At 68.1% G+C, this 57149-nt stretch carries 51 protein-coding genes, 1 tRNA gene and 1 pseudogene (1 of these 53 running past the window's edge); 39 read left to right on the top strand and 14 right to left on the bottom strand.

Features of this window, described 5'->3' with window-relative positions:
* The 3 genes from BSP109_RS05825 to BSP109_RS05815 form a co-directional block, all read right to left on the bottom strand.
* Nucleotides 1-383, bottom strand: partial view of a hypothetical protein gene (locus BSP109_RS05825; protein ID WP_101599692.1) — the 5' portion only. It extends 46 nt beyond the left edge of the window; 383 of the gene's 429 nt are visible here — the first part of the coding sequence; it begins with the start codon at nt 381-383; its stop codon lies off the left edge, out of view.
* An 85-nt stretch (nt 384-468) separates the two neighbouring features.
* Entirely contained in the window at nt 469-924 is a 456-nt protein-coding gene (locus BSP109_RS05820; RefSeq protein ID WP_101599691.1) for a pyrimidine dimer DNA glycosylase/endonuclease V, read from the bottom strand.
* Entirely contained in the window at nt 921-3089 is a 2169-nt protein-coding gene (locus tag BSP109_RS05815) for an MMPL family transporter (RefSeq protein ID WP_101599690.1), read from the bottom strand. The genes BSP109_RS05820 and BSP109_RS05815 overlap by 4 nt, the downstream gene beginning before the upstream one ends.
* Nucleotides 3090-3224: 135 nt before the next feature.
* Here BSP109_RS05815 and BSP109_RS05810 point away from each other — a divergent pair, with 135 nt between their 5' ends.
* Nucleotides 3225-3797 (top strand): MarR family winged helix-turn-helix transcriptional regulator, encoded by a 573-nt coding sequence (locus tag BSP109_RS05810; RefSeq protein WP_101599689.1) that lies wholly within the window; start codon nt 3225-3227, stop codon nt 3795-3797.
* Nucleotides 3798-3938: 141 nt separating this feature from the next.
* Nucleotides 3939-4928 carry an LLM class flavin-dependent oxidoreductase gene (locus BSP109_RS05805; RefSeq protein ID WP_101599688.1) on the top strand — a complete coding sequence of 330 codons (990 nt, stop codon included), beginning with the start codon at nt 3939-3941 and terminating at the stop codon, nt 4926-4928.
* 33 nt (nt 4929-4961) lie between these two features.
* Here the strand turns inward: BSP109_RS05805 and BSP109_RS05800 are convergent, their stop codons facing one another.
* Entirely contained in the window at nt 4962-7388 is a 2427-nt protein-coding gene (locus BSP109_RS05800) for an ATP-dependent DNA ligase (protein ID WP_101599687.1), read from the bottom strand.
* 116 nt (nt 7389-7504) lie between these two features.
* Between BSP109_RS05800 and BSP109_RS05795 the strand changes: the two genes are divergently transcribed.
* On the top strand, nt 7505-8584 hold the full coding sequence (locus tag BSP109_RS05795; RefSeq protein WP_101599686.1) for a Ku protein: 1080 nt from the start codon (nt 7505-7507) through the stop codon (nt 8582-8584).
* Nucleotides 8585-8592: 8 nt separating this feature from the next.
* Here the strand turns inward: BSP109_RS05795 and BSP109_RS05790 are convergent, their stop codons facing one another.
* Complete coding sequence (locus tag BSP109_RS05790) at nt 8593-9621, bottom strand: Rv2578c family radical SAM protein (RefSeq protein ID WP_101599685.1); 1029 nt, start codon at nt 9619-9621, stop codon at nt 8593-8595.
* Between the two features lie 185 nt (nt 9622-9806).
* Between BSP109_RS05790 and BSP109_RS05785 the strand changes: the two genes are divergently transcribed.
* A complete protein-coding gene (locus tag BSP109_RS05785; protein WP_087008644.1) occupies nt 9807-10355 on the top strand; it encodes a YceI family protein in 549 nt (182 codons plus the stop codon).
* A gap of 161 nt (nt 10356-10516) precedes the next feature.
* On the opposite strand, the gene BSP109_RS05780 is transcribed toward BSP109_RS05785, so the two are convergent.
* From BSP109_RS05780 to BSP109_RS05760, 5 genes are all read right to left on the bottom strand, one after another.
* On the bottom strand, nt 10517-11803 hold the full coding sequence (locus tag BSP109_RS05780; protein ID WP_257944571.1) for an aminotransferase class I/II-fold pyridoxal phosphate-dependent enzyme: 1287 nt from the start codon (nt 11801-11803) through the stop codon (nt 10517-10519).
* 26 nt (nt 11804-11829) lie between these two features.
* Nucleotides 11830-12618, bottom strand: coding sequence for a histidinol-phosphatase (hisN, locus tag BSP109_RS05775; RefSeq protein ID WP_087008646.1), 789 nt, complete (start codon nt 12616-12618; stop codon nt 11830-11832).
* Nucleotides 12619-12686: 68 nt separating this feature from the next.
* Nucleotides 12687-13709 carry a ribosome small subunit-dependent GTPase A gene (gene rsgA / locus BSP109_RS05770; RefSeq protein WP_101599684.1) on the bottom strand — a complete coding sequence of 341 codons (1023 nt, stop codon included), beginning with the start codon at nt 13707-13709 and terminating at the stop codon, nt 12687-12689.
* A 15-nt stretch (nt 13710-13724) separates the two neighbouring features.
* Complete coding sequence (aroA, locus tag BSP109_RS05765) at nt 13725-15026, bottom strand: 3-phosphoshikimate 1-carboxyvinyltransferase (protein ID WP_101599683.1); 1302 nt, start codon at nt 15024-15026, stop codon at nt 13725-13727.
* Nucleotides 15026-15523 (bottom strand): DoxX family protein, encoded by a 498-nt coding sequence (locus BSP109_RS05760; protein WP_101599682.1) that lies wholly within the window; start codon nt 15521-15523, stop codon nt 15026-15028. Before BSP109_RS05760 ends, aroA begins: the two co-directional genes overlap by 1 nt.
* A 175-nt stretch (nt 15524-15698) precedes the next feature.
* Here BSP109_RS05760 and BSP109_RS05755 point away from each other — a divergent pair, with 175 nt between their 5' ends.
* On the top strand, nt 15699-16307 hold the full coding sequence (locus BSP109_RS05755; protein ID WP_087008721.1) for a sigma-70 family RNA polymerase sigma factor: 609 nt from the start codon (nt 15699-15701) through the stop codon (nt 16305-16307).
* Complete coding sequence (gene rsrA, locus BSP109_RS05750; RefSeq protein ID WP_087008654.1) at nt 16304-16600, top strand: mycothiol system anti-sigma-R factor; 297 nt, start codon at nt 16304-16306, stop codon at nt 16598-16600. Before BSP109_RS05755 ends, rsrA begins: the two co-directional genes overlap by 4 nt.
* A gap of 156 nt (nt 16601-16756) precedes the next feature.
* Here the strand turns inward: rsrA and BSP109_RS17970 are convergent, their stop codons facing one another.
* From BSP109_RS17970 to BSP109_RS05740, 3 genes are all read right to left on the bottom strand, one after another.
* Nucleotides 16757-16831 (bottom strand): 50S ribosomal protein bL37, encoded by a 75-nt coding sequence (locus BSP109_RS17970; RefSeq protein ID WP_373404784.1) that lies wholly within the window; start codon nt 16829-16831, stop codon nt 16757-16759.
* Between the two features lie 84 nt (nt 16832-16915).
* Nucleotides 16916-17527, bottom strand: a complete 612-nt coding sequence (locus BSP109_RS05745; RefSeq protein ID WP_101599681.1) for a GDSL-type esterase/lipase family protein — start codon at nt 17525-17527, stop codon at nt 16916-16918.
* Nucleotides 17527-21327 (bottom strand): multifunctional oxoglutarate decarboxylase/oxoglutarate dehydrogenase thiamine pyrophosphate-binding subunit/dihydrolipoyllysine-residue succinyltransferase subunit, encoded by a 3801-nt coding sequence (locus tag BSP109_RS05740; protein ID WP_101599680.1) that lies wholly within the window; start codon nt 21325-21327, stop codon nt 17527-17529. Before BSP109_RS05740 ends, BSP109_RS05745 begins: the two co-directional genes overlap by 1 nt.
* A 104-nt stretch (nt 21328-21431) precedes the next feature.
* On the opposite strand from BSP109_RS05740, the gene BSP109_RS05735 reads away from it, so the two are divergent.
* From BSP109_RS05735 to murA, 30 genes and pseudogenes are all read left to right on the top strand, one after another.
* Nucleotides 21432-22955, top strand: coding sequence for a GuaB1 family IMP dehydrogenase-related protein (locus BSP109_RS05735; RefSeq protein WP_087008660.1), 1524 nt, complete (start codon nt 21432-21434; stop codon nt 22953-22955).
* 202 nt (nt 22956-23157) lie between these two features.
* Nucleotides 23158-24525: a hemolysin family protein gene (locus BSP109_RS05730; protein WP_087008661.1), complete on the top strand. Its 1368-nt coding sequence runs from the start codon at nt 23158-23160 to the stop codon at nt 24523-24525.
* The gene (locus BSP109_RS05725) at nt 24522-25580 is read left to right on the top strand and encodes a hemolysin family protein (protein WP_101599679.1); all 1059 of its coding nucleotides are present in this window, start codon (nt 24522-24524) and stop codon (nt 25578-25580) included. Before BSP109_RS05730 ends, BSP109_RS05725 begins: the two co-directional genes overlap by 4 nt.
* Nucleotides 25581-25829: 249 nt before the next feature.
* A complete protein-coding gene (locus BSP109_RS05720; protein WP_257944570.1) occupies nt 25830-26753 on the top strand; it encodes a D-alanyl-D-alanine carboxypeptidase family protein in 924 nt (307 codons plus the stop codon).
* A gap of 78 nt (nt 26754-26831) precedes the next feature.
* Nucleotides 26832-26904: transfer RNA gene (locus BSP109_RS05715), tRNA-Arg, on the top strand.
* Nucleotides 26905-27208: 304 nt separating this feature from the next.
* Nucleotides 27209-27952, top strand: coding sequence for an enoyl-CoA hydratase/isomerase family protein (locus BSP109_RS05710; protein ID WP_101599678.1), 744 nt, complete (start codon nt 27209-27211; stop codon nt 27950-27952).
* Nucleotides 27953-27955: 3 nt separating this feature from the next.
* Nucleotides 27956-28606: pseudogene (locus BSP109_RS05705) on the top strand (acyl-CoA dehydrogenase family protein); the annotation flags it as partial.
* A complete protein-coding gene (locus tag BSP109_RS17655) occupies nt 28597-29187 on the top strand; it encodes an acyl-CoA dehydrogenase family protein (protein ID WP_308297906.1) in 591 nt (196 codons plus the stop codon). The pseudogene BSP109_RS05705 and the gene BSP109_RS17655, both read left to right, overlap by 10 nt.
* A 12-nt stretch (nt 29188-29199) precedes the next feature.
* Nucleotides 29200-30363 (top strand): acyl-CoA dehydrogenase family protein, encoded by a 1164-nt coding sequence (locus tag BSP109_RS05700; protein ID WP_101599677.1) that lies wholly within the window; start codon nt 29200-29202, stop codon nt 30361-30363.
* Between the two features lie 152 nt (nt 30364-30515).
* Nucleotides 30516-32156: an arginine--tRNA ligase gene (gene argS / locus BSP109_RS05695; protein ID WP_101599676.1), complete on the top strand. Its 1641-nt coding sequence runs from the start codon at nt 30516-30518 to the stop codon at nt 32154-32156.
* Between the two features lie 11 nt (nt 32157-32167).
* On the top strand, nt 32168-33592 hold the full coding sequence (lysA, locus tag BSP109_RS05690) for a diaminopimelate decarboxylase (protein WP_087008673.1): 1425 nt from the start codon (nt 32168-32170) through the stop codon (nt 33590-33592).
* A 10-nt stretch (nt 33593-33602) separates the two neighbouring features.
* Nucleotides 33603-34913: a homoserine dehydrogenase gene (locus tag BSP109_RS05685; RefSeq protein WP_087008675.1), complete on the top strand. Its 1311-nt coding sequence runs from the start codon at nt 33603-33605 to the stop codon at nt 34911-34913.
* 45 nt (nt 34914-34958) lie between these two features.
* Nucleotides 34959-36047: a threonine synthase gene (gene thrC, locus BSP109_RS05680; protein ID WP_101599733.1), complete on the top strand. Its 1089-nt coding sequence runs from the start codon at nt 34959-34961 to the stop codon at nt 36045-36047.
* Nucleotides 36044-37000 (top strand): homoserine kinase, encoded by a 957-nt coding sequence (gene thrB, locus BSP109_RS05675; protein WP_257944568.1) that lies wholly within the window; start codon nt 36044-36046, stop codon nt 36998-37000. The genes thrC and thrB overlap by 4 nt, the downstream gene beginning before the upstream one ends.
* Nucleotides 37001-37328: 328 nt before the next feature.
* Complete coding sequence (gene rho / locus BSP109_RS05670; RefSeq protein WP_101599675.1) at nt 37329-39578, top strand: transcription termination factor Rho; 2250 nt, start codon at nt 37329-37331, stop codon at nt 39576-39578.
* A 187-nt stretch (nt 39579-39765) separates the two neighbouring features.
* Nucleotides 39766-40881, top strand: a complete 1116-nt coding sequence (prfA, locus tag BSP109_RS05665) for a peptide chain release factor 1 (protein WP_101599674.1) — start codon at nt 39766-39768, stop codon at nt 40879-40881.
* Nucleotides 40878-41798, top strand: a complete 921-nt coding sequence (gene prmC, locus BSP109_RS05660) for a peptide chain release factor N(5)-glutamine methyltransferase (protein WP_101599673.1) — start codon at nt 40878-40880, stop codon at nt 41796-41798. The genes prfA and prmC overlap by 4 nt, the downstream gene beginning before the upstream one ends.
* An 11-nt stretch (nt 41799-41809) precedes the next feature.
* Entirely contained in the window at nt 41810-42487 is a 678-nt protein-coding gene (locus BSP109_RS05655; protein ID WP_087008681.1) for an L-threonylcarbamoyladenylate synthase, read from the top strand.
* A complete protein-coding gene (locus tag BSP109_RS05650; protein ID WP_087008682.1) occupies nt 42488-43594 on the top strand; it encodes an MraY family glycosyltransferase in 1107 nt (368 codons plus the stop codon). It begins immediately after the preceding gene.
* Nucleotides 43591-44055 carry a hypothetical protein gene (locus BSP109_RS05645; protein ID WP_087008684.1) on the top strand — a complete coding sequence of 155 codons (465 nt, stop codon included), beginning with the start codon at nt 43591-43593 and terminating at the stop codon, nt 44053-44055. Before BSP109_RS05650 ends, BSP109_RS05645 begins: the two co-directional genes overlap by 4 nt.
* Nucleotides 44056-44347: 292 nt before the next feature.
* Nucleotides 44348-45142, top strand: a complete 795-nt coding sequence (gene atpB, locus BSP109_RS05640; RefSeq protein WP_087008686.1) for a F0F1 ATP synthase subunit A — start codon at nt 44348-44350, stop codon at nt 45140-45142.
* A gap of 78 nt (nt 45143-45220) precedes the next feature.
* Nucleotides 45221-45457: an ATP synthase F0 subunit C gene (atpE, locus tag BSP109_RS05635; protein ID WP_087008688.1), complete on the top strand. Its 237-nt coding sequence runs from the start codon at nt 45221-45223 to the stop codon at nt 45455-45457.
* An 18-nt stretch (nt 45458-45475) separates the two neighbouring features.
* On the top strand, nt 45476-46039 hold the full coding sequence (locus tag BSP109_RS05630) for a F0F1 ATP synthase subunit B (RefSeq protein WP_101599672.1): 564 nt from the start codon (nt 45476-45478) through the stop codon (nt 46037-46039).
* Complete coding sequence (locus BSP109_RS05625) at nt 46039-46848, top strand: F0F1 ATP synthase subunit delta (RefSeq protein WP_087008691.1); 810 nt, start codon at nt 46039-46041, stop codon at nt 46846-46848. Before BSP109_RS05630 ends, BSP109_RS05625 begins: the two co-directional genes overlap by 1 nt.
* A gap of 81 nt (nt 46849-46929) precedes the next feature.
* Nucleotides 46930-48564: a F0F1 ATP synthase subunit alpha gene (gene atpA / locus BSP109_RS05620; protein WP_087008693.1), complete on the top strand. Its 1635-nt coding sequence runs from the start codon at nt 46930-46932 to the stop codon at nt 48562-48564.
* A gap of 40 nt (nt 48565-48604) precedes the next feature.
* On the top strand, nt 48605-49534 hold the full coding sequence (locus tag BSP109_RS05615) for a F0F1 ATP synthase subunit gamma (RefSeq protein ID WP_087008694.1): 930 nt from the start codon (nt 48605-48607) through the stop codon (nt 49532-49534).
* 37 nt (nt 49535-49571) lie between these two features.
* A complete protein-coding gene (atpD, locus tag BSP109_RS05610) occupies nt 49572-51026 on the top strand; it encodes a F0F1 ATP synthase subunit beta (RefSeq protein ID WP_087008696.1) in 1455 nt (484 codons plus the stop codon).
* Nucleotides 51027-51029: 3 nt separating this feature from the next.
* The gene (locus BSP109_RS05605) at nt 51030-51293 is read left to right on the top strand and encodes a F0F1 ATP synthase subunit epsilon (RefSeq protein WP_087008699.1); all 264 of its coding nucleotides are present in this window, start codon (nt 51030-51032) and stop codon (nt 51291-51293) included.
* 22 nt (nt 51294-51315) lie between these two features.
* Entirely contained in the window at nt 51316-51774 is a 459-nt protein-coding gene (locus tag BSP109_RS05600; RefSeq protein WP_087008701.1) for a DUF2550 domain-containing protein, read from the top strand.
* Nucleotides 51771-53072, top strand: a complete 1302-nt coding sequence (gene murA, locus BSP109_RS05595; RefSeq protein WP_101599671.1) for a UDP-N-acetylglucosamine 1-carboxyvinyltransferase — start codon at nt 51771-51773, stop codon at nt 53070-53072. Before BSP109_RS05600 ends, murA begins: the two co-directional genes overlap by 4 nt.
* A 41-nt stretch (nt 53073-53113) precedes the next feature.
* Here the strand turns inward: murA and nucS are convergent, their stop codons facing one another.
* Entirely contained in the window at nt 53114-53809 is a 696-nt protein-coding gene (nucS, locus tag BSP109_RS05590) for an endonuclease NucS (protein WP_101599670.1), read from the bottom strand.
* Between the two features lie 31 nt (nt 53810-53840).
* Here nucS and BSP109_RS05585 point away from each other — a divergent pair, with 31 nt between their 5' ends.
* The 3 genes from BSP109_RS05585 to BSP109_RS05575 all read left to right on the top strand — a co-directional run.
* Complete coding sequence (locus tag BSP109_RS05585) at nt 53841-54140, top strand: hypothetical protein (RefSeq protein WP_101599669.1); 300 nt, start codon at nt 53841-53843, stop codon at nt 54138-54140.
* Between the two features lie 499 nt (nt 54141-54639).
* Entirely contained in the window at nt 54640-56439 is a 1800-nt protein-coding gene (locus BSP109_RS05580) for an HNH endonuclease (RefSeq protein WP_101599668.1), read from the top strand.
* Nucleotides 56440-56531: 92 nt separating this feature from the next.
* Nucleotides 56532-57149, top strand: a 618-nt coding sequence (locus tag BSP109_RS05575; protein ID WP_146001088.1) for a transposase family protein, incomplete at its 3' end; no start/stop codon positions are given.

Below are 57149 nucleotides of genomic sequence, written 5' to 3'. Positions count from 1 at the left end.
ACTGCGATCGCGGCCATCCAGGAGTCCTTGGCCAGGCCGAGGCCTGCGCCCGACGGGCGGACTCCGTCCTCCTCCGTCTTCTCCGGGTCGCGGAAGTAGATGCTCAGCATTCCTGCGGAGAATCCGCCCAGCGCCAGGCCGGCGAGGCGGTTCGGTACGAAGGGGAGCAGGAGTGCGCCGCCCACGGCGATCTCGCCGACTGCGACGAGCTTCCCGAACTGACGAGATTCCAGGTTCGCGAGCGCCGGGATCCCCTTGACTGCCTCCGCGTGGAGGTATCCCGCTGTGCCTTCGTCCATCTCGAGCTTCCCGATGCCCGAGTTGAGGATGAAGGCGCCGGGAACGGAGCGCAGTGCGATGCTCGCGATTGAGGGGAGTGCCATGGTGAGTCCGCCTTTCGTGGTGCGACCAGTGTGCGCGAACGGTCGTCGCGCTCGGTACTCACCCTAGACGCCTCGTCCTTGCCTTTCATGGACGCTCCCAGTCCTCGATCCGGCCCGGCACGACATCGAAGAGCGGGTGCGGGGCAGGATCCGCAGCCTGCCAGCGCTCGGCATCTTCCGGACTGCGGTCAGCCAGCTTGCGCCCCAGGTGGGACCACTCGAATGCGAGCTGCCCATCGGTGACCGACATGAGAAGGTCGCCGCCGAGGTCGCTGTCGCCTTCGTGGGACCGTGCCGGCTCCAGGATCCGGTCGCGGTCGAAGCGGTAGTCGCGGGCCGTCGCCTCATCGGCGAGACCGGAGAGGTATACGCCGATCGCGGTCAGGGGCTCATCCACCGCACGGAAGCGCACGAGCTGTGGGTGGCTGCGGTAGCCCCGCGTGCGTCCGTCCAGCACGGCCTGAGCCAGCAGGCTCTCGCGCCAGCAGGCGACGAGACCCTTCCCGTCCAGGTGCGCGGGGTGCAGCGACCAGATCCTCATCGGGACGCCTTCGCGAGCTTGGAGGGCCACCACACGGCGGGTCCGATGTCGTGGACCAGAGCGGGAACGAGCAGTGCCCTGACGAGGAACGTGTCGAGCAGGACGCCGAACGCCACGATGAACGCGATCTGGGCGAGGAAGAGGATCGGGATGACCGACAGTGCGGCGAACGTCGCGGCCAGCACGACGCCTGCGGATGTGATGACGCCCCCCGTCACAGCGAGCGCTCGGATGACGCCGGGTCGGGTCCCGTGCGCCAGCGACTCCTCCCGCACGCGGGTCATGAGGAAGATGTTGTAGTCGATCCCCAGCGCCACGAGGAAGACGAATCCGTAGAGGGGGACAGCCGGATCGGCTCCGGGGAAGTCGAACACGTGGTTGAACACGAGCGCGGCGACCCCCATCGCGGTGCCGAAGGACAGCACGGTCGTGAGCACCAGCAGGATCGGAGCGAGCACCGATCGCAGGAGCACCATGAGGATCAGCAGGATGACCACCAGCACGATGGGGATGATGAGGTTCCGGTCGTGGATGGCCGCCTCATTGGTGTCCACCGCCGTGGCGGTGACTCCTCCCACCAGCACATCGGCGTCGGCATTGGCATATGCCTCCCGCAGATCGCGCACTGTGTCCTGCGCGGCCGCGGAATCCGCAGGGTCGCTCAGAGTCGCCTGGAGCATGATGGAGCCGTCGACCTCGGTGGGCTCCGGCACCGGAGTGCCCGGAGGTCCGTACGCCCTGACTCCGTCCTCGTCGACGGGCGCGGAGCCCGCGTCGGCCTCGTCGGTGGTCACGGTGACGCCGTCGACCCCCGGGTTGTCGAGGAGTACATCTGCGGACTCCTGAAGGGAATCCGTGTCAGTGACGATGTAGGCGGGGCTTCCCGAGCCGCCGGGGAAGTGCTCGCCCAGAGCCGCCTGTCCATCGCGCGCCTCGGAGGCGCCCAGCACCAGTTCTGACTGAGGCACACCTTCGGCATCGAGTTGGGTGAGGCCCAGAGCGCCCACCAGCAGCAGGAGGGTCGTGCCGATCCAGATGCGTCGGGGCCTGCGCTCCACGACGCGCCCGATACGCGCCCAGAACCCGCGCGTGGGCACTCCGCCCTCCGCCGCCACGAGCTCGGGCTCGAAGCGCGGACGGCGGGGCCAGAAGGCGGCCCGGCCGAACGCGTAGAGGATCGCGGGCAGGAGGGTGAGGGCGGACAGCATCGCGAAGCCTATGCCGATCGAGGCGACGGGCCCCAGCGTGCTGTTCGACTTGAGATCGCTCAGGAGCAGGCACAGAAGGCCGGCGATGACCGTTCCGCCGGACGCCAGGATCGGTTCGACCGATCCCCGCAGGCCCTGCATGGAAGCGGTCCACTTGTCTTCGTGGACGCGCAGCGCCTCCCGATAGCGCGCGACGTACAGGAGTGAGTAGTCGGTCGCCGCGCCGATGACGAGGATGAAGAGGATGCCCTGCGTCTGACCGCTCAGCAGGAGGACATCCGCCTTCGCCAGCCACCAGACCGTCAGCAGAGCGACGGTGAGGGCGAAGACGCTCGTCGACAGCACGGCGATCGGCAGGAGGAGCGAGCGGTAGACGACGATGAGGATGAGGAAGACTGCCGCGAGTGCCACTGCCAGCAGCAGCCCGTCGATGCCGGCGAACCCGGCTGCGAGGTCAGCGCTGAACCCTGCCGGACCGGTGACGAAGACTTCCACGTCATCGGGCAGATCCGCGCCGAGCGTGGCCGAGACCTCCGCTACGACGTCACCCAGTTCCGCGTCGGAGCCGATCGGCACGAATGACTGGGCTGCGAGCCCATCGTCAGAGGGGATCACGGGAGACAGGTCGTCCTGCACCCCCGCGACGTCCGGCAGCTGCGAGACGGCCTCGTCGATGTCTTCCAGACGCTCGTCCGAGAGCTCTGTGTCAGAGGTGAAGACGACCACCGCTGGGATGGTGTCCGCATCATTGAACTCGCCCAGCAGCTCCTGCACCGCCGTCGCATCCGCGGATTCGGGCAGGTACGACGTCTGATCGTTGGAGGAGACCTCCGAGACCTTCCCGAAGTATGGCCCGCCCACCGCCGCGCCCGTCAGCCATAGAAGGATGAGGAGGGCGGGAAGGAAGACACGCAGCCAGCGGGGAACACGGCTGCTGGTCGGTGGGCGATGACTCATCTGCGACTCCTGGAATGGGTGGGGAGGGTCGACCGGGCGGCTTCCCAGGTGCACACTATACTGTCGGAATGGCAATAGTAAACCCGGGGATAGTAGTGTGCGGCCGCACTGCCCGCGAGTCGTAGGATGGCCAGCATGTCAGCACCAGAGTCCGGGACCGATGCCGTATCGGAGAACCTGTATGAGGTCGATGCGGTGGACCCCCTGCATCGACTCGTCGATCGCTCCGGAATGTCGGCCGACGACATCGAGCAGATCGGGCGACTCATGCGCGGGATCGCGGACCTTCGCGCGGCCGAGCAGCGCCTGACCGAGGCCTCGCAGAAGTACATGAAGCTGAGCCAGCAGGACATGCGCGCGATCCAGTACCTCATCGTGGCGAGCAACCACGGGACGATGGTGACTCCCGGAATGCTCGCCGCCCATCTGCAGATCTCCGCGGCATCGACGACCAAACTCCTCAACCGGTTAGAGGACGGGGCACACATCACGCGCGAGGTGCACCCCGCCGACCGCCGCGCCTTCGTGGTGCGTGTGACGCCGGGGACCATGGAGTCCGCGATGGACACCGTGGGGCGGCAGCACGCGAAGCGATTCGACTCCGCGGCGCGGTTGACCGCTGAGCAGCGAGACATCGTCATCGACTTCTTCCGCGACATGACAGAGCAGCTGTCCCTGGATGACGTGGCGTGGGCCGAAGACATCTGACACCGATCTGCTGCCCCTCTCGGCCGCCTCGCGTCAGGGCGGCGAGCGCGGAATAGAAGGACGTCGCCTCGGGGTTGTGCTCGGGGAAGGTCGGCCCCGCGCTGGTCGACCCGAACCCCGCGATCAGAGGAGTACCCCGCTGTGCCCGTTCCCTTGAGCATTCTCGACCTCGTCTCCATTTCCGAAGGGTCGACGGCCCGTGACGGCATCGCCGCATCGGTGCGCTCTGCACAGCTCGCAGACCGCCTCGGCTACCGGAGGCTGTGGTTCGCGGAGCACCACAACACCGTGAACCTCGCTGCCAGTGCGACAGCACTGCTCATCTCCCACGCCGCCGAGGCGACGGAGACCATCCGTCTCGGATCCGGCGGCGTCATGCTCCCCAACCATGCGCCGCTCATGGTTGCCGAACAGTACGGGACCCTCGCGAACATGTACGGCGACCGGATCGATCTGGGCCTCGGACGGGCGCCCGGCACCGACCAGATGACTGCGCAGGCGCTCGCGCGCTCGTCGGCAGAGCCCCAGGCGTTCGCCCAGAACATCTACGACCTGCAGGGATGGTTCGGTGAAGAGGGCCGGGCCCACAGCACGCCGATCATCTCTGCCGTCTCCGCACACTCGAACGTGCCGATCTGGGTGCTGGGTTCCACCGTGAACGGTGCTGCGATCGCAGGACAGCTGGGGTTGCCGTTCTCCGTGGCCTCGCACTTCGCTACCGACCAGCTCGACCAGGCGATCCGCGTCTACCGGGAGTCATTCACGCCGGAATCGCCGACCGCGCAGATCGATGAGCCCTACGTCATGGCAGGCATCAACGTGATGGTCGCGCCCACGGATGAGGAAGCGGCCTACGAGTTCACGACGGTCGGGCAGATGTTCATGGACCTCAGCTCCGGCGGTCGCCGCAAGCTCCAGCCTCCGATCGAGCCGGAAGCGTTCGCCGCTCGTGGCGGAAGACGCAATCCGATGCTGGAGATCAGTGCAGTCGGCTCCCCGTCGACTGTGAAGGGTCAGCTCGATGCCTTCGTCGAGCGCACCGGCGCCGACGAGCTCATCACCGTCACCTACGCGTACGATCCTGCAGTCCGCGACCGCACGCTCCAGATGCTGGCGGACGTCTGGTTCTGACTGCCGCGTGCCCAGATGCGAGAGGGCTGAGGCTCAGCCCTCCTCCCACGCCACCTCGTCGGGTTCCTTGTCGGGCCTGAGCCCGCGCCACACAGGGTGACGGAGTCGTCCGTCACGCGTCCGACCGCTGTGCCGCACCTCGCCGACCAGCTTCGGGCTCACCCACGTCGCGTCCCTGCGGTCCTCGGTGGGCACATCCGTCGCCGCGGGCGTCTTCCTGCGCATACGGGCCAAGCGGGCGTGGAGATCATCGAGCTCCTCGTCGTCGAACCCGCTGCCGGCGCGACCCGCGTAGTGCAGCGTCCCGTCGATCGGCACCGCCAGCAGCAGGGACCCGAATGTGTGCGCGCGAGAGCCGTGGCCCTCGCGCCACCCGATGACGATGACCTCCTGGTGCTTCTCGTGCTTGATCTTCACCCAGTTCTCCGAGCGTCGACCGGACCGATAGTCACTGTCGACGTGCTTCGCGACGATGCCCTCGAGCCCCAGCTCCAGACTCACATCGAGCGCAGTGCTCAGAGGGACGCCGAGGTCGTCGGGCACCTGCACATGGTTTCCCGGTCCCAGCCGGTCGGTGAGCAGGCTGCGCCTCTCCGTGTACGGCCGATCCATCAGGTCCCCCTCGTGGGGATCGTGGATCATGTCGAACACCATGCAGTGGACCGGACTCCGACTCGCCGCCCGCTCGATCTCGCGTGATCGGCTGAGCTTCCCGCGCTTCTGCAGCAGCCCGAAATCGGGGCGGTTCGCGCTGTTCAGCGCCACGATCTCTCCGTCGAAGACGGTCCCGGCCTCCGCGAGCTCGGCGAACTCCGCCAGTTCGGGGAACACCTCGGTGAGGTCGTTCCCATTCCGGCTGCGCAGCGCGACGCCGTCCTCGTCCACCCCCACGATCACCCGGTATCCGTCCCACTTCGCCTCGTAGGCCCACTCGTCGCGTTCGAAGCGCGGCCCGGGCGCTCCCGCCGTGGCGAGCATGGGCCGTGGAAGGTCTGTGGGGGTGGACGCCGGCGTGACCTTCTTCGTGGCACGGCGCTTCCGCGGCTGGTCCTTCATGAGCCGCATGAGCCACTGGTCGCCATCGGTTCCTATGAAGACGTACCGGCGTGCCACGCCGCCCAGTCCGCCGTCCGACCGGCCGTGCAGCACCGCGACGACCTCGTCGTCCTCCCACTTCTCGATCTTGGTCACTCCGGAGTCCCAGATGCTCACCTCGCCCGCGCCGTATTCGCCGCGAGGGATGCTGCCCTCGAACGTCGCGTACTCGAGCGGGTGGTCCTCTGTCTGCACAGCGAGGCGGTTCACTCCCTGTCTGAGCGGTGGCCCCTTCGGCACGGCCCAGGACACGAGCACGTCGTGGTGCTCGAGTCGTGTGTCGAAGTGCAGCGCGGACGCGTGGTGCTCCTGGACCACGAAGACCGGGTCCCCTCCGGAGGCGGAGGATCTGTCGGCCGGGACGGGCTCGGGAGTGCGGGACTGATCTCGTTTGGTGTGGTACGTCTGCAGCCGGTCGGGGGCCTCGGCCGTGGTGGGGGCAGGAGGCGTGCTCTCCTCGGGCTCGACCGCGAGCCCCAGTGGGGCGAGCGGGTCGGAGCCGTCCGCGATGCGCTCCAGCACGTCGTCCATCGTGAGCTGGCCGAGGTCCGGGTCCTCGAGCTCCTCCCAGGCCCGCGGGGCCGCGACGGTGGGGGTGGCCCGTCCGCGCAGCGAGTACGGGCACACCGTCGTCTTCGACGCGCTGTTCTGACTCCAGTCGATGAGCACCTTGCCACCGCGCAGAGACTTCTTCATGTCGCTGACGACGGCATCCGGATGGTCGGCTTCCATTGAGCGTGCGAGTTCGTGGGCCACATCCGAGACCTGTCGCGACGTGTAGGTGCCGTCCAGCCCGGCATAGAGGTGGAGCCCCTTCGAACCGGACGTGACGGGAAAGGCGTCGAGGCCCATCCCACGGAGGACCTCCCTGCATTCGCGCGCGATCTGGGCGCACTCGGCGAGGCCCGCACCGGGCCCCGGGTCGAGGTCGAGCACGAGCCGGTCCGGGTTGGCGGGCTCCCCATCTGCGTCGAAGTGCCACTGCGGCACGTGGAGCTCGAGCGCAGCCACCTGCCCCAGCCACGTGAGGACTGCCGGCTCATCTGCCAGTGGGTACACGTTCGTGTGATCCGAGTGGCGTACGGAGATCCGGGGGATCCAGTCCGGAGCGGAGTCCTCGAGGTCTTTCCGGAAGAAGGGAGACTGAGGCTCCTTCTGCGTCCCCACGCCATCCGGCCAGCGCTTGCGCGTCACGGGCCGCCGCGTGGCATGGGGGAGGAGGAAGGGGGAGACGGCCGCGAGGTAGTCGAGGACGTCCCGCTTGGTCGTGCCCGTCTCCGGATAGAGCACCTTGTCGAGGTTGGTCACCCTGATCACGCGCTCGCCCACACGGATGGACTGCCGCTGTCCGGACCTGGCCGCCACTGTCGCCTTCCGCCCCTCTGGTGTCTCAAGGGGTCTTGTGCGTTGTCTGCGAATCGCTACGCTGGTTGAACAGCAATGCTAGTACCGTCGAGGCACCTGCGACAGGGGTTGAGGACATGCGCGCGATCTGGTCGGGAACCGTGGCGTTCGGGTTGGTGAGCGTGCCCGTGAAGCTCTACTCCGCGACGCGCTCACACGACATCTCGCTCCATCAGGTCCACGATGAGGACGGTGGGCGAATCCGCTACCAGCGCCGATGCGAGGTGTGCGAGAAGAAGATCGACTACGACCACATCGACAAGGCCTACGACGACGGAGAGGACACCGTCGTCATCACAGACGAGGACCTGAAGGCGATGCCGGCGGAGGAGGAGAAGGAGATCGAGGTCGTGCAGTTCGTCCCCGACGAGCAGATCGACCCGATGATGTTCGAGAAGAGCTACTACCTCGAACCGGCATCGAAGAATCCGAAAGCCTACGCGCTCCTGCGAGAGACCCTGGAGGAAGCGGGTCGCACTGCGATCGTCACCTTCGCTCTGAGGTCTCGCACTCGGCTGGCGGCTCTGCGCGTGCGCGACGACGTGATCGTTCTGCAGACGATGCTGTGGGCGGATGAGATCCGGTCGTCCGACGGCGTCTCCAGCGGCGGCGAGGCGAAGATCAGCGCTCGGGAGCGGAAGATGGCCCGGTCACTCGTCGACCAGTTCTCCGAGGACTTCGAGCCGGAGCAGTTCGTCGACGAATACCAGGAGCAGCTGCGAACACTCATCGAGGAGAAGCTCGAGCACGGCGACGCGATCGACACGGACGCCACGTTCGGTGACGTCGACGAGGGCGAAGCAGAGGGCGGCGACGTCATCGACCTCATGGAGGCACTCAAGCGCAGCGTCGACGAGAGGCGGAAGAGCGCTCCGAAGAAGAGCGGTAGTTCATCGAAGAGCTCCTCCTCGAAGAAGGCTTCGGGCGGACGATCCGCAGGGAAGAAGCGGGCTGGCGCGACGTCGAAGGCAGAGTCCTCAGCGAAGCCCTCTGCGAAGAAGGGGTCCGCCAAGAAGGGCTCCTCGAAGACGGGCGCTGAGAAGAAAGCCTCCGCGAAGAAGGGCTCCGCGACGAAAGCCTTCGCGAGGAAGGGTTCATCGGAGGCGGAGGGCTCCTCGACGAAGAAGAGTCCCGCGAAGTCCAAGAAGAGCGCCTGAGTTCTCGGTCAGAAGAGCGCGGGCTGCGCTGTGCGCGGAGCGGTCGCGGCTGCGGGCGCTGGCTCCGGAGTCTCTTCATCGTTCTGACCCGTCAGGCCGTGGCGTGCTATGAGTGGGCTGATGCGCCGCGCGAGCATTCGTCGGTAGGCCTGAGGTGCGTACGCGGAACGTGCGTACATCCCGGCATAGGCGTCCATCACCTCCGGACGCTGTTTCCTCAACCATCCGAAGTACCACTCGCGGGCGCCGGGGCGCAGATGCAGTGCACCGTAGACAACGCGATGGGCGCCAGCCTCTGCGATGGCGGACAGTGCGTCATCGAGCTGCTGCGTGGAGTCGGTGAGGTAGGGGAGGACCGGCATGAGGAAAACGCTGACCCTGAACCCAAGATCTGCCGCCGCCCGGACCGTTGCGAGCCGCGCTCTGGTCGAGGGCGTGCCCGGTTCGATCGACTGCTGCAGCTCGTCATCGAACACGGCGATGGACATCGCGAGGTCCACTGGGACCTCCTCGGCGGCCCGTGCCAGCAGCGGCAGGTCGCGGCGCAGGAGTGTGCCCTTCGTGAGAAGGGAGAAGGGGGTGCCGCTGCCGGCCAGTGCCTCGATGATCCCGGGCATCAGGCGGTATCGTCCTTCGGCACGCTGGTAAGGGTCTGTGTTGGTGCCCAGAGCCACGTGCTCGCGTCCCCACCGCGGCCGGTTCACCTCTGCGGAGAGGACGTCGGCCACGTTGACCTTCACGACGACCTGCTGGTCGAAGTCGCTCCCGGAATCCAGATCCAAGTAGGTGTGGGTGTTCCGCGCGAAGCAGTAGACGCAGGCATGAGAGCACCCGCGGTAGGGGTTGACCGTCCATTCGAACGGCATTGAGCTGCGGGCGGGGACGCGGTTCAGGGCGGACTTCGCGCGCACCTCGTGGAACCGCATCCCCGCGAACTCCGGGACGGTCGTCGTCCGTAGGAGCCCGGGCAGCTCGAGTGTTCCCGTCGCACCGGCGATACCGGAGTCATCTGTTGTGCTCTGTGCGTTCCACCTCATAACAGAAATTAGAACAGGTGAACGAATATTGCGCAAGGGCGCGCGGCCCTCCGTGAGCGGGCGCACCCGCCGGCCGCAGGGTGTGACCTGAATCTCTGCAGTGAAACCATGAAGCCCCTTGCGCATGGTTAAACTTTCAACTAATGTCTTACATGTAGTCACACACAACGACTTGAGGAGAAACAATGACTGCTCTGCCGAACAACCTGACAGCCGGAACCTGGAACATCGACGCCGTCCACTCGAAGTTCGCCTTCATCGCTCGCCACGCTGGCGTCTCGAAGGTCCGCGGCCAGTTCGACGTGATCGGCGGCGAGGTCGTCGTCGGAGAGGACTTCGAGAGCAGCACGGTCAGTGCAGAGGCCGACGCCTCCTCCATCACCACCGGCAACGAGCACCGTGACGGACACCTGCAGTCGGGTGACTTCCTCCTGGCCGAGGAGAACCCGAAGGTCGTCTTCGAATCCACCGGCATCTCGAACTTCGATGGCGAGGAGTTCGACCTGACGGGCAAGCTCACGATGCGCGGCATCACCAAGGACATCACTCTCAAGGCGGAGTTCGGCGGTGCGGCTGAAGACCCGAACGGAAACATCGTCTCGGGCTTCTCCGCCACCGGCCGCATCAACCGCAAGGACTGGGACATGAACTTCGAGGCCGTGCTCAAGGGCGGCGAGCTGCTCGTGTCCGACAAGGTCACCATCGAGATCGACATCGAAGCTGTCAAGGCCTGACACAGCTGCAACCAGCGATTGGAGCGGCGGACGCTTCCGCCTGAACCACGCAATGACGAAGCCCGAGGTGCTAAGCATCTCGGGCTTCGTCATTGCGTGGCGCGCCGGCACAGCCGGCCTCACTCAGCCTCGGCAAGCCGGCCTCGGCAAGCCGGCTCCAGTCAGCCGGCGAGCGTCTGCGCGTAGGCGCGGAACCGGGCCGCGGCCTCGGCGACGTCGTCGGCGGCCTTGCAGAACGAGTAGCGGACGACCGCGGCCATCGCGTCGGCGGTCGCGGACCCGGACTGGCACAGGGCGGGCACCGGAACGCCGGTGACGCCGACCTCGCGGGTCAGGCGCTCGTTCAGTGCGAATGCGTCCACGGCCGCATCCGTGAACCCCTTGAAGTCCACCAGCACGAAGTACCCCGATGCGGGGACCACGACCTCCGCCCCCGGGACCTCTCGCAGCGCCGCGACCAGGTCGTCGCGCCGTGCCGCGAGCGTCCGCCTGTTCTCCGCGAGGAACTCCGGATGCTCGATCAGCGCGTCGGCGATCGCGGGCTGGAGCGGCGCTCCGCTCGTGAAAGTGAGGTACTGCTTCACCGCGCGCACGGCCTCGAGCACGGCGGGGGAGCCGATCAGCCACCCGATCTTCCACCCCGTCGCGTTGAAGGCCTTGCCCGCCGATGACACGGTGACGACCCGGGAGCTGTCCAGCACCGCCGCAGGTGCCGTGTGGGTCCCGTCGAAGACCAGATGCTCGTAGACCTCGTCCGTGAGCAGCCACGCATCGACCGATTCGGCCAATGCCCCCACCCGGCGGATCTGCGCGGCATCGAGCACGAGGCCCGTGGGGTTGTGCGGGGTGTTCAGCAGCACGATCGAGGTGTTCTCGGAGAGCGCGTCCGCCAGCGCCTCGAAGTCGACCTGCACCGACCCGTCGTCGATCGTCAGTCCCACGGGACGCAGCCGTGCACCTGCGAGCGCGGCCGCGGCCGCGTACGAATCGTAGTAGGGCTCGAGCACGACGATGTCCGTGCCCCGCGGCGCGAGCGCGACGATCGTGGCCGTCAGCGCCTCCGTCGCCCCCGCCGTCACGAGGACGTCGGCGGCTGCGACGTCGTGGCCCCAGTCGCGCCGACGGTGCATCGCGATCGCTTCGCGGAGTGCGGGTACCCCTGAGGGCGGGGCGTACTGATTCGCACCCGCGCGCATCGCCTCGTATGCGGCGTCCAACAGGAACGCGGGTGCCGGATCACCCGGTGCGCCCTGACCCAGGTTCACCGCATCGTGCGACGCGGCCAGCTGCGTCATGCGTCCGAACACCGTCTCCTGGACCTCGCCGGCGGCGCTCACGAGGCCGGCCGCCTCGGACATCCGATGCCAGACCGGCTGCTCGCCCTCCAGACTGCCGGGCGCTCCCGTGTGATCGGTCATGCTGCGGTCCGCCGTGCTGTGATCCGCCATGCTGTGTTTCTCCGTGCTGCGTTCCGTCATGAGCGCACCCCGATCCGGTCGATCGCTGAGTCGTGGAGGGCTCCGTTGCTCGCGACCGCGTCCGCACCGAACGGACCAGGGACCCCGTCGAGGCCGGTGAACCGTCCTCCGGCCTCCAGGACGATCGGGACGAGCGCGGCCATGTCGTAGAGCTCCAACTCCGGCTCCGCGGCGATGTCCACGACGCCCTCGGCCACCATCATGTAGGACCAGAAGTCACCGTAGGCGCGCGTGCGCCAGACGTCGTCGAGGAAGTCCAGGAACCCGTCGCGCAGCCCGCGCTCCTTCCATCCGCTCAGGGAGGAGTACGACACCGAGGCGTCGGCCAGGTCTCCGACCTGCGAGACCTCGATCGGCTGCGGCGGGCCGCCCGCCGTCGTGCGGTGCGCTCCACCGCCGATCCGGGCCCACCAGCGCAGGCCCAGGGCCGGCGCGCTCACCACGCCCAGGATCGGTTCGGTCCCGTCGTAGAGGCCGATGAGCGTCGCCCATACGGGGACTCCGCGGACGAAGTTCTTCGTCCCGTCGATGGGGTCGATGATCCAGCGGCGGCCGGTGTCGTCCCCACGGGACCCGTACTCCTCGCCCAGCAGCGCGTCGTCCGGGCGCCGGGTGGCCAGGACGTCCGACATGTGCTGCTCGACGGCGCGGTCGACCTCTGTGACGGGGGAGAGGTCGGGCTTCGACTCGACCGTGAAGTCATGGGCGGTGAAGCGCGGGAGCGAGATCGCGTCGGCGGCATCGGCCAGTTCGAGCGCGAGCGTGAGATCGTCTGCGGTGGTCATGGGTCAAGTCTAGGGAGCCGGACGGCTCCTCGCGCTCGTGTCCGCGTGGTGTGCACGCGGTCACGCGGTCACGTGAGGTTGCCCAGCAGTCTCCGCAGGGACCTGAGGCGGCGCGTGCCCGCGGGACCGGCCGCGCCGGAGGCGACCCAGGCGTCGAGTGCGCAGCCCACCGCGCCCTCGGCGTGCGTGCAGCCGCGCGGGCAGTCTGCGGTGGCCGGGGTCAGCTCCTCGTACGCGGAGACGACGGCATCGGGGTCGATGTGGGCGAGGCCGAAGCTGCGGACCCCCGGAGTGTCGACCACCCAGCCGCCCTGCGGCAGCGGCAGCGCCCACGTCGACGACGACGTGTGACGGCCCGAACCGGTGTTCTCATTCACGGAGCCGGTCGCACGGTCCGCACCGGGCACCAGGCGGTTGATGAGGGTGGACTTGCCCACGCCGGAATGGCCGAGCAGCACGCTCTGCCGATCTGCGAGGTGGGGGAGGAGAGCGTCCGTGCGCGGCAGGCCGGCCTCATCGAACCCGCACTCGACGATCTCCACATCGACATCCGCGAAGCGCTCACGGATCTGATCGGCCGGCGCCAGGTCCGTCTTGGTCACGGCCAGCAGCGGCCGGATCCCGGCGTCGAACGCTGCGACGATGGTCCGATCGAGGAAGCCCCACGACGGCTCCGGATCCGCGGTCGCCGTGACGGCCACGAGCGTGTCCGCGTTCGCGACGACGACGCGCTCTGTGGGATCCGTGTCGTCGGATGACCGGCGCAGGACCGTCGTGCGCTCCTCCACGGCGACGATCCGGGCCAGGGATCCGTCGTCGCCGCTCGTGTCGCCGACCATGCTGATGCGGTCGCCCGGGACGATGGCACGGCGGCGCAGGTGGGCGGCCCGGACGCAGGTGACGACCGGGGCCTCGGCGGAGGCGGACGCCAGGTCAGTGCCGGCGATGACGCGGTAGCGGCCCCTGTCGACCGACACGATGACCCCGCGCACCGCATCCGCATAGTCCGGACGCTGCTTGGTGCGCGGACGGCTGCCGCGCCGGCTGGGGCGCGGACGGTACTCCTCGTCGCTCGTGATGACGCGACCCATATCCGGTGTGAGCGCTCAGGCGCCCACGGCCTCCGTCCACAGGTCGACGAACGACGGCATGGTCTTCGACACCGTGTCCGGGTCGTCGAGCACCAGACCGGGTACGCGGAGGGCGACGATCGCACCGGCCATCACCATGCGGTGATCGTGGTAGGTGCTCCAGACCGACGGGGTGTGCGGGGGCGAGCGGAACGTGAGGGTGTCGGCACCCTCGTCCACGACGGCACCGGCCTTCGTGAGCTCCGTCGTGAGGGCGGCCAGCCTGTCCGTCTCATGACCGCGCAGATGGCCGATCCCGCGCAGCGTGCTGGTGCCCGTGGCGAAGGCGGCGACCGCCGCGGTCACGGGGGTGAGCTCGCCGACGTCGGACAGATCGAGGTCGACCGCCGGCAGCTCTGCGGGTCCGGTCACCGTGAGCCCGTTCCGGTCCTGCTCCACCTGACCGCCGAAGGCCTCTGCGACGCGCCGGAACTCGTTGCCCGCCTGCGTGGTGTGGACGGGCCAGTGGGGGATCGTCACGCTCCCGCCCGTCACGAGTGCCGCGGCGAGGAACGGGGCGGCGTTCGACAGGTCCGGTTCGACGATGACGTCGAGTCCGCGCGGCCTGCCCGGCTGGACGACCCAGTGCCCCGGCTCCGGCTCCTCGACGAGGACCCCCGCATCGGACAGCACCTCGACGGTCATGTCGATGTGGGGCCGGGACGGCAGCGTCTGTCCCGTATGCGTCACCTCGACGCCGAGGTCGAAGAGGCTCCCGGAGAGCAGCAGTCCGGAGACGAACTGGCTCGAGGCCGAGGCATCGATGCTCACGTGCCCGCCGCGCATGCCCCGCGGGGCGTCGATGCGAAACGGCAGCCGACCGTTCGACGAATCGATGGTGGCACCCAGCGATTCGAGCGAGTCGAGGATGGTCGACATCGGCCGTGTGTACGCCGTCTCATCGCCATCGAAGTGCACGGGCCGACCCGTCGCCGCGGCCAGGGCCGGGACGAAGCGCATGACCGTCCCGGCGAGTCCGCAGTCGACGGCGAGCGGCGAACGATCGCCGCCGGCCGGGGATTCGAAGGGGATGGGGGAGATCCGAAGAGCGCCGCCCTCATCCTCCTCGACGCCGGCGCCCAGGCTGCGGACGGCCTCGATCATGAGGGTCGAGTCGCGGCTGTCCAGCGGATTGCGGATGACGGACGGGGAGTCCGCCGCCGCAGCCGTGACGAGATAGCGATTCGTGAGGGACTTGGAACCGGGGACCGTGACGGTCGCCCGGACCGGTCCGTGCGCGGCGGGTGCCGCCCAGCGTGACGCCTCAGGACCCGCCATCAACGCTGGGAGACGGCGTCGACGGCCTTCGCAGACGTCTTCTCGATGTTCTTGCGGAGGTCCTCTGCAGCGTGCTGCGCGCGCCACACGAGGCCCGGCTGGCCTGCGGTGTCGACGCTGGCCAGCAGGGCGCCGCCCAGCATGGAGGTGCGCATGACCAGGTTCGCCCGGCGCTCGTTCTTCTCCTCCTTCGTCGCGGCGCGGTCCTTGTTCAGGACCTCTCCGGCGAGGTCGAGCACGTAGGTGCTCACGAGCACGGTGGAGGCGGCGCGGGGGAAGCGCCCGATCGCCAGCAGCGCGCCTGCGGCCACCTGGGCGGCACCGGTTGCGCGGGCGATCGTGTCCGCGCCGACCGGCACGTCGACGACCCGGCGGGCGACTGCGAGCACGGCCTCCGTCGAATCCACGGATGCGTGCGGATCGCGGACGCGGGCGATGCCGTTCGCGATGTACGCGCTGGCGAGCATGGGACGGGCGAGGAGTCGGACAGGGTTCACGGTGGATCCTTCCGTGCAGGGAATTGCGGTCTGCGGCTCAGCATATCGTTCCGACGGCCCTGTGGGCCCGGCGACCGGAATACTCTCTCAGGGCGCGGCGTTTCCCGTGCATAAGGAGGTGGCCGTGCCGACTGACACGTGTGAACGGGTCGCGGACCCCGTACGATGGGATCTGATGACTGAGACTGCCCAGACGCCTTCGGCGGAGACTGACGACGAGCGCCACGAGCGATTCGAGCGCGATGCGCTGGAGTATGTGAACCAGCTCTACGGTGCTGCGCTGCGCATGACGCGCAACCCGGCAGACGCCGAAGACCTGGTGCAGGAGGCCTACGCGAAGGCGTACGCGGCCTTCCACCAGTACACGCCGGGGACCAACCTGAAGGCGTGGCTGTATCGGATCCTGACGAACACCTTCATCAACAACTACCGCAAGAAGCAGCGTCGTCCGCAGGAGTCGAGCGGCGAGGGCGTCGAGGACTGGCAGATCCACCGGGCTGCCGGGCACACGTCCTCCGAAGGCCGCTCCGCTGAGCTGGTCGCCCTCGACTACCTGCCGGACTCCGACGTGACGGACGCACTGTCCGCGCTGCAGGAGGACCGCCGGATGGTCGTCTACTACGCGGACGTCGAAGGGCTGCCCTACAAGGAGATCGCAGAGATCATGGGCACCCCGATCGGCACGGTGATGTCCCGCCTGCACCGCGGTCGACGTCAGCTGCGGGAGATGCTGGCCGACTATGCACGCGAACGCGGCTTCGGAGTGTCGAAGGAGGAATCATGAGCGCGAGCGATGAAGCGTACGACGGTCCCTGCCCCGACGGCGCACGAGCGCGCAGCCTGGAGCGGATCTACCACTACCTCGACGGTGAGCTCGAGTCGCACGAGATCACGAAGATCCAGGCGCACCTCGACGACTGCACCGACTGCAGCAGCGAGTTCGAGATCGAAGCACTCCTCAAGGAGCTGGTCCGGCGCTCGTGCACGGCCGGTCAGGCGCCGGAGGGTCTGCGGGAGAGGATCCAGCAGCGGATCGTCGTCGAACGGCGCACCACAGTGATCCGCCGCATCGGCTGACTGCTGCGCCGGCTGGGCGGACCAGTACTGCTCGAACCAGTACCGCTGGGCGACCACCAGCACCACCGGAACGCGACGAAGGCCGGGAGACCCTCAGGGTCTCCCGGCCTTCGTCAGATCTGCGCCGCGCGGTGGATCACCGGACGCGGCGGGCGATCATGCGTTGGGACGCTTGCCGTGGTTGGGACCGCGCTTCTTGCGGTCGCGGCGCTTGCGTGCACGCTTGCTCATGGTTCACTCCTTCTTCGGGTGGATACGATCCTTGCACAGCGACGGCCGGGGCGCCAACCGGCGTCCCGGAGTCACCAGGTCCTCTCAGTCCTCCGCCAGCGCGTCGGCCACGCCGAACCAGTCGAACCATCCGCGATGGAGCACCAGCCAGGCCATGAGCCCGTAGCCCTCCTGCGCAGGCGTCCCGGACCGGGTGGACGCGAGCTCGCGCTGCCAGACGGGATGCGAGCGCAGCGGCGTGAAGGTGTCCACGTAGGCGATGCCGCGCCGGTGGGCGACGTCCGCGAATCCCGTGTTGAACTCCGCGAGGCGCCTGTTCCGGTCGCCGTCGCGCACCGGAGCGGGACCGACGACGAACGTCTGCACCTCCGCCGTCAGCGCTGAGTCGAGGATGTTCGCGACATTGAGGCGGGCCCGGGCGACGGAGATGCCGGATTCCGTGTCCGCCGATCCCAACCCGAGCACCAGACGGTTCTCCGTCTGCTCGGAGAACCTGCGGGAGGCCTCCTCCATGCACCGGGCGGCGAGGCCGGATGAGTCCTCGTCTGCGGACGCGAGCGCATAGAAGTCGCTGTCCGGAACAGACGGGTACGTGCGGGCGGCGACGCGCCCCACCCAGCCCAGCCCACGGCCGTCGCCGTGTCCGGCGACCAGCTGGTCGCCGACCACGACGACGGTATGACGACGGCGCGACATCAGCGGTCGAAGACCCGGTCGAGGAGCTCTGCCTGCTCCTTGTCGTGGATGCTCTTGAGGCCCGTCGCGGTCGCTGCGGATGCAGTCCGTGCGACGACGCGCAGCGCACGGCCGTCCAGGTGCTCCGGCAGGTTCGAGTGCATGAACGGCCACCCGCCCTGGTTCTCCGGCTCCTCCTGTGCCCAGACGACCTCGGCATCGGCGGGGTACTGCGAGAGCACCTCGCGGATCGACTCGTCGTCGAGCGGGTACAGCTGCTCGAACCGGACGATCGCGGTGCGGGAGTCCTCGCGCTTCTTCTGCGAGGCGACGAGCTCCCAGTAGAGCTTGCCGGACACCAGGACCACGCGGTCGACCTTGCTCGCGTCCACGTTCGCGTCCGCGATGACGGGCTGGAACGTGCCGGAGGTGAACTGGTCGACGGACGTGGCGGCCGCCTTGAGGCGCAGCATCGACTTCGGTGTGAAGACGATGAGCGGGCGCTTCACGTCCGCGTACGCGTGGCGACGCAGCAGGTGGAAGTACGACGCGCCGTCCGCTGGGTTCGCGATGGTCATGTTGTCCTGTGCGGCGAGCTGCAGGAAGCGCTCGATGCGTGCGGACGAGTGGTCTGGTCCCTGTCCCTCGTAGCCGTGCGGCAGGAGGAGCACGATGCCGGACGTCTGCGTCCACTTCTGCTCGGACGACGAGATGAACTCATCGATGATCGACTGGGCGCCCTGCATGAAGTCGCCGAACTGCGCCTCCCACAGGACCATCGCCTCGGGCCGTTCGACGGCGTAGCCGTACTCGAAGCCCATCGCGGCGTACTCGCTCAGCAGGGAGTTGTAGATCCAGAAGCGCGCCTGCTCGTCGGAGAGGTTGGCGAGCGGGGTCCATTCGTTCCCGTTGGTGTTGTCGACGAGCACGGCGTGGCGCTGCGTGAAGGTGCCGCGGCGCGTGTCCTGGCCGGACACGCGTACCGGGACGCCCTCGTACAGCAGCGAGCCGAACGCCAGCAGCTCGGCGAAGCCCCAGTCGATGCCGCCGGAGCGGGTCATCTCCTTGCGCTTCTCGAGCAGGCTGCGGAGCTTCTTGTGGATGGTGAAGCCCTCCGGGATGTCCATGAAGGCATCACCGATGCGCTCGATGAGCTCCTGCGACACGGCCGTCTCCGGCGTCGTGCGGCCCTCGATCGCGCGGGTGGACTGGCGGATCCCGAACGCGGAGTCGGTCTGCTGCTCCTGGTTCTCCGCCTCCTTCGTCTCCGCGAACGCGGATTCGAGCTTCGACTGGAAGTCCGCCAGCGCGTCCTTCGCCTCTTCCTCCGTGATGCGCTTCCGGCCCACGAGGGATTCGGTGTAGAGCTTGCGGACCGTCGACTTCCGGTCGATCAGCGAGTACATGACCGGCTGCGTCATCGACGGGTCGTCGCCCTCGTTGTGGCCGCGACGGCGGTAGCACACGAGGTCGATGACGATGTCCCGGTTGAACGCCTGGCGGTACTCGAAGGCCAGCTGCGCTGCGCGGTAGACGGCTTCCGGGTCGTCGCCGTTCACGTGGATGACCGGTGCGCTGATGATCTTCGCGACGTCGGTCGAGTAGAAGGACGAGCGTGCCGATGCCGGGGGAGTCGTGAAGCCCACCTGGTTGTTGATGACCACGTGGATCGTGCCGCCGGTGCGGTAGCCGCGCAGCTCGGAGAGGTGCAGCGTCTCCGCCACCACGCCTTGGCCGGCGAACGCCGCGTCTCCGTGCACGAGCACGGGGAGGACGGGGAAGCCGGTCTGGTTCGGATCGAGGATGTCCTGCTTGGCGCGGGCCACGCCCTCGAGGACGGGGTTGACCGTCTCGAGGTGGCTGGGGTTCGCGGCGACGTACACCTTCGTGGAGTTGCCGTCGGGCGATGTGAACGAGCCGTTGGTGCCCAGGTGGTACTTCACGTCGCCGGAGCCCTGGACGGCGCCCGGGTCCGGGATGCCCTCGAACTCGCTGAAGACCTGCGCGTAGGACTTCCCGGCGATGTTCGTGAGCACGTTCAGGCGGCCGCGGTGGGCCATGCCGACGGTGACCTCGTCCATCCCGGAGTCCGCGGCCTGGTTGAGGATCTCGTCCAGCAGGACGATCGTCGACTCGCCGCCCTCCAGCGAGAACCGCTTCTGGCCGATGTACTTCGTCTGCAGGAAGGTCTCGAAGGCCTCGGCCGCATTGAGGCGGCCGAGGATGTGACCGTGCTCCTCGCGCGTGAGCTCCTGGAGCGGGTTCTCGAGCTTGGACTGGAACCAGCGGCGCTGCTCCGGGTCCGCGATGTGCATGTACTCGATGCCGGTCGTGCGGCAGTAGGAGTCGCGGAGGATTCCGAGGATGCTGCGCAGCGGCAGCAGTCGCTTGCCGCCCAGGCCGCCGGTGGGGAACTCGCGCTCGAGGTCCCACAGGGTCAGACCGTGGCTGTTGATGTCCAGATCGGGGTGGGTGCGCTGGCGGTAGACGAGCGGGTCGATGTTCGCCATGAGGTGACCGCGGGCGCGGTAGGCGTCGATGAGCTCGATGACGCGCGCCGTCTTGTTGATGTCGTCGTAGTCGTCCGCGGAGACGTCGGGGACCCAGCGGACCGGCTCGTACGGCAGGCGCAGCGAGGCGAAGATGTCGTCGTAGAAGCCGTCATCGCCCAGGAGGAATCCGTGGATGAGCTTGAGGAACTCGCCGGAGCCCGCGCCCTGGATGACACGGTGGTCATACGTCGAGGTGAGCGTCAGCACCTTCGAGATCGCCAGGCGGTTGATCGTCTCCTGGCTGGACCCCTGGAACTCTGCGGGGTAGTCGAGTGCGCCCACGCCGATGATCGACCCCTGGCCGACCGTGAGGCGGGGCATGGAGTGCACCGTGCCGATCCCGCCGGGATTCGTGAGCGACGCGGTCGTGCCGGCGAAGTCGTCGGCGGTCAGCTTGCCGTCGCGCGCACGCACGATCAGGTCGTCGTAGGCGTCGACGAACGCCTTGAAGGTGAGCGTCTCGGCCTTCTTGATGTTCGGGACGAGCAGGGTGCGCGTGCCGTCCTTCTTCGGGACGTCGATCGCGATGCCCAGGTTCACATGCCCCGGCTGCACCATGACGGGCTTGCCGTCCTGGACGTCGTAGTAGACGTTCTGGCTGGGGAACTCCCGCAGGGCGCGCATCATCGCGTACGCGATGATGTGGGTGTAGGAGACCTTCCCGCCGCGGGTGCGCTTCAGGTGCGAGTTGATGACGATGCGGTTGTCGATCAGCGCCTTGGCCGGCAGCGCCCTCACCGACGTGGCGGTCGGGACGGTGAGCGACTGGTCCATGTTGGTCGCGATCAGCTTCGCGGGGCCGCGCAGCTTCGTGACGACGTCCTCGATGTCCTCCGCGACGGCGCTCCGGCGCTCCGGCAGGTTCTCTGCACCGGCGGACTTCGATTCGGCCTTCACCGTCTCCTCATCGGACGTCGACGGGTTGACGCCGCGGTCCGTGGTGGTGTCCTGGTCTGCGGCCGGTGCGGGCTCCGACGGCTTCTGCGCGGGCGTCGCCTTGGCGGGGGTGGACTTGGCAGGGGTTGCCTTGGCGGGAGTCGCTGTCTTCGCAGGCGCCGCCTTCGCGTTCGAGCCGGACGATCCCTTGTCCGGGGACGTGGCCGTGCGGGCACCGTTGGCCGACGCACCGCCCTCCGCCTCGAACTTCTCGAACACCGGCCACCAGGACTTGTCGACGGCGTTCTTGTCGGACTTGTACTGCTCGTACATTTCCTCGACCAGCCACTGGTTCGACCCGAAGTCGGAGCCTGCGGTCGCGGGGGTGTTCATTGGCACGGCGTGTTTCGCCCTCTTCCACGCTAGGGAGATAAGACTGTGCCCAGCAGTTTATAGGCAGTGCCGCCGGAACGCGGGTGATGGGGGACAATGCATCTATGCGATTCATCACCGAATCTCCCCGTCATGACCTCACCTACTCCGACGTCTTCCTGGTTCCGTCGCGGTCCGCCGCTGCCAGCCGCTTCGACGTGTCGCTCGGATCCGCCGACGGCACCGGCACGACGATCCCCGTCGTCGCTGCCAACATGACGGCGGTGTCGGGCCGCCGCATGGCGGAGACGATGGCGCGCCGCGGCGGTCTCGCCGTGCTGCCGCAGGACATCCCGCTCGATGCGGCCTCGGAGACGATCGGCTGGGTGAAGGACCGGCATCCGCTGCTGGAGACCCCCATCAGGATGGGACCGGATGACACGGTCCTCGAGGCGCTCCACCTGGTGCACCGACGCGCCCACGGCGCCGTCGCCGTCGTCGCTGACGACCGGCGCCTGCTCGGGGTCGTGACCGCGGACCAGCTCGACGCCGTGGATCGGTTCACCCGCATGTCGGAGCTTCTGGATGAGGACGTCCACACCGTCGATGTCGCTGACCTCGCCTCGCGGGCCGACACAGTGGCTTCCGCCGCCGAGGCCCCGGCCGGCCCCGCTGGCACGGATCGGGTCGCGCTGCCCTCCCGCGCTCTGCTGGCCGATCTGTACGAGGAGTTCGCGCGGCAGCGGTCGACGTTCGTCCCGGTTCTGGACGACGGCCGCCTGATCGGAGCGCTCACCCCGCAGTCGCTCCTGCGGACCTCCATCTACTCGCCGGCGCTCGATGCTGACGGCCGCCTGCGGATCGCCGCGGCCGTGGGTGTGAACGGAGACGCCCGCGGTCGTGCTGAGGCGCTCGTGGAGGCCGGTGCGGACGTGCTCGTCCTCGACACCGCCCACGGTCACCAGGAGAAGATGATCGACGTCCTCGAGTCCGTGTCCTCTGCGGGACTCGACGTCCCGATCGTCGCGGGGAACGTCGTCACGGCGGAGGGCGTCGAGGACCTGGTCGAGGCGGGCGCCTCGATCGTCAAGGTGGGCGTGGGCCCCGGAGCGATGTGCACGACGCGGATGATGACGGCGGTGGGGCGTCCGCAGTTCTCCGCAGTCCTCGACACCGCTCAGAAGGCGCGCGAGCTGGGCGCCCATGTGTGGGCCGACGGCGGCGTGCGCTACCCCCGCGACGTCGCCCTGGCGCTGGCGGCCGGTGCGTCCCAGGTGATGGTGGGCTCGTGGTTCGCCGGCACCTACGAGAGCCCCGGCGACCTGCTCGTCGACTCCGATGGGAAGGCGTACAAGGAGAGCTTCGGCATGGCCAGCGCCCGTGCGGTGGCGGCGCGGACGCGGACGGAATCGGCGTTCGACCGTGCTAGGAAGGGTCTCTTCGAGGAGGGGATCTCCTCCGGACGGATGCCGGTCGACCCGCAGCGGCCCGGCATCGAGGACCTGCTGGACGAGATCACCTCCGGTGTCCGTTCATCGTGCACGTACGCGGGCGCGCGCACGCTCGAGGAGTTCTCTGAGAAGGCGGTCGTGGGAGTGCAGTCCGCGGCGGGCTATGAGGAGGGCCGCCCCGTGGCGGGCGGTTGGTGACCTCCCGCTGATGGTCGTAGCCTCAGCCCCGCCTGTGAACTTGAGCAGGCGGGGCTCCTGCGTCGGTGCCGGGCCGGTTCCCGGTATAGGATCTTCTCCATGACGAGTGACAGTCCGTGCCGGCGTGAAGCCGGCATCCCCGTCCTGACCTCCCCGCCGACCGTCGGTCGCCGTGCATCCTTCCGGGGAGTGATCGTCTGACATGGAGTGGTTACTCCTCCTGCTCGCCCTCCTCATGATCGTCGGCAACGGATTCTTCGTCGCCGCCGAATTCTCCCTCCTCACGCTCGACAAGCACACCGTCGATGACGCCGTGGCGAAGGGGGCCCGCTTCTCCGGCACCATCCAGAAGGCGACGAAGCAGCTCTCGACGCAGCTGTCAGCGGCGCAGGTGGGCATCACGATCACCGCGCTCATGACCGGTTACCTCATGGAGCCGTCCGTCGGCGCACTGGTCGCTCCGCTCCTGGAGACTCTGGGACTGCCGCAGTCGCTCGCCGCCGGCATCGCGCTGGGCTTCGCGCTCGTGCTGTCGACGATCCTGTCGATGGTGATCGGCGAGCTCGTGCCCAAGAACCTCGCGATCGCGGCGCCGATGCACGCCGCCCGGATCGCGGTGCCCTTCCAGTACGTCTTCTCGATCGTGTTCAAGCCGATCATCGCCGTCCTCAACGGGACGGCGAACAGAGCCCTCATCTCCATGGGGATCGAGCCGCAGGAGGAGGGAGCCGCCGGTCGCTCGCCGGAAGAGCTGACTGCACTGGTCCGCCATTCCGCGGACGAGGGGAAGATGGCCGAGCAGACCGCTGATCTGCTCGAGCGGACCCTGAGCTTCTCCCAGCGCACCGCCGAGGACGTCATGACACCGCGGACCCGCATGGTCAGCGTCACGAAGGACTCGACCGCCGCAGACATCGTCGATGTCGCACGCCGCACCGGCTACTCGCGCTTCCCGGTGGTGGGGGAGTCGCTCGATGACATCGTGGGAGTCGTCCACATCAAGTCCGCACTGTCAGTCCCCCTGGACAACCGGCAGGACGCCTACGCCGGAGGCCTCATGACCGAGGTGGCGCAGGTTCCTGAGACGCTTCCGCTCGATCGTCTGCTCCTGCGACTGCGCTCGCGGTCGACCCAGATGGTCGTGGTGGTGGACGAGTACGGCGGCACCGCCGGCGTCGCCACGCTCGAGGACGCCGTCGAAGAGCTGGTCGGCGAGGTCGCCGACGAGCATGACCGCCTGCGGGTGACGGTGCGCCCCGCCCGTGACGGCACCTGGATCGTGCCCGGGCGCCTCCGCCCGGACGAGGTCACGTCCGTCGTGGGCCTCGAGGTCCCCGAGGACCCCGACTACGAAACGGTGGCGGGCTTCATGATGCTCGAGCTGGGGCGGATCCCCGAAGACGGTGACGAGGTGCGGATCGACGGTGCGCGCATCGTCGTCGAGCGCATGCACGGCAGGCGCGTCGAGCGCCTGCGCCTCATCCCCGACTACCTCGTCCACGACCGCGTCCGAGGGCGTGCCGCCGTCGGCTCCGGGTCCCCGGATGCAGAGAGGGGTGAGGAGCGATGAGCGACTGGATGGGACTCGTCTGGCTGGTCCTCCTGCTGCTGGCGAACGCGTTCTTCGTCGCCGCGGAGTTCGCCGTCATGGCGGCGAAGCGCTCCCAGATCGAACCGTACGCGGATGAGGGGCGCAAGGCCGCCAAGACGACGCTCTACGCGATGGAGCACGTGTCGCTCATGCTGGCCGTGTGCCAGTTGGGCATCACGGTGTGTTCGCTGCTCATCGGCAATATCGCCGAACCCGCGATCCATCACCTCCTGGTGGGGCCGCTCAGCGCGCTGGGCGTCCCGGCGTCGCTGTCCGGCGTCATCTCCTTCGTCCTGGCCCTGTCCATCGTCACGTACCTGCACGTCGTCGTGGGGGAGATGATCCCGAAGAACATCGCGATCGCGACGTCGCAGCAGGCGGCGATGCTCCTCGCTCCGCCGCTCGTGTTCCTGGGACGCATGCTGAGGTTCGTCATCCATCCCATGAACTCGTTCGCGAACTGGGTGCTCCACCGTCTGGGGGTCGAACCCCGCGATGAGGTGAATGCGTCCTACACCGTGGAGGAGGTCCAGTCGATCGTCGCGGAATCGCACCGCGAGGGGCTGCTGGAGGACGAGTCCGGCCTGTTGAAGGGCGCACTCGAATTCTCCGACAAGACGGTCGACGAGGTCATGGTCGCCCGCGATGACCTCGTGACGATCGAGCCGACCGCGACCCCGGAGCAGATCGAGAGCCTCATCGGGAGGACCGGCTTCTCCCGCTTCATCGTCACAGACGACAGCGGCAGACCGGATTCCTACCTCCACATCAAGGATCTGCTCTACGCGGACAATGAGCAGGACTATCGCGCTCCCGTCCAGGACCGGAGGTTCCGGTCGATGACCTCGGTGACCGCGGATGCGGAGATCGAGGACGCGCTGCAGGAGATGCAGCACGCCGGCAGCCACGTCGCACGTGTGCTCGATCGCGCGGGCGAGACCGTCGGAGTGATCTTCCTCGAGGACGTCCTCGAGGAGCTTGTGGGCGAGGTCGACGATGCCATGCAGAGGAACGCGCGGCAGTCCGGTTCGTGATGATGTCCAGCGCGGTCTGTGAGCGGTGGGTTCCGCGTCGTGACGCGCTTCGGCGCTGGTCGGGCAGGCATCCGAGCGGTCAGCGGCGCTGACATCCTGCCAGAGTCGTGATCACTGCGACACGTTTCTGACCAGGTCATATATATCGATTGGACTCCTTTGTAACGTTGTCGTTATAGTGTTGTGACACGTTGAAGGGGCCCGGTGCGTGAGACCCGGGTTCAGTTCCGAATCTTTCTGGAGTGATGAATGTCCGAGCAGTCTGCCGAGCGGGTCTTCACCAGCCGCCGCGAACGTCGCATGGCTGAAGAGAACGATCGACGCTCGTCGCGCCGGATGGCGCGTCGCAGCGAACCGACTCCCGCTCCGCAGCCTGCGGCCGTGCGCACGCAGGTGGGCGCCAGTGCAGTCGCGTTCCGCGGGTCCGACGGCTCGATCGTCCGCGGCATGCGTCGACGCCGTGCTGTGGCGACGACTGCTCTCACGGGCGTGTCGGTCGCGGGTGCCGCGGCGGCCGTCGTCCTCATCTCCGGCAACGGTGCCGGTCAGGCGCAGGCGGCGGAGCCGAACGACGATGCTCCGGTCCTCAGCGCACTCGGGTCGGAGGCCGTCTCCGCCGATGTCGGCGATGACGCGGACGCGGCCACGGGCCGCACCACCTCCGGAGCGGCTCCCAGCGCAGAGGGCGGCAAGGCTCAGGCCGCCGGCCGCTCCATCACGAAGACCGTCCTCCCCGGCTGCTCCGAGGACGCGGACTTCGGGGACGCGGGCAACGGCGAGCTGCCAGAATCCTGGTTGTGCGACCTGGGCATCGGCGACCACAAGCTGCGCGCTGACGCGGCGATCTCGTTCGCGAAGATGAATGCGGCGTACAAGGAGGAGACGGGTGAGGAGATGGAGCTCACCGATACCTACCGGTCCCTCGACTCGCAGATCTCCGTGGCGGGCCGAAAGCCCGGTCTGGCCGCGCGTCCCGGGACGTCGCTGCACGGCTGGGGCATCGCGATCGACTTCGGCGGCGGTGCCGCCACCGCATCCGGTCAGCAGTACGACTGGCTCGTGGAGCACGGTGCGGAGTTCGGCTGGGAGAACCCGGACTGGGCCAAGGCCAGCAAGTACGAGCCCTGGCACTGGGAGTACGTGCCGGCGCGCAAGGACATCAAGGGCGCCTGAGAGTTCGGGGCCTCGGGTCCTGACGCGCCTCACCAGTTGTGATTCGACGCCCCACCGGTGTTAGTGTGGGGGTCGCCCGCCCGCGTAGCTCAGTGGATAGAGCGTCTGCCTCCGGAGCAGAAGGTCGTAGGTTCGAATCCTGTCGCGGGCACGGATCAAGACCCCGGTCAGCAGCCATCACGGCTCCTGACCGGGGTCTTCTTCACGTCAGAACCGCATAGCCGGGGTGGGTCGCAGGCTGACGTCACCCGGGGCGTTCCGACATCGCCGGACATTGAACGGTCGTTTGATAGGCTCGCAATCGGCGGCCGCAGAACCGCCGCCGGAACCTCTTCGATCGTCAACCTCTTCGATCGTCATCGAACCGTAAGCCGCACGTCGTCGACCGGGACTGCTGAGCAGAGCTGCTTCGCATCGCCCGCACCCGTGCCGGCACCACATCCTAGGAGGCGCCCATGGGCGACCTGGTGATCCGCACCGACCACGACGGGTGGGCGATGCTGACTCTGAACCGTCCCGAGAAGCTCAACGCACTCACGGTGGCGCTGTTCGCACAGCTGCGCGAGCACATCGAGGCGCTGCGGGAGGACGAGGCGATCCGCTGCGTCGTCGTCCGCGGTGCGGGGCGCTGCTTCTCAGCGGGCCACGACCTCGAGGACATCGGTGCGGGGGAGGCAGTGCCGTCCCGGGGGTGGCACAGTGAGACCCTGCGCATGCTCGAGAGCCTGCCCCAGCCGGTCATCGCCGCCGTGCACGGCCACTGCTACACCGGAGCCCTCGAAGTCGCGCTCGCGGCGGACTTCATCATCGCGGCGGAGGACGCCAGATTCGGGGACACCCACGCCAGGTGGGCGCTGACCCCGGTCTGGGGCATGTCGCAGCGCCTCCCGCGACGCGTCGGCACCGCCACCGCGAAGCGGATGATGTTCACAGCGGACATGATCGATGCGGAGGAGGCCGTGCGAATCGGGCTCGCGGAGTACGCCGTCGCCTCGGACGCCTTCGAACGGGAGATCGAGTCGCTGGCCGGCCGGATCGCCGACCAGTCTCCCTTCAGCCATGCCGCGAACAAGCAACTGCTCGACGTCACCGACGGAATGCCGCTCGACGCCGGACTGCAGCACGAGGTCTGGAAGAGCGCAGGGCGCGGCCCGGACGCGCACGACCGGATCGCCGCGTTCACCCGGAAGAAGGGCTGAGACATGGACATCGAGCCGCAGGTCGACCTCGCGGAGTTCCGCGCTGAGGTCGCTGAATTCCTCGACACCGCGCCCACGCCGGAGATCCTGGAGGCCGGCCGCAAGACCACCAGCGTCTTCGCCCCGTTCGAGCAGGTCATGGCCTGGCATCGCATCCTGCACTCCCGCGGCTGGTCGGCACCCGACTGGCCGGTGGAGCACGGCGGGCCCGGCTGGTCGGTCGAGCAGCAGTACGTCTTCGCGGACGAGTACCAGAAGCGGGGGCTTCCGCCGCTGCTGCCGAACGGCCTGAAGATGGTCGGCCCGCTGCTCATGGAGATCGGCACGCCCGAGCAGCAGGAAAAGCACCTGCCGGGGATCCTGTCCGGTGACGACTACTGGACCCAGGGATACTCCGAACCCGGAGCCGGATCCGACCTCGCCTCGCTCAGCTGCTCCGCCGTGGCCGACGGCGACGACTACATCCTCAACGGCAGCAAGATCTGGACCACGTACGCCCACCACGCGAACCGGATGTTCATGCTGGTGCGGACGAGCCGTGAGGGCCGCAAGCAGGCAGGCATCACCTTCCTGCTGCTCGACCGCATGGACTACCCGGGCATCGAGGTGCGCCCGATCGTCGGGCTCGACGGTGCACCCGAGCAGTGCGAGGTCTTCTTCACCGACGCCCGCGTGCCCCAGTCCGGTTCACCGACGCCCGCGTGCCCCAGTCCGGTCGCGTGGGTGCAGAGAACGACGGCTGGACCGTGGCCAAGCAGCTGCTCACGCACGAGCGGGGCGGCAGCGCGCAGAGCCCCTCGATGCGTCGCAGGCTCGACGTGCTCCGCGTGGCAGCTGCGGCGACGTCGTCTCCTTTCGGCGGATCCCTCGCCGACGATGCGGTCTTCCAGCGCGACCTCGGAGAGCTGGAGGCGGACGTCGCCTCCTGCGAGCACTTCGAGAAGCTCGCGATCAGCGGACACCCGATCGCCGAGGACCCTGCGTACCCCTCGTTGAACAAGGTCATGAGCTCGGAGCTCATCCAGCGCATCTCGGCACTCATGACCCGCGTCGTCGGGCTCGACGGGATGCCGGACCAGCGCGAGGCGCTGCGCGTCGGCTCTCACCGAGAGGCACTCGGCGACGACCTCGCGCTGATCGCGATGCCGTTCTATCTCAACAGCCGTGCCACCACCATTTACGCCGGCACCAACGAGGTGCAGCGCGATCTGATCGCTCGCTCCCTGCGAGCCTGACCGGAGGTCATCGTGGACTTCACCTTCACCGCGGAGCAGAACGAGCTCCGCAGCACCGTCACCCGCGCACTGAAGCGCGAGTATCCCTTCGAGAAGCGCCAGGCCATCGTCGCGTCGGCCGCCGGCTGGTCTCCTGATATCTGGCAGCGGCTCGTCGAGCTCGGGCTCACGGCCATCCCCTTCGCCGAGGACGCCGGCGGCCTCGGGGGATCCATCGTCGACCTCGTCGCCGTGGCAGAGATCTTCGGTGCCCACCTGCTCGCAGAGCCGTGGACCGCCTCGGTGGTCCTGGCAGGCGGACTCCTCGCTGGTGCAGCGGACACCACCGCGGCCACCGCCGGCTCCGGCGACACCATCGGCACGGCCACCTCCGGCACCGGCACCTCCGCCACCGCGGCTGCCCGCGCGTGCCTCGAGCGGATCGCTGCGGGCGAGTCGATCGGCGCACTCGCGCACGAAGAGGGCCGCGGCACTCCTGACCCGTCCCTCATCGCGACCAGGGCAGAGAGGACCGACGGCGGCCATGCGCTGACCGGTGACAAGCGGATGGTGCTCCACGGAGCCGGTGCCGATGTACTTGTAGTGACCGCCCGACTCGACGGGGAGCTCGCTCTCTTCCTCGTGGACCCCGTCGCCGCGACCGCCACGCCGTTCACGACCATCGATGGCCGCAGCGCCGCCCACCTGCGCTTCGACGAGGCGCCTGCGACGCTCCTGGCAGCGGAAGCTGAGCCGCTGGTGCGCGAGGCGCTCGATCGGGCGATCGTCGTCCTGTCGGCCGAGGCCGTCGGTGCCATGGGAGAACTGCTGCGGCGCACGTCCGAGTACGCCTTCACCCGGGAGCAGTTCGGGGTTCCGATCGGCACCCAGCAGGCTCTGGGCCACCGCCTCGCGGACATGAAGATCGCCTATCTGAAGGCCCGGGCCACCCTCCTGCACACCACAGCGCTGGCTGAGGCGCACCGTCTGTCGGCCGGCGATGTCGCCGTCCTCAAGGCTCAGGTCGGCCGACTCGGACGGGAGGTGGGGGAATCCGCGATCCAGATCCACGGCGGGGTCGGGATGACGGACGAGCTGCCCGTGGGGCACCTGCACAAGCGGATCCTCGCCGTCGACGCCCTGTTCGGTCAGGCCGATCACCATCTCAGGGTCCTCGGAGCCGCCGCGGTGGGGTGAGTCCGTCGACCCGGTTCACGGATCGTCTCCTGGTGCAGGATCGTCACCGGGTGCACGTCTCGTCTCCCGATGCGGTGTGGACGACGTCACACATATCCGCTCGCAGGACCTCCGGTTGCCCGCGAGCACGCGGCACCCACTATCCTGAGCGGGTGACTCCCGAAGAACTCAAGACGGCCATCGCCGCGGCACTCGACGCGTACAGCTCTTCCTCCGGACGGGACATCGTCCCTCCTGCGGTCCTCGTCGTCGAACGACCGAAGAATCGCGACCACGGCGACTGGGCCTCCAACGTGGCCCTGCAGACCGCGAAGACCGCCGGAATGCCGCCGCGCGAGCTGGCAGAGGGCGTCGCGGCCGTTCTGCGGGAGCACGACGGGATCGACGCCGTCGACGTCGCGGGACCGGGCTTCCTGAACATCACGCTCTCCGCCGCTGCGGCGGGCGCTCTCGCGAAGGACATCGTCGCCGCAGGACGCGACTACGGTCGCGGCTCCGCCATGGCGGGCCACGTCGTGAACATGGAGTTCGTCTCCGCGAACCCCACGGGTCCGCTGCACCTGGGCCACACGCGCTGGGCGGCTCTGGGCGACGCCATCGCCCGTGTCCTGTCCGCGGCGGGAGCCGACGTCACGAGCGAGTACTACATCAATGACGCGGGCTCGCAGATGAACGTCTTCGCCGATTCCGTGATCGCCCGCATGAAGGGACGGGACGTCCCGGAGGGCGGCTACCCGGGCCAGTACATCGCGGACATGGCGGAGGCGATCGCGGCCGAGCAGCCCGCCCTCGCGGATTCCTGCGACGACGCGACCCGCGAAGAGATCCGCACGCGCGCCTACGACCTCCAGCTGCAGGACATCAAGGACACGCTGACGGAGTTCGACGTGCACTTCGACGTCTGGTTCTCCGAGACCTCGCTGCACGATTCGGGTGCGCTCGGCTCTGCGGTCGAGCGCCTGCGCGAGCAGGGCCACGTCTACGACGAGAACGGCGCTGTGTGGCTGCGGACCACCGACTTCGGCGACGACAAGGACCGGGTGCTGATCCGCAGCGACGGAGCGCCCACGTACTTCGCCGCGGACGCCGCCTACTACCTCGACAAGAAGGACCGCGGCTTCTCGGAGAAGGTGTACCTCCTGGGAGCGGACCACCACGGCTACGTCGGTCGCCTCAAGGCCATCGCGGCCGCCGCCGGCGACGACCCGGACGCGAACATCGAGGTCCTCATCGGGCAGCTCATCAAGATCAACGGGGCGAAGCTGTCGAAGCGCGCCGGCAACATCATCGAGCTGCGCGACCTCGTCCGCTGGCTGGGCCGCGATGCCCTGCGGTACTCGCTGGCTCGCATCCCCGCGGACTCTCCGCTCACGCTGGACCCCGAGGTCCTGCGCAGCGCGAGCAACGACAACCCGGTCTTCTACGTGCAGTACGCCCATGCCCGTGCGTGCGGCGTGGAGCGTAACGCCCTCGCCGCGGGGATCGACGCCGCGTCCTTCGACGCGTCGACGCTCTCGCACGCGACGGAAGCAGCGCTGCTGGCCGGCCTCGCGGACTTCCCCCGGGTCGTCGCACAGGCGGCCGAGCTGCGCGAACCGCACCGCATCGCCCGCTACCTGGAGTCGCTCGCCGGCCTGTTCCACAAGTGGTACGACTCGTGCCGGGTCACGCCGCTGGCGGACGAGCAGCCCGGCGCTGTGCACGGATCCCGCCTCGTGCTGGACCGGGCCACCGCGCAGGTGCTGTCGAACGGACTCGAGCTGCTCGGGGTCAGTGCCCCCGAGCGCATGTGACAGGAGCCTGAATGCCCGCACACATCTCCGGAGTCCTCCATGCCGGCCCGTCGCCGGTCTGGCTGCCGCACCCGGATGACGTCAACGCGCTCATGCCCAGCCTGTGGTCCGCGAATACGCGCAAGGACCCGGACGGTGTGCTCACGGTAGCCGGTCACCGCGTGACGGACCTGGCCCGCACGTACGGCAGTCCGCTCTACGTCCTCGACGTCGCGGACCTGCGGTCCCGGGCGCGCGGCTTCGCCGACGCGTTCGCGCAGTCGTTCGAAGCGGTGGGTACCCGGGCCCGCGTGTACTACGCCGGCAAGGCGCTGCTCACCTCCGCGATCGCCCAGTGGGTGGCGGCCGAGGGCATGGGGATCGATACCTGCTCGCTCGGCGAGCTCATGACCGCGCGCCGCGCCGGAGTCGACCCGGCCGTGGTCGGACTCCACGGCAACAACAAGTCCGATGCGGAGCTCGCCTACGCGCTGGACTGGGGGATCGCCCGCATCGTCGTCGACTCGCTCGACGAGATCGACCGCATCGAAGCCGCCGCGGCCGCACGCGGCGTCCGCGCACCGGTGATGATCCGCGTCACCGTGGGCGTGGAGGCGCACACGCACGACTTCATCGCGACCGCGCACGAGGACCAGAAGTTCGGTCTGTCGCTCCAGTCCGGTGCTGCGCGCGCCGCGGCGGACCGGACCCTCGCTTCGCCCCACCTCGATCTCATCGGCCTCCACAGCCACATCGGATCGCAGATCTTCGACCGCGCAGGCTTCGAGGTCGCCGCGCGGCGGATCGTCTCGCTGCGCGCGGAGATCCAGCGCGATCACGACGTCATCCTGCCGGAGATCGATCTGGGCGGCGGGTTCGGCATGCGCTACACCTCGCAGGACACGCCTCCGCCGATCTCCGACATGGCCGCCCAGCTGGCCGAGGCCGTCGCGAAGACGTGCGCCGACGAGGGCACGGACCTCCCCGTCGTCTCCTTCGAACCGGGCCGCGCCGTCGTCGGTCCGGCGGTCTTCACGCTCTACTCCGTCGGCACGGTCAAGGGGGTGGAGACGGAGACGGGCCTCCGCACGTATGTGTCCGTCGATGGCGGGATGAGCGACAACGTCCGCACCGCGCTCTACGATGCTGACTACTCGTGCACACTCGCGTCGAGGTCGTCCGACGGGGATCCCACGGTCGTCCGGGTCGTGGGCAGCCACTGCGAGAGCGGGGACATCGTGGTGCGGGACGAGTACCTGCCCGCGGACGTGCGTGCAGGAGACCTGGTCGCCGTCCCCGGCACCGGTGCGTACTGCCAGCCGCTGTCGTCGAACTACAACCTCATGCCGCGACCCGGCGTGCTGGCCGTCAGCGCCGGTCGCGCGGACTGGATCATCCGACCTGAAACCCACGACGATCTGCTGGGCCGTGACTGCGGTCCGATCGCCGATGCCTGAGAGGACCCCCATGGAGAAGCTCACTGTCGCCCTGCTGGGCGGAGGAGTCGTCGGCGCGGAGGTCGCGCGGACCCTCCTCACGCGGAGCGACGCGCTGGCCGCGCGCGTGGGCGCGCGGCTCGAACTGACGGGTGTCCTGGTCCGGGACACGACGAAGGAGCGGGACGGCATCCCGCGCGAGCTGGTCACGACCGACGCCGAGGCGGTGGTCGCCGGAGCGGACATCGTCGTCGAGCTGATGGGCGGCATCGAACCCGCCCGCACCCACATCCTCGACGCGCTCGCATCGGGTGCCAGCGTCGTCACCGCGAACAAGGCGCTGCTCGCACAGCACTTCCCGGAGCTCATCACCGCGGCGGAGGATGCCGGCGTACGCATCGAGTACGAAGCGGCCGTCGCAGGAGCGATCCCGATCGTCCGTCCGCTGTCCGTGTCGCTCGCCGGCGACCGGATCGAGCGCGTCATGGGGATCGTCAACGGGACGACGAACTACATCCTCGACCAGATGTCCAAGGAGGGGTGGGACTTCGACGCGGCGCTCGCGACCGCGCAGGAACTGGGGTACGCGGAGGCCGACCCGACGGCGGACGTCGAGGGTCTCGATGCCGCAGCGAAGGCGGCGATCATCGCCTCGCTCGCATTCCAGGTCCCGGTGGCCATGGACGACGTCCACGTCGAGGGCATCTCGTCGGTGAGCGCGGACATGATCGAGACCGCCGCGGCACAGGGCTTCACGATCAAGCTGCTCGCGATCTGCGAGCGCATCGACAACGCCGACGGCACGGAGAGCGTGTCGGCTCGCGTCTACCCGGCCCTGATCCGCGACGACCATCCGCTCGCCTCCGTGTCCGGCGCCTTCAACGCGGTCTTCGTCGAGGCCGAGAACGCCGGCTCGCTCATGTTCTACGGGCAGGGCGCAGGCGGCGCGCCCACGTCGTCCGCCGTCATGGGCGACCTCGTGTCCGTCGCGCGGCGCCGCGTCCTGGGCGGCCGCGGGCAGATCGCGCAGCAGGTGCGCGAGAGCGGAGACATCCTCCCGGTCGCACGCATCACGACCCGCTATCAGATGACGCTCGAGGTCCACGACCGTCCGGGCGTGCTGCTGCGCGTCGCGGAGATCGTCGCCGCCGAGGGCGTGTCGATCGAGCTCGTCCAGCAGACCCGTCTGGAGTCGGAGGACGAAGATGCATCGCCGCGTGCCAAGCTGGTCATCGCGACGCATTCCGCCGTCGAATCCGCACTCGCGGCGACGGTCGATTCCCTCGCGGCCTCGGACGTCGTCGAGTCGGTCAAGTCGGTACTCCGCATCGAGGGTGCCTGAGGCACTGTGAAGAGCACCATGAACACCAGGGAGAAGCACACAGTCATGACAGCAGCACATCGTCCCCAGTGGCGCGGAGTCATCAACGAGTACCGCGATCTCCTCGACGTCGGGGCAGAGGTCCCCGCCGTGACGCTGGGGGAGGGCGGCACGCCGCTCATCCATGCGGAGGGCCTGTCGGAGCGCGTCGGGGCCGAGGTCCACGTGAAGTACGAGGGGATGAACCCCACCGCGTCCTTCAAGGACCGCGGCATGACGATGGCGATCACGAAGGCGAAGGCGCGTGGTGCGAAGGCCGTCATCTGCGCGTCGACGGGGAACACCTCCGCCTCTGCTGCCGCCTACGCGACGAAGGCGGGACTCACGTCCGCCGTGCTCGTCCCCGCGGGCAAGATCGCGATGGGGAAGATGAGCCAGGCGGTCGCCCACGGCGCACAGCTGCTGGAGGTCGACGGCAACTTCGATGACTGCCTCACCCTGTGCCGCAAGCTGTCCGAGGCCTATCCCGTGGACCTCGTGAACTCCGTGAACCCGGATCGCATCGAGGGGCAGAAGACGGCCTCGTTCGAGATCGTCGACGCACTGGGGCGCGCGCCCGACATCCACGTGCTGCCGGTGGGCAACGCCGGGAACATCACGGCGTACTGGAAGGGCTACAGCGAGTACGCCCGGAAGGGCCTCGCGCAGTCGACTCCCGTGATGTGGGGCTTCCAGGCGGCCGGTGCCGCACCGCTGGTGCTCGGCCATCCCGTGGATGAGCCGGAGACGATCGCGACCGCGATCCGCATCGGCAACCCGGCCTCGTGGGACCAGGCGATCGCTGCGCGCGACGAGTCCGGCGGTCGGATCGAATCCGTGACGGACGAGGAGATCCTCGCCGCGCATCGACTGCTGTCGTCGACCGAGGGCATCTTCGTCGAACCCGGCTCCGCCGCGTCGGTCGCAGGTCTGCTCAAGTCCGCCGACGCCGGTCTGGTCCCGTCGGGCGCCGTCATCTCCGTGACCGTGACGGGTCACGGACTCAAGGATCCCCAGTGGGCGCTCCAAGCGGCGGACGGCTCAGCCGTCACCCCCACCCGGGTTCCGGTCGACGCGGTGAGCGCCGCTCGCGAACTGGGGCTCGAGGACGCATGAGCGGAATCCGGATCCCCGCGGGGTTCTCCGTCGAGGTCACCGCACCGGCGACGTCTGCGAACCTGGGCGCCGGCTACGACTCGTTCGGGCTGGCGCTGGGGGTCGCTGACACCGTGCGCGCCCGTCTGTCCGACACCGAGGTCCCGCACGACTCCCGTGCCGTCATCACGGGGGAGGGGGCGGACTTCCTGCCGCGCACCGGCGACCACCTCATACTCCGCGTCGCCGAGCAGATCCTCGCAGCACGGGAAGTCGCCGGGGGAGAGCGCCTCGTCCTCGAGTGCGAGAACGCGATCCCGCAGTCGCGCGGCATGGGGTCGTCGGCCGCCGCGGTCGTCGCGGGCCTCTCCATCGCGGACGCCGCGAGCGTCGCAGCGGGACTCCCGGAGCCCACTGCTGCGGAGAAGCTCGCGTGGGCGACGCACTTCGAGGGCCATCCGGACAACGCCGCGCCGGCGCTCTTCGGCGGAGTGGCGGTGAGCTGGTACCCGGAGTCGGATCGCGCATCGTCGATCTCGCTGCCCGTGCACCCCGAGGTCCGTGCGGTCGTCGTGGTGCCCGATGAGCGGCTGGGCACGGGTGTCGCCCGTGAGCTGCTCCCGCGGACCGTGCCCCATGCGGACGCCGCGGCGAACTCTGCTGTCGCGGGACTCTTCGTCCATGCGATCTGCCACGATCCGTCGCTGCTGCTCGAGGGGACAGTCGACCGTCTGCACCAGGAGTTCCGCAGGCCCGCGATGCTCGCATCCCTCGAGCGGGTCGACGCGCTGCGCGCGGCCGGCCTCGCCGCGGTCGTCTCCGGTGCCGGGCCGACGGTGCTGGTGCTGGGAACCGGTGAGGATCTCGCTGACCGCGTGTCCGCAGTGCTGGCCGGAGACGACGCGCGCGTCCTCCAGCCGCAGATCGCTGAGAACGGCGCGACGACGCTCTCGCTGCGACCCATGTCAGCCTGAGGACGGCACCGGTCCGACTGCCCGGAATCTGCGGCGGATACGCCGCGGATTGTCATTGGGATCCGCTGGATCCGATTCCGGGAAACAGGGTGGCGCGATTCGCGCACGACCGCTGTGACATGTACAGTGAAGGTGTTCCGGTCGCCGGTCCGCCTCACGCTTTCGAGCATCGAGGCCGTTCGGGTCCATTCTTCGGAACATTTCATGACGCCCTCGGTCGTATTCGGCCTGCGTCTTCACCACATGCACCACAGGTGCCATCCAACGCTGTGCATCCGGCGTTCTCTACGCATTTCTCACGCACAGCCGAACGGAGAAGGAAACCTTCGTGACCGAAACCACCGCGAACGACACATCAGCACGTTCGGGAAGTCTCACGGCACTCCGTCTGCCGCAGCTGCAGGAAATCGCAGCCGGCCTGGAGATCAAGGGCTATCGCCGCCTGCGGAAGAGTGACCTCATCGACGCGATCAAGACCGCCCGCGGTTCATCGTCCGATGCAGGCAGCTCGGTCGGCGCCGGTAAGTCGACTGCCGCCAAGACGACCGCAGACAAGACGGCTGCAGACAAGACCACCACAGACAAGAGCGCAGCGGATTCGTCCGCTGCTGCCACCTCGAGCACGGACGCATCGGCGTCGGCCGCCGACAGCGCGGAACAGTCCGCTCCTGCGCGTTCGGCGCGGGGCGCACGGAACCAGGGCACACGGAACCAGGGGCGACGCGCAGCTGCGGACACCTCTGCGACGTCGCAGGGCTCCGACGCCTCGACATCGGATGCTCCGGCATCGACCTCTCCGGAAGCTCAGGCCCCCGCGGCTCAGACCCCTGATGCTCAGGCCCCTGATGCTCAGACCCCTGCCGCTCAGACCTCCGTGGAGCAGGCGCTCGACAGCCTGATCTTCGACGAGGGCAGCCGCGCTGAGGGCTCCTCGGCACGGGACTCCTCCTCGCAGGACGGCTCCTCGCAGGACCAGGACGCGCGCCACGATGACGGAGGACGCCGCACGCGTCGCCGTCGCGGCGACAACCGCTCCGATGACAACGGCGGCGACCGCAGCGGGAACGACCGCGGCAACGGCGGCAACGACCAGCAGAACCGCGGGGACCAGCAGGGCCGCAACGACCAGCAGAACCGCAGCGACCAGGGCGGTCGCAACGATCAGCACGGTCGCAACGACAACCAGGGTCGCAACGACCAGGGCGGCCGCGGCAACCGCGGACGCAATGATCGCGGCAACGGCGGCAACGATCGCAACGACAACCAGAACCGCAACGATCAGGGCGGTCGGGGCGACAACCAGAATCGCCGCGGGGGTCGCAATGACTCGCGCTTCGACCAGGACGACCGGTCGAACCGGGGGCGCGGTCGCGACCGCAAGCGCCGGGGCCGTGATGACGACCAGGTGCGTCCGGACGACGTCCTGATCCCCGTCGGCGGCATCCTCGACGTCCACGACAACTACGCGTTCCTGCGGACATCCGGATACCTGTCCGGGCCCAACGACGTGTACGTCTCCGCCGGACTCGTGAAGAAGAACGGCCTGCGCAAGGGCGACGCCGTCACCGGTGCCATCCGCAAGCCGCATGAGGGCGGAGACCGCCAGAACCGTCGCGAGAAGTTCGACGCCCTGGTGCGTCTGGACTCCGTCAACGGCCTCACGGTCGAAGACGCGAAGCGCCGCGTCGAGTTCTCGAAGCTCACGCCCCTCTACCCGCAGGATCGCCTGCGGCTCGAGACGCAGGCGAAGAACGTGACCACGCGGATCATCGACCTTGTGTCACCGATCGGCAAGGGCCAGCGCGGCCTCATCGTCGCACCGCCCAAGGCCGGCAAGACGACGATCATGCAGCACATCGCCAACTCGATCGCGGAGAACAATCCTGAGGTCCACCTCATGGTCGTGCTCGTGGACGAGCGTCCGGAGGAAGTGACGGACATGCAGCGCGCGGTGAAGGGCGAGGTCATCGCCTCGACCTTCGACCGTCCCGCGGACGATCACACGACGATCGCGGAACTCGCGATCGAGCGTGCGAAGCGCCTCGTGGAGATGGGGCAGGACGTCGTCGTGCTGCTCGACAACATCACGCGTTTGGGCCGTGCGTACAACATCGCGCAGCCCGCGTCCGGCCGGATCCTGTCCGGCGGTGTCGATGCGAATGCGCTCTACCCGCCGAAGAAGTTCTTCGGTGCGGCCCGCAACATCGAGGGCGGAGGATCGCTCACGATCCTCGCGACCGCGCTCGTGGAGACCGGCTCGAAGATGGATGAAGTGATCTTCGAGGAGTTCAAGGGCACCGGCAACATGGAGCTGCGCCTCTCCCGTCACCTGTCGGACAAGCGGATCTTCCCGGCGGTCGACGTCAACTCGTCCGGCACGCGCCGTGAGGAGAACCTCATGCGTCCGGAGGAGCGCAAGGTCATGTGGCAGCTGCGACGTCTGCTGTCCGGCCTCGAGCAGCAGCAGGGCATCGAGCTCCTGCTGTCGAAGCTCAAGGAGACCGGCTCCAACGCCGAGTTCCTCATGCAGGTGCAGAAGACGACCCCGCTGCCGAAGTCGGCGTCGGACGACCACTGACACCGAGTGACCACTGACACCGGACGCGGGCACTGCCGGCGCACGGATACGTCGCATCACACGAGGGCTGCAGGATGACCTGCGGCCCTCGTGGCATGCCGCACGTCGGTGGCTACGAGGATGATGTGGTGAGATCCGAGTGGTGAGGCTCGAGTGGTGAGACCGGCGTGCTGAGAGGGGTGCGGAGATGACTGCGGAGGAACAGGGCTCGATCGAACAGGAGCTCGACGCTCTGGCCGCGAGCGTGCGCTCCCTGCTGGACGAGCACGCGCGCGTCGAGCAGGAGCTCGCCGATCCGGAGGTCCACAGCAGTCCCGGCCGTGCGCGGTCACTCACCCGCCGCTATGCGGAGCTGGACCGCGTCGTGCGCGTCTGGACGCGGCTGGAGACCATTGCCGATGATCTGGCGGTGGCCCACGAGATGGCCGAGGCGGACGAGTCATTCGCCGCCGAGGCTGCGGAGCTTGAGGAGGCGCTCGGCGACGAGCGGGAATCCCTCACCGCGGAGCTGCGCGAGCTGCTCGTGCCCTCCGACCCGGATGACGGCCGCGACGCGATCGTCGAGATCCGTGCGGGGGAGGGCGGCGACGAATCGGCGCTCTTCGCCGCGGATCTGGCTCGCATGTACGAGCGCTGGGCCGCGACGAAGGGGTGGTCGACGGAGGTCCTCGACGCGGCCCACACGGAGCTGGGCGGCGTGCGAGAGCTCACGATGGCGCTGAAGTCCTCGCAGGACGGCGTCTTCGGCTGGACGAAGTTCGAGGGCGGGGTCCATCGCGTCCAGCGGGTCCCGGTGACGGAGTCCCAGGGACGGATTCACACCTCGGCCGCCGGCGTGCTCGTGTTCCCGGAGGCGGACGCGCCGGATGAGGTCGAGCTGCCGGACAACGACCTGAGGATCGACGTGTACCGCTCGTCCGGCCCCGGCGGCCAGTCGGTCAACACGACGGACTCCGCGGTCCGCATCACGCACCTGCCGACCGGGATCACCGCGAGCTGCCAGAACGAGAAGTCCCAGCTGCAGAACAAGGAAGCGGCGCTGCGAATGCTGCGCGCGCGGATCCTCGCGGCCCGCGCTGATGAGGCGGCAGAGGCCGAATCCGCACAGCGCCGGTCCCAGGTGCGCACAGTCGACCGGTCCGAGAGGGTGCGGACGTACAACTTCCCGGAGAACCGCGTGACCGATCACCGGACCGGGTACAAGGCGTACAACCTCGACCAGGTGATCGACGGCCGGCTCGACGAGGTCGTCGAATCGCTGCGCGCCGCCGAACGCGCGGCGCGATTGGAAGACATCGGGTGAGCATCGACGAGCTTCTGCGACACGGGGAGCAGCGCCTCGCCGCCGCGGGGGTCGATTCGCCCGCCGCGGACGCCGCGCTGCTGCTCGCTCACGCGTGCGGTATGGACGGCCGCCGCCTCAGCCGCGCCCGCCTCATGGGAATCCCCGTTCCCGCCGAGGCGGCAGCCTCCTTCGACGCGCTGCTGGCGCGCCGTGCGCGGCGCGTCCCGGTCCAGCACATCACGGGGGAGGCCCACTTCCGGACCCTCACCCTGCCGGTGGGACCCGGAGTCTTCGTGCCGCGGCCGGAGACCGAGCTGCTGGTGGATCCGGTGCTTGCGCACCTCGCGTCGGTGCGCCCCTCCGGAGGTGCTCGCGTCCTGGACCTGTGCACGGGCACGGGGGCGCTGGGGCTGGCCGTGGCCGCAGAGGCGGCCGGGACCTCGGCGGTGGGGATCGAAGCCGATCCGACGGCGGCCGATTGGGCCCGACGCAGTGCGGACGCGGTCGCGGGCGACCTCGCACGGGCCGGTTCCGACTTCGCGGTCGTGGAGGCGGACGCGACGGATCCGGAGGCAGTGCGCGCGGTCGTGGACGCGCACCTCACCGGCCGTGCGGACGTGGTCGTCGCCAATCCGCCCTATGTCGTCGCCGACGGCACCACCACCGCGCCCGAGGTCGTCGACCACGATCCCGCACGCGCACTCTGGGGTGGCGGTGATGACGGGACCCGCGTGCCAAGGCTGGTGATCGCCGCGGCCGCCCGCGTGCTGCCGACCGGCGGCCTGCTCGTGCTCGAGCACGCGGACACCCAGGGGGCGGCGCTGCGTGAGGCATTCCTCGCATCCGGTTTCGCGGAGGCGACGACGCGCGCGGACTACACTGGACGAGATCGTTTCACGCTGGCTGTCCGACAGCCGCACACCCAGGGGAAGTGAGCCCTCGACGCATGGCACGGACCTTCGACATCCGCAATGAGCAGGTGCGCGAGCTGGTACTCAAGGAGGCCGGTCGGGTGATCGGCGACGGCGGACTGCTCGTCATGCCGACGGACACCGTCTACGGGATCGCGGCCGACGCCTTCAGTGCGCGCGCGGTCGGTGCGCTGCTCGCGGCCAAGGGGCGGGGACGTGACATGCCCCCGCCGGTCCTGGTCCAGGGCCAGGACACGCTGCTGGCCCTGGTGAGCGGCGCGGATGAACGGATCATGGCGCTGGTGTCGCAGTTCTGGCCCGGTCCGCTCACCGTGATCTGCCACGCGCAGCCCATGCTCGACTGGGACCTCGGCGATACCTGGGGGACCGTCGCGCTGCGGATGCCGGATGATCCGGACGCGCTGGCGCTGCTGGGGGAGACCGGCCCACTCGCGGTGTCGAGTGCGAACACCCATGGGGAGCCGGCCGCGGAGACCATCGCCGCAGCGGAGTCGATGCTGGGCGATTCCGTCGGGATCTACCTGGACGGCGGACCGCGCAGCGGCCAGGGATCCTCCACGATCGTCGACATGACGTCCGAGCCGCCGCGCGTGGTGAGGGAGGGGCCGCTGTCGCTGGACCGTCTGCGGGAGGCCGTGCCGGATCTCGTCGGTGTGGATGGGCCGAACGATGGCGCTGTGCGGGACGACTGAGTGCGCGCCTACCTCTTCATCCTCCTCGTGTCGGCGGTGATCTCGTACCTTGCCACCCCGATGGTGCGCAGGATCGCCGAGCGGGGCCTCATCTTCTCGCCGCTGCGCGATCGGGACGTCCATTCCGTGCCCACGCCCCGGCTGGGCGGCGTCGCGATGTTCGCCGGGATCATGGGCGGTCTCCTCATCGCGTCGCAGACGCCGTTCCTCAACCGCGTCTTCGTCGAGCCCGGTCCGGTGATCGGCATCGCCGGTGCCGCCACGCTGCTCTGCCTGCTGGGCGTCATCGACGACATCTGGGATCTGCACTGGACGACGAAGCTCGCGGGACAGACACTGGCCGCCGGGTTCATGGCACTCAACGGCGTGAGCCTCCTGTCGATCCCGCTGGGCGGCATCATCATCGGCTCGCCCCGCATGTCGCTCATCCTCACGGTGCTCGTGGTGCTCGTGTCCATCAATGCGGTGAACTTCGTCGACGGTCTGGACGGGCTGGCGGCGGGCGTCGTCTCGATCGGCGGCGCCGCGTTCTTCGTCTACAGCTACACGCTGGCAGTCGACACGACCCCTGACAGCTACGCGAACCTCGCGTCGCTCATCATCGCTGTGCTGGTCGGAGCGTGCGTGGGCTTCCTGCCGCACAACTTCAACCCCTCCCGGATCTTCATGGGCGACTCCGGATCGATGCTGATCGGCCTCCTGCTGGCCGCCTCGACGATCCGGGTCACAGGACAGGTGGACCCCGCGATGCTCGCGGACGAGCGCGCGCTGGCAGCCTTCCTCCCCATCATCCTGCCGATCGCGGTGATGGCCCTGCCGCTGCTGGACCTGGGACTCGCCGTGGTGCGACGGATGATGGCGGGGAAGTCGCCGTTCTCCGCGGATGCGAAGCACCTGCACCACCGCATGCTCCGACTCGGGCACTCGCACGCCCGCGCCGTCCTGCTGCTCTACCTGTGGACCGTGATCTTCGCGTTCGGATCGGTCTCGTTCCTCAGCTTCCCCGTGGCCCGGGTCCTCCCGGTGCTCGCCGTGCTCGTCCTCGTGACGATCGTGCTGACGTTCTACCCGCTGGGCCGACGCCTGGCACGTAAGGAGCCCTCATGACCACCTCTCCCGAATCCTCCGGCGCTGAGCGCCCCGCGCGTCAGGGCGGCGTCGCCAGCGTCCGCTCCATCATGAAGTGGACGATCATCTCAGGCGCGCTCATCGCGGTCGCCATCGGGACGATCGCCAGCTTCGTCGGGGCGCTGCTCACCGGTCTGCCGGGCGTGTGGGGCGCACTCATCGGCGCCGTCGTCGCCTTCGCGTTCTTCGCGATCACGGCCGTCGTCATGTACTTCACGGCCGAATCGAGCCCCACGACCATGGCGGCCGGCGTCCTGGGCGGGTTCCTGGTGAAGATCGTGGGCTTCATGGGAGTGGGGATCGCACTGCGCGGGAGGGACTTCTACGATCCCTGGACGCTCTTCCTCACACTGGCCGTCGCCGCGATCGCCTCTCTGATCGCAGACGTCGTCATCGTGCAGAGGGCCCGACTCCCGTTCGTCGACGAATCCGCTCGATGAGACCAAGCACACACCGGTCGTCCGGGAAGACAGGGGTCCAGCGGTTTTGTGCCCTTCTCTACGGTTGGTAGAGTATCCCGGGACACGCTGGGAATAATCGGTCATGTCTCTGTGCACATCTCGAGTGCGGCATGCAGAGTCAGACCCGGATCCGGCGCCAGACCATCGCGATATCCCGATCGGACGCCAGTCCGACGACCGCGCCCGTTCGAAGTGCCGTCGCCGGTCACCGCACCTGCGGCGGCCGCATAGCCGTCAGGAGACCGCCCTGTTCATCAACGCCCTGCCAACGGTGTCGCTGCTCGCAGCTGAAGGGGGAGGGGGCTTCGTCGCCCCCGGTCTCGAAGAGTTCTTCCCGGCGGTGTTCCTGTTCGAGGGGACAGGCTTCGACATCAACCGGATCATCCTGGTCCGCATCCTCGCGACGCTGGTCCTGCTCCTCTTCCTGTGGCTCGCGCTGCGGAAGGCGACGCTCGTCCCGGGCCGCATCCAGTCCGTCGTGGAGATGGCCTTCGACTTCGTCCGCAAGGACATCGCCTACGGCATGCTCGGCAAGAAGGACGGCGACCGGTTCTTCCCGCTCATCGCCTCGCTCTTCTTCGGGATCCTCGCCCTCAACGTCACGGGCATCGTCCCCTTCCTGAACATCTCGTCCAACGCACTCATCGGCATGCCGCTGGTCATGGCGCTCGTCGTCTACGTCGTGATGATCGGCGCGGGCATCAAGGCCAAGGGCGGCCTCGCGTACCTCAAGGGTGAGCTGTTCCCCGCCGGCGTCCCGAAGCCGATGTACATCCTCGTCACGCCGATCGAGATCGTCTCGACCTTCATCGCACGGCCGGTCAGCCTCACGCTGCGTCTCACGTTCAACATGCTCGTGGGCCACCTGCTGCTCGTCCTGTGCTTCGCCGCCACCCAGTTCTTCTTCTTCGAGGTGGGCGGAATCTCCGCCGGCTTCGGAGTGCTCACGCTGATCGGCGGCTTCGCCTTCACGCTCTTCGAGATCCTCGTCGCGGTGCTGCAGGCCTACATCTTCGCTCTGCTGGCCGCTGCCTACATCCAGCTGAGCGTCGCCGAGGACCACTGAGTCCCGGACCCACAAACTGTCATCCGCAAGACAGGGGCCTGCTGAAGAGCCGGCCCTCAATCGAAAGGGAATACCCACGTGGACACCACCATCCTCGCCGAAGTGACCGGCAACCTGCAGACCGTCGGCTACGGCCTCTCGGCCATCGGCCCCGGCATCGGCATCGGCATCCTCGTCGGCAAGACCGTTGAGGGCATGGCTCGTCAGCCGGAGGTCGCAGGCCAGCTGCGCGCCACCATGTTCCTCGGCATCGCCTTCGTCGAGCTGCTCGCCTTCCTGGGCATCGCAGCCGGCTTCATCTTCCCCGCAGCCTGATAGGGAGCGAACCCGCACATGACCCCGATGACAGTTCTCGCGGCGGAGGGCGGACACCCGCTCATCCCACCCGTCTATGACATCGTCTGGTCGGCGGTCTGCTTCGCGATCATCATCTTCGCCTTCTGGAAGGTCTTCCTTCCGAAGTTCCGTGCAGTCCTCGACGAGCGCTCCAGCGCCATCCAGGGCGGCATCGAGAAGGCTGAGAAGGTGCAGGCAGAGGCGGACGCCGCCCTTGCCGAATATCAGAAGCAGCTCGCGGACGGACGCGCCGAAGCCGCCAGACTCCGGGCCGAGGCCCAGGAGGAAGGCGCGCAGATCATCGCCTCGATGAAGCAGCAGGCGACCGACGAATCAGAGCGGATCATCACGCAGGCCAAGTCTCAGATCGAGGCGGAGCGCCAGTCCGCGATGGTCTCCCTGCGTTCCGAGGTGGGCGGTCTCGCGACCGACCTCGCCTCGCGCATCGTGGGCGAGTCACTCGCCGATGACAGCCGTTCGGCCAACGTCGTCGATCGCTTCATCGCCGATCTCGAGGCCCAGACGCCGGCGGCCCCCGCCTCCGCTTCCAAGGAGGTCTGATGCTCCAGTCGAGCAGGATGTCCCTGCAGAAGGTACTCGCCCAGATCGATTCCGCGGTGTCCGGCACCACGGTCGACGCAGCGATCGGAGCCGACCTCCTCAGCATCGTGACGGTGCTGTCGGAGGACGTCTCCCTGAGGAAGTCCCTCGCGGATGCCTCTCTCGATCCGCAGGCGAAGACCGGAGTCCTGGACGCCCTCTTCGGAAGCAGGGTCGACGACCGCGCACTCGCTGTTGCGCGGAGCGCCGCCGGCTTCCACTGGGCGCACACCCAGGACTTCGTGACCGCACTCGAGGTGGCGGGCGTGACTGCGCTCGCGGCCCGCGCGCAGGCGGAGACCCGCCTGGGCCGTGTCGAGGAGGAGCTCTTCCGCTTCGCACGGACGATCGAATCCGACCACGAGCTCGGTTGGGCGTTCGGTTCCGACCGCGCGCCCAGTGCCAAGCGCGCACTGGTGCAGGACCTGCTCGGCTCCGCCGCCGCAGAGGAGACAGTCCTCCTCGCGTCACAGGCGGCGGCGCATCCCCGCGGATTCCGCGTGGCTGAGACGCTCGACAACTACGGCGAGGTGCTGGCCGCGCGTCAGCGTCGCGCAGTCGCTGAAGTCGTCGTCGCGAAGCCGCTGACTCAGCAGCAGCAGGATCGACTCACCCAGTCACTGTCCCGGTCGTACGGCAGGGAGCTCGTGCTCCATGTGGTCGTCGACCCCGACGTCGTCGGCGGTGTGCGGGTGCAGGTCGGCGACGAGGTGATGAGCGGCACGATCGCAGATCGCCTCTCGGACGTTCGCCGTCGACTCACCAGCTGATCGCGCCCCGAACGGGGCGCCACGAACAACCGCTGCGACGCGCACGCAGCCTCACGTCAAGTAAGGAAGCAGGGAAACCAGATGGCGGAACTGACAATCAGCCCGGAGGAGATCCGGGCCGCTCTGGGGAAGTTCGTCGAATCGTACTCGCCCCAGGCGGGAGAGAAGACCGAAGTCGGCACTGTCGTCACGGCAGGCGATGGCATCGCCACCGTGTCCGGTCTGCCCGGCACCATGGCCAACGAGCTGCTGCGCTTCGAAGACGGCACCCTCGGACTCGCGCAGAACCTCGATGAGCGCGAGATCGGCGCCGTCGTGCTCGGCGAGTTCTCCGGGATCGCGGAGGGCCAGCAGGTCTACGGCACCGGCGAAGTGCTCTCCGTGCCCGTGGGCGACGGATACATGGGCCGTGTCGTCAACCCGCTGGGTGAGCCCATCGACGGGCTCGGCGACATCGAGACCGTGGGCCGTCGTGAGCTCGAGCTCCAGGCTCCGGGCGTCATGGACCGCAAGGAGGTCAAGGAGCCGCTCGAGACGGGTCTGAAGGCCATCGACGCGATGATCCCGGTGGGCCGTGGACAGCGCCAGCTGATCATCGGCGACCGCAAGACGGGCAAGACCGCCCTCGCGCTCGACACGATCATCAACCAGAAGGCCAACTGGGAGTCCGGCGATCCGAAGAAGCAGGTCCGCTGCATCTACGTCGCCTGTGGCCAGAAGGGCTCGACCATCGCCTCGGTCCGTCGCTCCCTCGAGGAGAACGGCGCACTGGAGTACACGACGATCGTCGCGTCCCCCGCGTCCGACCCGGCCGGCTTCAAGTACCTCGCTCCCTACGCGGGCTCTGCCATCGGTCAGCACTGGATGTACGAGGGCAAGCACGTCCTCATCGTCTTCGACGACCTCTCCAAGCAGGCTGAGGCCTACCGTGCGATCTCGCTGCTGCTGCGCCGTCCGCCGGGCCGTGAGGCCTACCCGGGCGACGTCTTCTACCTGCACTCGCGTCTGCTCGAGCGCTGCGCGAAGCTGTCGGACGAACTGGGCGGCGGCTCGATGACCGGTCTTCCGATCATCGAGACGAAGGCCAACGACGTCGGTGCGTTCATCCCCACGAACGTCATCTCGATCACCGACGGTCAGATCTTCCTGCAGTCGGATCTCTTCAACTCCAACCAGCGTCCCGCTGTCGACGTCGGCGTCTCCGTGTCCCGCGTCGGCGGCTCCGCTCAGCGCAAGCCGCTGCGCGGTGTGTCCGGCACGCTGAAGATCTCGCTGGCGCAGTACCGCTCGCTCGAGGCGTTCGCGATGTTCGCGTCCGACCTCGACCCGGCGACGCGCCGTCAGCTGGATCGCGGTGCTCGTCTGATGGAGCTCCTCAAGCAGGGCCAGTTCGAGCCGATGCCCTCCGAGCGCCAGACGGTCTCGATCTGGGCGGGTTCCGAAGGCCACCTGGACGAGGTCCCGGTCTCCGACGTGCTGCGGTTCGAGTCGGAGTTCCACTCCTACCTCGAGCGCAAGACGGACATCTTCGACCAGATCGCCGGGCTGACCGACAAGCTCTCCGGCGACCTCAAGGATGCCCTCTCCGACGCCGTCGCGGAGTTCAAGAAGGAGTTCCAGCCGTCCGGTGATGACGCTGCTGCCGGTTCGGGAGACTCTGCTGCCGCGGAGTCTGCCGACATCGAGCAGGAGCAGATCGTCAAGCAGAAGCGCTGAGGTCGTCCGACGTGCACGCCACGACTGAAAGGAAGTGCTGATGGGAGCACAGCAGCGGGTCTACAAGGCCAAGATCAATTCCACCAGTTCGCTGCGGAAGATCTTCAAGGCCATGGAGCTCATCGCGGCCTCCCGCATCCAGAAGGCGGTCGCGCGCGCACAGGCGGCGAGCCCGTACGCGCGTGAGATCACCCGTGCCGTCTCTGTGGTGGCGACGCAGTCGAACGTCGATCACACGCTGACGACCGAGCCCGACACGATCGACCGCGCAGCGGTCGTCGTGATGGGCCCGGACCGCGGCTTCGCCGGCGCGTACGCCGCGAATGTCATCCGTGAGGCTGAAGAACTCATCACCCTGCTCAGGGACGAGGGCAAGGATGTCGCCCTCTACACCGTGGGCCGCAAGCCGGAGACGTACTACACGTTCCGCGATCGCGAGATCGTGCGGTCGTGGACCGGCTTCTCGGAGGCACCCACGGGTGCCGACGCACGTGAGATCGGGGAGGAGCTCCTCGCATCGTTCGAGAAGGACTTCTCCGCCGGCGGCGTCGATGAGATCTACCTCGTGTCGACCGTGTACCGGTCAGCTGTGGATCGTCAGCCGGAGTACCGCCGTCTGATCCCCCTCGAAGTCGTCGAGGAGGACGTGGCGGCACCCGGTGCGCGATCCACGGCATCGCAGGATGAGGTCTTCCCGCTCTACGAGTTCGAGCCGAGTGCGGAGAAGGTGCTCGATGCGCTGCTCCCGCGGTACATCGATGCGCGGATCCAGTCTGCGCTGCTGAGTGCCGCTGCGGCGGAGCAGGCGGCACGCCAGCAGGCGATGAAGACTGCGACCGACAATGCGGACGACCTCATCAAGACGTACACCCGCCTGGCCAACACGGCCCGACAGGCAGAAATCACCCAGGAGATCTCCGAGATCGTCGGCGGCGTCGACGCTCTTGCAGCCTCCGGCCCCAGCGACTGAGCCTCGCCAGGTGAAGAGAGCAGAAGAGAAAGAGAACATGACTGCCACAGTTTCCGAAACCCCCCAGGTCCAGGGGACCACAGGCCGGATCTCGCGCGTCATCGGCCCCGTGGTCGACATCGAGTTCCCGCTCGATGCGGTCCCGACGGTCTACAACGCGCTGACGACCGAGGTCGCCCTGTCCGATGGCATCCGGAAGATCACGTTCGAGGTGGAGCTCCACCTCGGCAACGGGATCGTCCGCGCCGTCTCCCTCCAGCCCACCGACGGCCTCGTCCGCGGTCAGGAGGTCGTCGACTCCGGTTCGCCCATCAGCGTTCCCGTCGGTGACGTCACCAAGGGCAAGGTCTTCAACGTGACGGGCGATGTCCTCAACACGTCGATGCTGACCGAGCCCTACGAGATCACCGACCGGTGGCCCATCCACCGCGAGGCGCCGAACTTCGACCAGCTCGAGTCGAAGACGGAGATGTTCGAGACGGGCATCAAGGTCATCGACCTGCTCACCCCGTACGTGCAGGGCGGCAAGATCGGCCTGTTCGGCGGCGCCGGTGTCGGCAAGACGGTCCTCATCCAGGAGATGATCACCCGTGTCGCGCAGGACCACGGCGGTGTCTCCGTGTTCGCCGGCGTCGGTGAGCGCACGCGTGAGGGCAACGACCTCATCTTCGAGATGGAGGAGTCCGGAGTCCTCAAGAACACCGCACTGGTGTTCGGTCAGATGGATGAGCCGCCGGGCACGCGTCTGCGCGTCGCACTGACGGGCCTGACGATGGCGGAGTACTTCCGCGATGTCCAGAACCAGGACGTGCTCCTGTTCATCGACAACATCTTCCGCTTCACGCAGGCGGGCTCCGAGGTCTCGACGCTGCTCGGCCGCATGCCGTCCGCTGTGGGCTACCAGCCCACGCTCGCGGATGAGATGGGTGTGCTGCAGGAGCGGATCACGTCGACCCGCGGCAACTCGATCACCTCGATGCAGGCGATCTACGTCCCCGCGGACGACTACACGGACCCGGCTCCGGCGACGACCTTCGCGCACCTCGACGCGACCACCGAGCTCTCGCGTGACATCGCGTCGCGCGGTCTCTACCCGGCCGTCGATCCGCTGTCCTCCTCGTCGCGCATCCTCGACCCGCTGTACGTGGGCCAGGATCACTACGACACGGCAGTGCGCGTCAAGCAGATCCTCCAGAAGAACAAGGAGCTGCAGGACATCATCGCGATCCTGGGCGTCGACGAGCTGTCCGAAGAGGACAAGGTCGTCGTGCACCGCGCGCGTCGCCTCGAGCAGTTCCTGTCGCAGAACACCTACACCGCGGTGCAGTTCACCGGTGTCGAGGGCTCGACGGTCTCGATCCAGGACACGATCGAGGGCTTCAAGGGCATCTGCAACGGCGACTACGACCACATCCCGGAGCAGGCGTTCTTCAACGTCGGCCCGATCGAGGATGTGCTGCGCAACTACGAGCAGCTCCAGAAGGAGAACTGACCGATGGCCGCGCTGACAGTCGTCGTCGTCTCCGCTGACCGCGAGGTCTGGACGGGGGAGGCCACGCGCGTCGTGGCCCGCACCACCGAAGGCGAGATCGGCATCCTCGCCGGCCACGAGCCCCTGATGGGGCTTGTGGCCGGGGGAGAGGTCCGCATCCTCACGACGGCCGGTGCCACCGTCCGCGCGCAGGCGGACGGAGGATTCCTGTCGGTGGCGAACGACAGGGTCTCCGTGGTCGCCGACGCGGCCGAGATCGTGGACTGACAAGTCCCCGGGAAGAAGCGACGTGCTTGCATCCGTTCTGCTGATCATTCTGCTCTCGTCGGTCGGAGCGGCTGTGGTCATCGTCGTGCTCTTCACCGTCAGGCGCCGGTCGCTCACTCGAGCGGCCGGCGCCTTCGACTGCTCTCTCGAGCCTCCGCAGAAGCCCGGGGTCTGGCGGCTCGGCGTCGCCGTTTTCGGCGTCTCCGCCCTCGACTGGTACCCGGTCTTCAGCCTGCGACCGCACCCCAGCTTCATCCTCCCGCGCTCCGATCTGGAGATCGTCGAGCGCGGCCGTCCCAGTGACGGCGAGGAGTACTCCCTGCTGCCGGACGCGCAGGTCATCGTCTGCCGCTACGATGTCCATCGCGGGTCGCCCAAGACGATCCGCCTGGCCCTGGACGCGGAGGCCCTCTCCGGCTTCTCCTCCTGGCTCGAGTCCGCGCCCCCGGGCGCCAACTACACGATGGGACGGTTCACATGAGGCACGTCTTCGTCATCGAGGGCCCCACGGTCCTGTCCGGCGATGTGACGGTGAGGGGCGCGAAGAACTCCGTCCTCAAGCTCATGGCGGCGACGCTGCTGGCCCCCGGCCGCTCCGTCATCTCGAACGTCCCGGCCATCGCGGATGTCCGGATCATGTGCGAACTGCTCCACCGCCTCGGGTGCGGCATCGACTACGACGCGGACGCCGGCACTGTCGCGATCGATGTCCCGGAGGCCCCCGGCATCACCGCAGACTATGAACTCGTGAGGCTCATGCGGGCCTCCATCTCGGTGCTCGGCCCGCTGGTGGGCAGGATGCACGCCGCCGAGGTCGCGGTGCCCGGCGGCGACGCCATCGGGTCGCGCGGCCTGGACATGCACCAGCGCGGTCTGGAGCAGCTGGGCGCAGACGTGAGTCTGGAGCACGGGTACTTCGTCGCCAGCGCCCCGAACGGGCTGCGCGGTGCCGACATCGCTCTGCCGTTCCCGTCGGTGGGTGCGACGGAGAACCTCGTCATGGCCTCGGTCCTGGCACACGGCGTGACGACGATCGAGAATGTGGCGAAGGAGCCGGAGATCGTCGACATCTGCACGATGCTCGTGGAGATGGGTGCTGACATCGAGGGCATCGGCACAGCCCGCCTCGTCGTGACGGGAGTCCCGGAGCTGCGGCCGGTCGAACACCGGTGTGTGGGCGATCGCATCGTCGCGGGGACGTGGGCCTTCGCCGCTGCCGCGACGGGCGGGGACGTCACCGTGCGCGGTGCGGAGCTCGCGCTCCTGCCGAACGTGGTGGACAAGCTCGTGGAAGCGGGTGCACAGGTGGACGCGGTGGCAGATGAGGATCCGTCGGTCGCCGGATTCCGTGTCGTCGGTCCGGAGCGACCGCGGCCGGTCAGGGTGTCGACCCTGCCGTTCCCCGGATTCCCCACGGATCTCCAGCCGTTCGTCATCGCGCTCAACGCCGTGGCCGACGGTGTGGGTCTGCTGACGGAGAACCTCTTCGAAGCGCGCTGGCGGTTCGTGAACGAGCTGTCACGGCTGGGCGCCACGGTGAGCATCGACGGCAACCATGCACTGGTGACCGGCACCGATTCGCTGTCCGGAGCCGAGGTCGAGGCGAGTGACATCCGTGCAGGTGCGGGCCTTGTCGTTGCGGGTCTGACCGCTGCTGGACGGACTGAAGTATCAGGTGTCGACCACATCGAGCGCGGGTACGAGCACTTCGTGGAGAAGCTGACTCAGCTCGGTGCGACCATCGAGCGCGTGGAGAAGCCGGACACCGTCATCCCGTGAGGTGAGGTCCCGTCAGGTGCGGTGTGAGGTGCGGCCGTGTCTCAGAACAGCCGTGTCTCCGGGTCGTCCATTCCGCGCAGCGCATCGTAGTCGAGGACCACGCAGCGGATGCCGCGGTCCTCGGCGAGGGTGCGCGCCTGCGGCTTGATCTCCTGGGCGGCGAAGACACCGGTGACAGGAGCGAGCGTGGCGTCGCGGTTCATGAGTTCGAGGTAGCGCGTGAGCTGCTCGACGCCGTCGATGCCACCGCGCCGCTTGATCTCCACGGCGATCGACGAGCCTGCTGAGTCACGGGCCAGGATGTCGACGGGGCCGATCGCAGTCATGTACTCACGGCGGACCGTCGTGTACCCGTCGCCGAGCGTATCGATGTGTTCGGCGAGCAGCTCCTGCAGGTGGGCTTCGACGCCGTCCTTGACGAGGCCCGGGTCGGTGCCGAGTTCCTGCTCCACCGCCGTCACGATCTCTGCGATGGAGATGACGAGCGTGTCATCGGTCTTCTTCTGGCGCACGGTCCAGATCTCTGAGAAGCCGGCTTCGACCTGGTCTGCCGTGGGCTCTTCGACGCGCATCGAGCAGGGCGGTGACATCCAGTTGAGCGGCTTGTAGGAGCCGCCGTCGGAATGGACCAGCACACTGCCGTCGGCTTTGATCATGAGGACTCTCATGGCCAGGGGCAGATGCGCGGACAGACGTCCCGCATAGTCGACCTGGCACTTCGCAATCACGACTCGCACAGGCGTCAACACTACGTGAGACACTGGCGTCATGCCACGTTCGTCCTCTTCGCGCCGCGCCAACAAATGGCAGCGTCCGGCACGCGAGTTGTCGGCCGGCTTCGCGATCCGCCGTCGCATCGACGATGCGCGTGATGGTCAGTGGGTCGTGCAGGAGACCACCGGTGCTCCGTCGGGCAAGGTCTATGTGTGCCCCGGGTGTCAGCAGGACCTCGCGGCATCGACTCCGCACACCATCGCGTGGCGCGAGACTGCGGCGTACGGGATCGGCACAGGGCCCGAGGCGCGGCGCCATTGGCACACCCACTGCTTCCGGGGTCGCCGCCGCTGACTGCCCTCGGCTCTGGTGGCGCTCGGCTCTGACTGCGCTCGGCTCGGACTGAGTCCGACACTGACTGCGTCGGCTACTGACTGCGTCCGACGCCGACCGCGTCCGACACTGACCGCGTCCAGCGGTTGCTTCCACAGGCTGTGAACGGTGAGCCGTCCTCGATTCTCCCTCATCCGCACCCGTCGGCGCCGATAATCAGACATTGATTCAGAGGGCGTGAGTGCCACTGGCCGATGAGTCATTGGTTCAGTCGCGGTGTTACTACTGTGGTTGTCCGCCGAACCACCTTCGGTAATGCAGCCGGATCGTCGGACTGCAGAGTTATGTCCGTGCCTTCGAATAGTGTGTAGAACATCAATGAAGATGGTCTGTCACTCACCGCGAACGGTGGGATGAAGGAGCGCACGGTGGCTGTGTCTGCCGCGTGTGTTCTGGGCGGGTTGTTCTGCTGGGTGTGTTCTGCAGGGTGGTTGAGGCTTCCAGGGGGAGGCGAGGGGCGATGACGGAGGATCTGGCGCGTGGTCGTCTCCGTGACGAGCCCGAGGGTGGTCCCGCCCGGCTGCTGACAGTGGCTGATGTGCGGGCCGCGATCGGGCGGGTGGCCTCGGGTGAGTTCGGCGTCGCGGGCCCGTTGTCATGGTCGTTCGGTTCTCACCCGGTGGCGGAGGCTACGGCCGGTGCGCAGGAGTCTGCACGTCACCCACAGCCTGATGGAGGATCCGAGGGCACAGAGGACTCGGGCCGTGCCGAGGCGTCAGAGGGCCCCGAGGCCGCGGTCTCGTCTGTTGGTCTGCTGGGTGAGTGGACGAACACAGCCGAGGTCGTCGGACGTCTACGCGCGGTGGAGACCGCCCAGCTCGCGGCGTTCCTGCTGAATCGTGTGCTGAATCGGAAGGGTGGGGAGGGGGAGCTGGAGAGGTTCCTCACCGCCCCGGAACCAGGGCCCGCGGAGACCTCACCCGCTCAGTCACAGCCTCCGCAAAGCTCTTCCAAAGACCCCAGGGACCCCACCGTTGCGGTGCCCGAGCCCACGGATGAGAAGACGACCGCGGTGGGTAGTCCGGGTTCTGCTTTTGCGGCTGGTTCCTTTCAGGATCCGCGGATCTCAACGCGTGCGCGTGAGCTGTTTGCGAGTGAGGACATGATCGTGGTCGCGGCGAAGCTGCGCACCAAGCTGGAGACAGCTCGGAGAGTCTCCGCCCGGGCGATTGTGGAGTTCATCGGTCTGCACAACCTGCTGTCCTCCGTCGTGGCTGGCAGGTTGTCGGTGGAGCGGGTGGAGCGTCTGCATTTCCGCATCGATGACGCCCTCCTGCCCCTGTCAGAGATCCAGGCTCTGGATGGGTTCTTGGATGGGTTGGATGCGGGGTTGTCGTTGGATCAGTTCGAGAAGCAAGCCAGGATGCGGATCCGCGTTCTGGATCCGGTGGCTGCTGATCCTGATGCGGCGCGGAAGAAGCGGTGTGTGCGGATCGAGCGGCGTGATGATGACACCGCTGTGTTGGAGATGGTCGGTCCGATCGGTGTGATCGAGGCGCTGTTCCAGCGTCTGCGTGCAATGGCCAGAGCGATTCGCAGGCAGGAGATCGGTGCGCTCGGACTGATGAAGGACGGACAGGATCTCGACGCGAAGGACTTGGTGGGTCGTCTTCTGGATGATCGTCGGGTGGCGGAGCTGATGTTCGATCTGTTGGCGGGTGCGCGTCCGCAGACGCAGGTCCGTGTCGGCCCGAAGACGGGTGCCGGGCTGAAGAGTGGTGTGGGGGCGCGGCGGAAGGCTGCCGAAGCGATCGTGGAGGCCGCGTTGGCTGATGAGCCCGGCTCCGGCGCTGGCGGCACCGTCGATCCCGCCGCTGCCTCCGGAACCGGAGATGGGTCTGATCTTCCTGAGGGCACGTTTATCGATGTTCTGTGTCCGACGGATGGGGATTGGTTGCGGAAGCAGGCGCAGGTGACGATCACGGTGCCGGTCTCGACGGTGTTGTCGGTGGATGAGCGGCCGGGGCGGGTGAATGGGGATGTGCCGGTTTCTGCGGAGTTCTGCAGGGATGCGGCTGCGCATGCGACGTCGTGGTATCGGGTGTTGACGGATCCGGCGACGAGCATCGTGACGGATCATGTGGCGCAGACGTATGAGCCGACGGCTGCGATGCGGCGGACGGTGCGCGCGAAGTGGCGCACATGCACAGTGCCCGGCTGCAGTTATCCGGCGGGGTGGTGTGAGATCGAGCATTGCTGCAGGTTCTCGAAGATCGATCCCGCCTCGGGTGGATTGACGGCTCTTCCCGGTTCGTGGTGATGGGGAGCGTCGCGTCGTTGACGTAGAACGGCTCGTGGTCCTGCTGTGATGGGTGTTGTCAAGACATCCGAATCTCAGAGGACCACGAGCCTGTGCACGAGAGTACTGGTTCGCAGCGTGATGCTGCGAGCACGATCTTCAACTTGCCCAATTACCGCGTCATCGATGCCGTCGACCTGCCCGACGGGGGCCGGCGGGTGGTGATCGCCTCGACCGTCCCGCCGGGCTGTCCGTCCTGCGGCGTGCTGGCGACGAAGGTCCATTCCCGCCGGTCACAGCAGGTCCGGGACGTTCCCGTCGCTGGCGCAGCGGTGGTGGTGTGGGCCAAGCGGCGCTGGTTCTGTCTGGAGCCGGCCTGTGCCCGGGGCACGTTCGCCGAGGCCACCGAGCAGATCCCGCGATACGCACGCTCGACGACCCGACTGCGGGACCAGGTCGTCTCTGCCGTGATCCGTTCCGGCCGTGCAGCCTCCGAGGTGGCCCGGGCCCACGGCGTCTCGTGGTGGCTGGTCCAGGCCGCCCTCAGCGCCGCCGCAGTGGTCCTGCCTGACGTCGACGACGTGCGGGTCAGGCGTCTGGGGGTCGATGAGCACCGCTACCGGTCAGTGCGCTGGTTCCGCACCGACGAGGGCGCTTGGAGACGGTTCGAGCCGTGGATGACGACGCTGGTCGACCTGGCCACCGGGCAGGTCCTCGGCATCGTCGACGGC

The sequence above is a fragment of the Brevibacterium sp. Mu109 genome (assembly GCF_900169375.1).
Classification (GTDB): domain Bacteria; phylum Actinomycetota; class Actinomycetes; order Actinomycetales; family Brevibacteriaceae; genus Brevibacterium; species Brevibacterium yomogidense_A.
Note: the sequence above shows the minus strand (reverse complement) of the source record. Positions and strands in the feature narration are given on the sequence as shown.

What these genes read in the sequence shown, in the direction of transcription:
- BSP109_RS05630 (WP_101599672.1), top strand. Translation starts at nt 45,476, where the DNA reads ATGACCCCGATGACAGTTCTCGCGGCGGAGGGCGGACACCCGCTCATC.
- BSP109_RS05815 (WP_101599690.1), bottom strand. Translation starts at nt 3,089, where the DNA reads ATGAGTCATCGCCCACCGACCAGCAGCCGTGTTCCCCGCTGGCTGCGT.
- BSP109_RS05645 (WP_087008684.1), top strand. Translation starts at nt 43,591, where the DNA reads ATGACCACCTCTCCCGAATCCTCCGGCGCTGAGCGCCCCGCGCGTCAG.
- thrB (WP_257944568.1), top strand. Translation starts at nt 36,044, where the DNA reads ATGAGCGGAATCCGGATCCCCGCGGGGTTCTCCGTCGAGGTCACCGCA.
- BSP109_RS05755 (WP_087008721.1), top strand. Translation starts at nt 15,699, where the DNA reads ATGACTGAGACTGCCCAGACGCCTTCGGCGGAGACTGACGACGAGCGC.
- BSP109_RS05745 (WP_101599681.1), bottom strand. Translation starts at nt 17,527, where the DNA reads ATGTCGCGCCGTCGTCATACCGTCGTCGTGGTCGGCGACCAGCTGGTC.
- rsrA (WP_087008654.1), top strand. Translation starts at nt 16,304, where the DNA reads ATGAGCGCGAGCGATGAAGCGTACGACGGTCCCTGCCCCGACGGCGCA.
- BSP109_RS05790 (WP_101599685.1), bottom strand. Translation starts at nt 9,621, where the DNA reads ATGAGGTGGAACGCACAGAGCACAACAGATGACTCCGGTATCGCCGGT.
- BSP109_RS05735 (WP_087008660.1), top strand. Translation starts at nt 21,432, where the DNA reads ATGCGATTCATCACCGAATCTCCCCGTCATGACCTCACCTACTCCGAC.
- rsgA (WP_101599684.1), bottom strand. Translation starts at nt 13,709, where the DNA reads ATGGGTCGCGTCATCACGAGCGACGAGGAGTACCGTCCGCGCCCCAGC.
- BSP109_RS05730 (WP_087008661.1), top strand. Translation starts at nt 23,158, where the DNA reads ATGGAGTGGTTACTCCTCCTGCTCGCCCTCCTCATGATCGTCGGCAAC.
- BSP109_RS05655 (WP_087008681.1), top strand. Translation starts at nt 41,810, where the DNA reads ATGGCACGGACCTTCGACATCCGCAATGAGCAGGTGCGCGAGCTGGTA.
- BSP109_RS05685 (WP_087008675.1), top strand. Translation starts at nt 33,603, where the DNA reads ATGGAGAAGCTCACTGTCGCCCTGCTGGGCGGAGGAGTCGTCGGCGCG.
- BSP109_RS05820 (WP_101599691.1), bottom strand. Translation starts at nt 924, where the DNA reads ATGAGGATCTGGTCGCTGCACCCCGCGCACCTGGACGGGAAGGGTCTC.
- atpD (WP_087008696.1), top strand. Translation starts at nt 49,572, where the DNA reads ATGACTGCCACAGTTTCCGAAACCCCCCAGGTCCAGGGGACCACAGGC.
- thrC (WP_101599733.1), top strand. Translation starts at nt 34,959, where the DNA reads ATGACAGCAGCACATCGTCCCCAGTGGCGCGGAGTCATCAACGAGTAC.
- BSP109_RS05720 (WP_257944570.1), top strand. Translation starts at nt 25,830, where the DNA reads ATGTCCGAGCAGTCTGCCGAGCGGGTCTTCACCAGCCGCCGCGAACGT.
- murA (WP_101599671.1), top strand. Translation starts at nt 51,771, where the DNA reads ATGAGGCACGTCTTCGTCATCGAGGGCCCCACGGTCCTGTCCGGCGAT.
- hisN (WP_087008646.1), bottom strand. Translation starts at nt 12,618, where the DNA reads ATGACCACCGCAGACGATCTCACGCTCGCGCTCGAACTGGCCGATGCC.
- BSP109_RS05580 (WP_101599668.1), top strand. Translation starts at nt 54,640, where the DNA reads ATGACGGAGGATCTGGCGCGTGGTCGTCTCCGTGACGAGCCCGAGGGT.
- lysA (WP_087008673.1), top strand. Translation starts at nt 32,168, where the DNA reads ATGCCCGCACACATCTCCGGAGTCCTCCATGCCGGCCCGTCGCCGGTC.
- BSP109_RS05725 (WP_101599679.1), top strand. Translation starts at nt 24,522, where the DNA reads ATGAGCGACTGGATGGGACTCGTCTGGCTGGTCCTCCTGCTGCTGGCG.
- BSP109_RS05795 (WP_101599686.1), top strand. Translation starts at nt 7,505, where the DNA reads ATGCGCGCGATCTGGTCGGGAACCGTGGCGTTCGGGTTGGTGAGCGTG.
- aroA (WP_101599683.1), bottom strand. Translation starts at nt 15,026, where the DNA reads ATGGCGGGTCCTGAGGCGTCACGCTGGGCGGCACCCGCCGCGCACGGA.
- BSP109_RS05780 (WP_257944571.1), bottom strand. Translation starts at nt 11,803, where the DNA reads ATGGCGGATCACAGCACGGCGGACCGCAGCATGACCGATCACACGGGA.
- BSP109_RS05585 (WP_101599669.1), top strand. Translation starts at nt 53,841, where the DNA reads ATGCCACGTTCGTCCTCTTCGCGCCGCGCCAACAAATGGCAGCGTCCG.
- BSP109_RS05810 (WP_101599689.1), top strand. Translation starts at nt 3,225, where the DNA reads ATGTCAGCACCAGAGTCCGGGACCGATGCCGTATCGGAGAACCTGTAT.
- BSP109_RS05710 (WP_101599678.1), top strand. Translation starts at nt 27,209, where the DNA reads ATGGGCGACCTGGTGATCCGCACCGACCACGACGGGTGGGCGATGCTG.
- prfA (WP_101599674.1), top strand. Translation starts at nt 39,766, where the DNA reads ATGACTGCGGAGGAACAGGGCTCGATCGAACAGGAGCTCGACGCTCTG.
- BSP109_RS05785 (WP_087008644.1), top strand. Translation starts at nt 9,807, where the DNA reads ATGACTGCTCTGCCGAACAACCTGACAGCCGGAACCTGGAACATCGAC.
- BSP109_RS05605 (WP_087008699.1), top strand. Translation starts at nt 51,030, where the DNA reads ATGGCCGCGCTGACAGTCGTCGTCGTCTCCGCTGACCGCGAGGTCTGG.
- BSP109_RS05625 (WP_087008691.1), top strand. Translation starts at nt 46,039, where the DNA reads ATGCTCCAGTCGAGCAGGATGTCCCTGCAGAAGGTACTCGCCCAGATC.
- BSP109_RS05740 (WP_101599680.1), bottom strand. Translation starts at nt 21,327, where the DNA reads ATGAACACCCCCGCGACCGCAGGCTCCGACTTCGGGTCGAACCAGTGG.
- BSP109_RS05615 (WP_087008694.1), top strand. Translation starts at nt 48,605, where the DNA reads ATGGGAGCACAGCAGCGGGTCTACAAGGCCAAGATCAATTCCACCAGT.
- atpA (WP_087008693.1), top strand. Translation starts at nt 46,930, where the DNA reads ATGGCGGAACTGACAATCAGCCCGGAGGAGATCCGGGCCGCTCTGGGG.